The sequence below is a fragment of the Nocardia fodinahabitans genome, from assembly GCF_052983615.1.
The window spans coordinates 916,905-974,575 of record NZ_JBRJJC010000001.1 but is presented as its reverse complement, the minus strand read 5'-3'; the positions used below and the strand labels follow the sequence as shown (position 1 = coordinate 974,575).

Annotated in this window: 51 protein-coding genes and 2 pseudogenes (2 of these 53 cut by a window edge); 36 read left to right on the top strand and 17 right to left on the bottom strand. The window is 70.5% G+C overall.

Translation table 11 applies throughout. The annotated features are described in order from the left end of the window. Positions 1-363: the 5' end (the start) of an alpha/beta hydrolase gene (locus NV348_RS04675; protein ID WP_447145869.1), read on the bottom strand. Its footprint begins 681 nt before the window's first position; 363 of the gene's 1,044 nt are visible here — the first part of the coding sequence; the start codon lies at positions 361-363; the stop codon falls past the left edge of the window. A gap of 230 nt (positions 364-593) precedes the next feature. Between NV348_RS04675 and mqo the strand changes: the two genes are divergently transcribed. From mqo to NV348_RS04640, 7 genes are all read left to right on the top strand, one after another. Beyond that, on the top strand, positions 594-2,123 hold the full coding sequence (gene mqo / locus NV348_RS04670) for a malate dehydrogenase (quinone) (protein ID WP_447145868.1): 1,530 nt from the start codon (positions 594-596) through the stop codon (positions 2,121-2,123). A gap of 12 nt (positions 2,124-2,135) precedes the next feature. Continuing rightward, positions 2,136-2,585, top strand: a complete 450-nt coding sequence (locus NV348_RS04665; protein ID WP_447145867.1) for a GNAT family N-acetyltransferase — start codon at positions 2,136-2,138, stop codon at positions 2,583-2,585. A gap of 103 nt (positions 2,586-2,688) precedes the next feature. Beyond that, the gene (locus NV348_RS04660; RefSeq protein ID WP_447145866.1) at positions 2,689-4,806 is read left to right on the top strand and encodes a magnesium chelatase subunit D family protein; all 2,118 of its coding nucleotides are present in this window, start codon (positions 2,689-2,691) and stop codon (positions 4,804-4,806) included. A 135-nt stretch (positions 4,807-4,941) separates the two neighbouring features. Further along, a complete protein-coding gene (cobO, locus tag NV348_RS04655; RefSeq protein ID WP_447145865.1) occupies positions 4,942-5,556 on the top strand; it encodes a cob(I)yrinic acid a,c-diamide adenosyltransferase in 615 nt (204 codons plus the stop codon). Between the two features lie 28 nt (positions 5,557-5,584). After that, positions 5,585-7,099, top strand: a complete 1,515-nt coding sequence (locus tag NV348_RS04650) for a cobyrinic acid a,c-diamide synthase CobB (RefSeq protein ID WP_447145864.1) — start codon at positions 5,585-5,587, stop codon at positions 7,097-7,099. A gap of 43 nt (positions 7,100-7,142) precedes the next feature. Beyond that, on the top strand, positions 7,143-7,637 hold the full coding sequence (locus NV348_RS04645) for a cobalamin biosynthesis protein (RefSeq protein ID WP_447145863.1): 495 nt from the start codon (positions 7,143-7,145) through the stop codon (positions 7,635-7,637). Positions 7,638-8,030: 393 nt separating this feature from the next. After that, the gene (locus NV348_RS04640; RefSeq protein ID WP_447145862.1) at positions 8,031-9,629 is read left to right on the top strand and encodes a TROVE domain-containing protein; all 1,599 of its coding nucleotides are present in this window, start codon (positions 8,031-8,033) and stop codon (positions 9,627-9,629) included. A 66-nt stretch (positions 9,630-9,695) separates the two neighbouring features. Here NV348_RS04640 and NV348_RS04635 read toward each other — a convergent pair whose 3' ends face one another. Beyond that, positions 9,696-10,805, bottom strand: a complete 1,110-nt coding sequence (locus NV348_RS04635; protein WP_447145861.1) for an Rv3169 family protein — start codon at positions 10,803-10,805, stop codon at positions 9,696-9,698. 15 nt (positions 10,806-10,820) lie between these two features. Next, positions 10,821-11,951 (bottom strand): phosphotransferase family protein, encoded by a 1,131-nt coding sequence (locus tag NV348_RS04630; protein WP_447145860.1) that lies wholly within the window; start codon positions 11,949-11,951, stop codon positions 10,821-10,823. A 190-nt stretch (positions 11,952-12,141) separates the two neighbouring features. Between NV348_RS04630 and NV348_RS04625 the strand changes: the two genes are divergently transcribed. Then, the gene (locus tag NV348_RS04625; RefSeq protein ID WP_447145859.1) at positions 12,142-13,497 is read left to right on the top strand and encodes a DoxX family protein; all 1,356 of its coding nucleotides are present in this window, start codon (positions 12,142-12,144) and stop codon (positions 13,495-13,497) included. A 2-nt stretch (positions 13,498-13,499) separates the two neighbouring features. Here the strand turns inward: NV348_RS04625 and NV348_RS04620 are convergent, their stop codons facing one another. Further along, entirely contained in the window at positions 13,500-14,450 is a 951-nt protein-coding gene (locus tag NV348_RS04620) for a poly(ethylene terephthalate) hydrolase family protein (RefSeq protein WP_447145858.1), read from the bottom strand. Positions 14,451-14,573: 123 nt separating this feature from the next. After that, entirely contained in the window at positions 14,574-15,047 is a 474-nt protein-coding gene (locus tag NV348_RS04615) for a nucleoside deaminase (RefSeq protein ID WP_447145857.1), read from the bottom strand. A gap of 133 nt (positions 15,048-15,180) precedes the next feature. Here NV348_RS04615 and cobA point away from each other — a divergent pair, with 133 nt between their 5' ends. After that, complete coding sequence (gene cobA, locus NV348_RS04610) at positions 15,181-16,422, top strand: uroporphyrinogen-III C-methyltransferase (protein WP_447145856.1); 1,242 nt, start codon at positions 15,181-15,183, stop codon at positions 16,420-16,422. Positions 16,423-16,500: 78 nt separating this feature from the next. Beyond that, on the top strand, positions 16,501-17,961 hold the full coding sequence (locus NV348_RS04605) for an MFS transporter (protein WP_447150938.1): 1,461 nt from the start codon (positions 16,501-16,503) through the stop codon (positions 17,959-17,961). Positions 17,962-17,982: 21 nt separating this feature from the next. Here NV348_RS04605 and NV348_RS04600 read toward each other — a convergent pair whose 3' ends face one another. Genes NV348_RS04600 through NV348_RS04590 form a run of 3 tightly spaced genes read right to left on the bottom strand, consistent with a single transcriptional unit; the run spans position 17,983 to position 21,315 of the window. Further along, a complete protein-coding gene (locus NV348_RS04600) occupies positions 17,983-18,399 on the bottom strand; it encodes a PPOX class F420-dependent oxidoreductase (RefSeq protein ID WP_447145855.1) in 417 nt (138 codons plus the stop codon). Between the two features lie 59 nt (positions 18,400-18,458). Beyond that, positions 18,459-19,805 carry an aspartate aminotransferase family protein gene (locus tag NV348_RS04595; RefSeq protein WP_447145854.1) on the bottom strand — a complete coding sequence of 449 codons (1,347 nt, stop codon included), beginning with the start codon at positions 19,803-19,805 and terminating at the stop codon, positions 18,459-18,461. A gap of 19 nt (positions 19,806-19,824) precedes the next feature. Next, positions 19,825-21,315 carry a CoA-acylating methylmalonate-semialdehyde dehydrogenase gene (locus NV348_RS04590; RefSeq protein ID WP_447145853.1) on the bottom strand — a complete coding sequence of 497 codons (1,491 nt, stop codon included), beginning with the start codon at positions 21,313-21,315 and terminating at the stop codon, positions 19,825-19,827. A gap of 109 nt (positions 21,316-21,424) precedes the next feature. Here NV348_RS04590 and NV348_RS04585 point away from each other — a divergent pair, with 109 nt between their 5' ends. Beyond that, positions 21,425-23,071: a PucR family transcriptional regulator gene (locus NV348_RS04585; RefSeq protein ID WP_447145852.1), complete on the top strand. Its 1,647-nt coding sequence runs from the start codon at positions 21,425-21,427 to the stop codon at positions 23,069-23,071. A gap of 68 nt (positions 23,072-23,139) precedes the next feature. Beyond that, positions 23,140-23,763: an HD domain-containing protein gene (locus NV348_RS04580; RefSeq protein ID WP_447145851.1), complete on the top strand. Its 624-nt coding sequence runs from the start codon at positions 23,140-23,142 to the stop codon at positions 23,761-23,763. A 7-nt stretch (positions 23,764-23,770) separates the two neighbouring features. On the opposite strand, the gene NV348_RS04575 is transcribed toward NV348_RS04580, so the two are convergent. Together NV348_RS04575 and NV348_RS04570 are read right to left on the bottom strand one after the other, a co-directional pair. Beyond that, a complete protein-coding gene (locus NV348_RS04575) occupies positions 23,771-24,643 on the bottom strand; it encodes an SGNH/GDSL hydrolase family protein (protein WP_447145850.1) in 873 nt (290 codons plus the stop codon). Positions 24,644-24,733: 90 nt separating this feature from the next. Further along, on the bottom strand, positions 24,734-25,426 hold the full coding sequence (locus NV348_RS04570) for a type 1 glutamine amidotransferase domain-containing protein (protein WP_447145849.1): 693 nt from the start codon (positions 25,424-25,426) through the stop codon (positions 24,734-24,736). Positions 25,427-25,536: 110 nt separating this feature from the next. Between NV348_RS04570 and NV348_RS04565 the strand changes: the two genes are divergently transcribed. The 4 genes from NV348_RS04565 to NV348_RS04550 all read left to right on the top strand — a co-directional run bounded on the left by NV348_RS04565 (position 25,537) and on the right by NV348_RS04550 (position 27,971). Beyond that, on the top strand, positions 25,537-26,472 hold the full coding sequence (locus NV348_RS04565) for a LysR family transcriptional regulator (protein WP_447145848.1): 936 nt from the start codon (positions 25,537-25,539) through the stop codon (positions 26,470-26,472). A 58-nt stretch (positions 26,473-26,530) separates the two neighbouring features. Then, a complete protein-coding gene (locus NV348_RS04560; protein WP_447145847.1) occupies positions 26,531-27,211 on the top strand; it encodes an NADPH-dependent F420 reductase in 681 nt (226 codons plus the stop codon). Between the two features lie 86 nt (positions 27,212-27,297). Next, positions 27,298-27,579 carry an ArsR/SmtB family transcription factor gene (locus tag NV348_RS04555; RefSeq protein ID WP_447145846.1) on the top strand — a complete coding sequence of 94 codons (282 nt, stop codon included), beginning with the start codon at positions 27,298-27,300 and terminating at the stop codon, positions 27,577-27,579. After that, positions 27,579-27,971 carry a VOC family protein gene (locus NV348_RS04550; RefSeq protein ID WP_447150937.1) on the top strand — a complete coding sequence of 131 codons (393 nt, stop codon included), beginning with the start codon at positions 27,579-27,581 and terminating at the stop codon, positions 27,969-27,971. Before NV348_RS04555 ends, NV348_RS04550 begins: the two co-directional genes overlap by 1 nt. On the opposite strand, the gene yaaA is transcribed toward NV348_RS04550, so the two are convergent. Further along, entirely contained in the window at positions 27,961-28,707 is a 747-nt protein-coding gene (gene yaaA / locus NV348_RS04545; protein WP_447145845.1) for a peroxide stress protein YaaA, read from the bottom strand. The genes NV348_RS04550 and yaaA overlap by 11 nt on opposite strands. A gap of 105 nt (positions 28,708-28,812) precedes the next feature. Here yaaA and NV348_RS04540 point away from each other — a divergent pair, with 105 nt between their 5' ends. Further along, positions 28,813-30,561, top strand: a complete 1,749-nt coding sequence (locus tag NV348_RS04540) for a proline--tRNA ligase (RefSeq protein ID WP_447145844.1) — start codon at positions 28,813-28,815, stop codon at positions 30,559-30,561. A 123-nt stretch (positions 30,562-30,684) separates the two neighbouring features. Then, the gene (locus NV348_RS04535; RefSeq protein ID WP_447145843.1) at positions 30,685-32,127 is read left to right on the top strand and encodes a DUF6882 domain-containing protein; all 1,443 of its coding nucleotides are present in this window, start codon (positions 30,685-30,687) and stop codon (positions 32,125-32,127) included. A gap of 45 nt (positions 32,128-32,172) precedes the next feature. Here the strand turns inward: NV348_RS04535 and NV348_RS04530 are convergent, their stop codons facing one another. Both NV348_RS04530 and NV348_RS04525 read right to left on the bottom strand, forming a co-directional pair. Beyond that, the gene (locus tag NV348_RS04530; RefSeq protein ID WP_447145842.1) at positions 32,173-33,456 is read right to left on the bottom strand and encodes an FAD-dependent oxidoreductase; all 1,284 of its coding nucleotides are present in this window, start codon (positions 33,454-33,456) and stop codon (positions 32,173-32,175) included. Between the two features lie 19 nt (positions 33,457-33,475). After that, positions 33,476-33,961, bottom strand: coding sequence for a MarR family winged helix-turn-helix transcriptional regulator (locus NV348_RS04525; RefSeq protein WP_447145841.1), 486 nt, complete (start codon positions 33,959-33,961; stop codon positions 33,476-33,478). Positions 33,962-34,082: 121 nt separating this feature from the next. Here NV348_RS04525 and NV348_RS04520 point away from each other — a divergent pair, with 121 nt between their 5' ends. After that, positions 34,083-35,834, top strand: a complete 1,752-nt coding sequence (locus NV348_RS04520; RefSeq protein WP_447145840.1) for an acyl-CoA dehydrogenase family protein — start codon at positions 34,083-34,085, stop codon at positions 35,832-35,834. Positions 35,835-36,011: 177 nt separating this feature from the next. Here NV348_RS04520 and NV348_RS04515 read toward each other — a convergent pair whose 3' ends face one another. Continuing rightward, a complete protein-coding gene (locus NV348_RS04515; RefSeq protein ID WP_447145839.1) occupies positions 36,012-36,449 on the bottom strand; it encodes a ferritin-like domain-containing protein in 438 nt (145 codons plus the stop codon). After that, complete coding sequence (locus NV348_RS04510) at positions 36,446-37,246, bottom strand: hypothetical protein (protein WP_447145838.1); 801 nt, start codon at positions 37,244-37,246, stop codon at positions 36,446-36,448. Before NV348_RS04510 ends, NV348_RS04515 begins: the two co-directional genes overlap by 4 nt. Before the next feature lie 180 nt (positions 37,247-37,426). Between NV348_RS04510 and rimP the strand changes: the two genes are divergently transcribed. The 7 genes and pseudogenes from rimP to NV348_RS04475 all read left to right on the top strand — a co-directional run bounded on the left by rimP (position 37,427) and on the right by NV348_RS04475 (position 44,435). Next, the gene (rimP, locus tag NV348_RS04505; protein WP_447145837.1) at positions 37,427-38,056 is read left to right on the top strand and encodes a ribosome maturation factor RimP; all 630 of its coding nucleotides are present in this window, start codon (positions 37,427-37,429) and stop codon (positions 38,054-38,056) included. Then, positions 38,053-39,081 carry a transcription termination factor NusA gene (nusA, locus tag NV348_RS04500; protein ID WP_447145836.1) on the top strand — a complete coding sequence of 343 codons (1,029 nt, stop codon included), beginning with the start codon at positions 38,053-38,055 and terminating at the stop codon, positions 39,079-39,081. Before rimP ends, nusA begins: the two co-directional genes overlap by 4 nt. A 68-nt stretch (positions 39,082-39,149) precedes the next feature. Next, on the top strand, positions 39,150-39,479 hold the full coding sequence (locus NV348_RS04495) for a YlxR family protein (protein WP_447150936.1): 330 nt from the start codon (positions 39,150-39,152) through the stop codon (positions 39,477-39,479). A gap of 109 nt (positions 39,480-39,588) precedes the next feature. After that, a pseudogene (infB, locus tag NV348_RS04490) lies at positions 39,589-42,580 on the top strand (translation initiation factor IF-2). A gap of 93 nt (positions 42,581-42,673) precedes the next feature. Then, a complete protein-coding gene (locus tag NV348_RS04485; protein WP_447150935.1) occupies positions 42,674-42,967 on the top strand; it encodes a DUF503 domain-containing protein in 294 nt (97 codons plus the stop codon). Positions 42,968-42,981: 14 nt separating this feature from the next. Further along, entirely contained in the window at positions 42,982-43,431 is a 450-nt protein-coding gene (gene rbfA, locus NV348_RS04480; RefSeq protein ID WP_447145835.1) for a 30S ribosome-binding factor RbfA, read from the top strand. A gap of 5 nt (positions 43,432-43,436) precedes the next feature. Continuing rightward, on the top strand, positions 43,437-44,435 hold the full coding sequence (locus NV348_RS04475; RefSeq protein ID WP_447145834.1) for a DHH family phosphoesterase: 999 nt from the start codon (positions 43,437-43,439) through the stop codon (positions 44,433-44,435). 126 nt (positions 44,436-44,561) lie between these two features. Here NV348_RS04475 and NV348_RS04470 read toward each other — a convergent pair whose 3' ends face one another. Next, positions 44,562-45,740, bottom strand: coding sequence for an MFS transporter (locus tag NV348_RS04470; RefSeq protein WP_447145833.1), 1,179 nt, complete (start codon positions 45,738-45,740; stop codon positions 44,562-44,564). A 303-nt stretch (positions 45,741-46,043) separates the two neighbouring features. Here NV348_RS04470 and NV348_RS04465 point away from each other — a divergent pair, with 303 nt between their 5' ends. The 6 genes from NV348_RS04465 (at position 46,044) to NV348_RS04440 (ending at position 51,837) form a co-directional block, all read left to right on the top strand. Next, entirely contained in the window at positions 46,044-47,387 is a 1,344-nt protein-coding gene (locus NV348_RS04465; protein ID WP_447145832.1) for an MATE family efflux transporter, read from the top strand. A 102-nt stretch (positions 47,388-47,489) separates the two neighbouring features. Further along, on the top strand, positions 47,490-48,614 hold the full coding sequence (locus NV348_RS04460; RefSeq protein WP_447145831.1) for a lipase family protein: 1,125 nt from the start codon (positions 47,490-47,492) through the stop codon (positions 48,612-48,614). Between the two features lie 62 nt (positions 48,615-48,676). After that, positions 48,677-49,618: a metallophosphoesterase family protein gene (locus NV348_RS04455; protein WP_447150934.1), complete on the top strand. Its 942-nt coding sequence runs from the start codon at positions 48,677-48,679 to the stop codon at positions 49,616-49,618. 21 nt (positions 49,619-49,639) lie between these two features. Then, positions 49,640-50,311 (top strand): 4'-phosphopantetheinyl transferase Npt, encoded by a 672-nt coding sequence (gene npt / locus NV348_RS04450; RefSeq protein WP_447145830.1) that lies wholly within the window; start codon positions 49,640-49,642, stop codon positions 50,309-50,311. Then, positions 50,311-51,243, top strand: a complete 933-nt coding sequence (truB, locus tag NV348_RS04445; RefSeq protein ID WP_447145829.1) for a tRNA pseudouridine(55) synthase TruB — start codon at positions 50,311-50,313, stop codon at positions 51,241-51,243. The genes npt and truB overlap by 1 nt, the downstream gene beginning before the upstream one ends. Before the next feature lie 171 nt (positions 51,244-51,414). After that, positions 51,415-51,837, top strand: coding sequence for an EF-hand domain-containing protein (locus NV348_RS04440; RefSeq protein WP_447145828.1), 423 nt, complete (start codon positions 51,415-51,417; stop codon positions 51,835-51,837). Between the two features lie 133 nt (positions 51,838-51,970). Here the strand turns inward: NV348_RS04440 and NV348_RS04435 are convergent, their stop codons facing one another. Beyond that, the gene (locus NV348_RS04435) at positions 51,971-52,738 is read right to left on the bottom strand and encodes a metal-dependent transcriptional regulator (RefSeq protein ID WP_447145827.1); all 768 of its coding nucleotides are present in this window, start codon (positions 52,736-52,738) and stop codon (positions 51,971-51,973) included. Positions 52,739-52,807: 69 nt separating this feature from the next. On the opposite strand from NV348_RS04435, the gene NV348_RS04430 reads away from it, so the two are divergent. From NV348_RS04430 to NV348_RS04415, 4 genes and pseudogenes are all read left to right on the top strand, one after another. Continuing rightward, the gene (locus NV348_RS04430) at positions 52,808-53,776 is read left to right on the top strand and encodes a bifunctional riboflavin kinase/FAD synthetase (protein WP_447145826.1); all 969 of its coding nucleotides are present in this window, start codon (positions 52,808-52,810) and stop codon (positions 53,774-53,776) included. 127 nt (positions 53,777-53,903) lie between these two features. After that, positions 53,904-54,173, top strand: coding sequence for a 30S ribosomal protein S15 (gene rpsO, locus NV348_RS04425; protein ID WP_067492627.1), 270 nt, complete (start codon positions 53,904-53,906; stop codon positions 54,171-54,173). Positions 54,174-54,666: 493 nt separating this feature from the next. Further along, the gene (locus NV348_RS04420) at positions 54,667-56,937 is read left to right on the top strand and encodes a polyribonucleotide nucleotidyltransferase (RefSeq protein ID WP_447145825.1); all 2,271 of its coding nucleotides are present in this window, start codon (positions 54,667-54,669) and stop codon (positions 56,935-56,937) included. Between the two features lie 606 nt (positions 56,938-57,543). Beyond that, positions 57,544-57,671, top strand: a pseudogene (locus NV348_RS04415) (non-ribosomal peptide synthase/polyketide synthase); its annotated part runs 22,792 nt beyond the window's last position; the annotation flags it as partial.

Genomic DNA, 57,671 nt, shown 5'->3' with positions numbered 1-57,671 from the left:
GGCGTCGTAGAGCGCCAGGTCGCTGACGAAGTGCGCGCTCTGTCCCGCCCGCCGCGAACGGCCGCATTTACGCAGGTCGAGGGCATAGAAGCGGTGGCCGCGGGCCGCGAAGTGCTCGGCCAGATGCTCCTGGAAGAAGTAGTCGGTGAACCCGTGCAGGTAGAGCACGGTCGGCGCGGTGGCCGGTGCGGCGGCGTCGGGCAGATAGCGGACGAGGGTGGCCACCACCTCGCCCTCACCGTCGGGATCCGGGCCGAGCGGCAAGGTGCGCTGCTGGTAGTCGGTCCCGAGGACATCGGGTTGCCACAGCTCATCGGTCCGATCGGCGGTGCCGGCGGGATCGAGTGAGGTTTCGTTCGTCACACCGCTCAATCTATCGCGCGGTCAGCGCGACGTGCAGTGTTGGTTTAGATCACATTCCGGAGGTCGGTTGCGGTACTACGAACGGCTGAGGTGCACAATTGGCAACAGGTGAACGACGGGTAACCTACCCCCCGGCGATTCACCGCGAGTCGCACCAAACCCCAAAGCGCCCGCGCCCAAGCGAACTCACCCGGTGAGTAGCTGAGAAGGACAAGGAAGTCGAAGTACCCGTGTCGAACGCTGCGAAGACTGAAAAGACCGATGTAGTTCTCATCGGCGCAGGCATCATGAGTGCCACGCTGGGCGCGCTGCTGCGGCAGCTGCAGCCGGAGTGGACCATCTCGGTGTTCGAGCGGCTCGACGCCGCCGCCGCGGAGAGCAGCGACCCGTGGAACAACGCAGGCACCGGTCACTCGGCACTGTGCGAGCTCAACTACAGCCCGCAGAACGCCGACGGCTCGGTCGACATCGGCAAGGCCGTCGACATCAACGAGCGCTTCCAGGTCTCCCGGCAGTTCTGGGCCTCCGCCGTCGACACCGGCGTCCTCGACGACCCGTCCGGGTTCATCAACCCCATCCCGCACGTCAGCTTCGTGCACGGCGCCGACAACGTCGACTACCTGCGCAAGCGCTACGAGGCGCTGGCGCCGCACCCGCTGTTCCGCGGCATGGAGTACATCGACAGCCCCGACGAGTTCGCCGCGCGCCTGCCGCTGATGGCCAAGGGCCGTGACTTCGCCGACCCGATCGCGCTGAACTGGACCGACGGCGGCACCGACATCGACTTCGGCGCGCTCACCAAGCAGCTGCTGGCCTACCTCGGCTACTCCGGCGGCGAGATCGCCTTCGGCACCGAGGTCCGCAACCTCGACAAGCAGGCCGACGGCAGCTGGAACGTCACCGTCCGTAACCTGCGCACCTTCCGGAGCCGCACCGTCAACGCGAAGTTCGTCTTCGTCGGCGCCGGCGGCGGAGCGCTGCCGCTGCTGCAGAAGTCGGGCATCAAGGAGGCCAGGGGCTTCGGCGGCTTCCCGATCAGCGGCCAGTTCCTGCGCTCCACCAACCCCGAGCTGATCGCGGCGCACGAGGCCAAGGTCTACGGCAAGGCCGCCGTCGGCGCGCCGCCGATGTCGGTGCCGCACCTGGACACCCGCGTCATCAACGGCCGCAAGGGCCTGCTGTTCGGCCCCTACGCCGGCTGGACCCCGAAGTTCCTCAAGGACGGCTCCAACGCCGACCTGTTCAAGTCGATCAAGCCGAACAACATCGGTTCGCTCGTCGGCGTCGGCCTCACCGAGATGGGCCTGACCAAGTACCTGATCAGCGAGCTGCTCAAGTCGCAGAGCGGCAAGGTCGGCGTGCTCGAGGAGTTCCTGCCGCGCGCCGAGGGCCGCGACTGGGAGCTGATCACCGCCGGTCAGCGTGTGCAGGTCATCCGTAAGAAGGGCGCGGGCGGTGTGCTCGAGTTCGGCACCGCGGTCATCTCCGCCGAGGACGGCACCATCGCCGGTCTGCTCGGTGCCTCGCCGGGCGCCTCGACCTGTGTCACCGCGATGCTCGACGTCATGCAGCGCTGCTTCCCGCGCGAGTACGCCGACTGGACCCCGCAGCTGAAGCAGATGATCCCGTCGCTGGGCCAGAAGCTGTCGGAGAACCAGGCCCTGTTCCAGGAAGTCTGGGACTGGACCAACAAGTCGCTGAAGCTGGACGCCACCAGCACGCCCGCGCAGCCGGCGGCCCCGAGCTACGCGCAGGTGTGATTGCATGACGCGATGATGTCAACGGTCGCACTGAGACGGGCATGGGCGGCGGATCTGGACACCGCCACCCTGTACCAGCTGTTGAAACTTCGCGTCGACGTGTTCGTCGTCGAACAGGCCTGCGCCTATCCCGAACTGGACGGGCGTGACCTGCTGCCGGAGACCCGGCACCTGTGGCTCGACGACGAGGGCGAAGTCATCGCCACGCTGCGGCTGCTCGAGGAGCACGAGGACGGGGTGACCAGCTTCCGGCTGGGCCGCCTGTGCACGGCCGTGCCCGCGCGCGGGCACGGCTACACCACCCGGTTGCTGCAGGCGGCGCTCGCCGAGACCGGTTCGGCCACCGTGCGCCTGAACGCGCAGTCGTACCTGGTCGACATGTACGCCAAATACGGATTCGTGCCCGATGGCGACGAATTCCTCGACGACGGCATCCCGCACATCCCGATGCGTCGGGGCTGAGAAGTCCACCCGCGAGGTCCCCGGCACCGTGCCGGGGACCTCGCGGCGTTTCGGCGCGCAGGCCCGCGTCCGGGGGTGATCATGGCGCGAATACAGTGGGGGTGTGCCTGGTTTTGCTGATGTCGCCGCTGGTCCGCACACCGCTGCTCGCTCGGCGGGTGAGGCGGGCTTTCCGTTCTCGGCGGTGGTCGGCCAGGAGCGCCTGCAGCTGGCGTTGATCTTGTCGGCGGTGCACCCCGGGATCGGTGGCGTGCTGGTGCGCGGCGAGAAGGGCACCGCGAAGTCGACGGTGGTGCGCGCGCTCGCCGAGTTGCTGCCGCCGGTCGTCGACGAGAGCGGCGCGCGGCCTGCCCGGCTGGTCGAACTGCCGGTCGGTGCCACCGAGGACCGCGTCGTCGGCTCCATCGACCTCGAACGCGTCCTGCGCGACGGCGAGCAGGCGTTCCGGCCCGGTCTGCTGGCCGCGGCCCATCACGGCGTGCTCTACGTCGACGAGGTGAATCTGCTGCACGACCACCTGGTCGACGTGCTGCTCGACGCCGCGGCCATGGGCCGGGTCCACGTCGAGCGCGACGGCGTCTCGCATTCGCACCCGGCGCGATTCGTGCTGGTCGGCACCATGAACCCCGAAGAGGGCGAGCTGCGGCCCCAGCTGCTGGACCGGTTCGGCCTCACCGTCGACGTGGCCGCCTCCCGTGAGGTGGACACCCGCATGGCGGTGGTGCGCAGGCGCCTGGACTACGAGGCCGATCCGGCCGGTTTCGCGGCGCGCTACGCCGACGCCGATGCCGTTGTCGCCGAACGGATTCTGGCCGCGCGCGACCGGCTGCCCGGCGTGGTACTCGACAATGCCGAACTGCGGCGGATCGCGGCGCTGTGCGCGGCCTTCGACGTCGACGGGATGCGCGCCGATCTGGTCGTCGCCCGGACCGCGACCGCGCACGCCGCGTGGCGGGGACGGGACCGGGTCACCGAGGACGATGTGCGGATCGCGGCCGAGCTGGCCCTGCCGCACCGGCGCAGGCGCGACCCGTTCGACGAGCCGGGGATCAGCGAGGAGCAGCTGGACGAGGCGATGCGGTCGGCCGCCGACGAGGTCGACAAGGCCTCGGCCACCGAGGAATCCGCCGCCGATCAGCCCGGCCGCGAGACACCCGGCGATGATCGGGACGGCGAGGCGGGACCGCGCGCGGTCGACGACCGTGACGACCGGGGTGCTACCGACGAGGGGCCGCAGGGACCCGAGGACGAGGGCCCGGTCGATCGGGGTCCCGACGACGGCGGGCCCGACGATCAGGGCCCCGATGACGGGGGTCCCGATGGCGGGGGTCCCGGCGACACCCCGGGCGGTGGACCCCACGGCGGCGGATCCCGACCCGCGCCCGACGGCGTCTCTGGCACACCGGGTGCCGTCTCGAAGCCCGCACCACGCTGGGAGGTCCCCGGCATCGGTGCGGGCGCGCCGGGCCGCCGGTCCCGCGCCCAGACCCGCACCGGTCGCATGGTGCGCCCCAGCACCGACACCTCGACCGGGCTGCACCTGCTCGGCACCGTCTTCGCCGCCGCCCCACGGCAATTCGAGCGCGGCCGGTTCAGTGGCCCGCTGGCGCTGGCCGCCGAGGATCTGCGTGGCGCGTATCGCGAAGGGCGCGAAGGGAACCTGGTCGTGTTCGTCGTCGACGCCTCCGGGTCGATGGCCGCGCGCGACCGGCTCACCGCCGTCACCGGCGCCATCGTCACCCTGCTGCGCGACGCCTACCAGCGCCGGGACAAGGTGGCCGTGATCAGCGTGCGCGGCAGCGAGGCCGAACTGGTGCTTCCGCCGACCTCCTCGGTCGACATCGCCGTGCGCCGTCTGGCCGGTCTGCGCACCGGCGGCAAGACCCCGCTCGCGGCGGGCCTGCTGAAGGCGCGCGAGGTCATCGCCCGCGAGCACGTCCGCGACCCGCGCCGCCGCCCGATGCTGGTGCTGCTCACCGACGGCCGCGCCACCGGTGGCGTCGATCCGCTGCCCCGCGCCCGCGCCGCCGCCCGCCTGCTGGCGGGGCAGGGGCACACCGCGATGGTCATCGACTGCGAGCGCGGCATGATCCGCCTCGGCCTCGCCGCCGAGCTGGCCCGTGACCTGCGCGCCCGCTACCTGCGCCTGCATGAACTCACCGGCGGCACCATCGCCGACGTCGTGCGCGACACCGGCCGCACGGCCACCCGCGCCGCGTAGGTCGTTCGCACCGGCGGCCGCACCGTGCCGCCCTGATAGAAATGGTCAGCGACCAGCGCCGGGGCCCGCGTGAGCGGCCGCCCGTCGCCTCGGCCGTGAGTACGCGCGTCAGCGCACCGACGAGAAGGAGTCTTCGTGCCCAAGGGTGTTCCGGAGGTCGTGCCGGAGGACGGCCTGACGACGCGACAGCGCCGCAACCAGCCGGTGCTGGCCGTACACACGGGTCCGGGCAAGGGCAAGTCCACCGCCGCCTTCGGGATGGCGTTGCGGGCCTGGAACCAGGGCTTCGACGTGGCCGTGTTCCAGTTCGTGAAGAGCGCCAAGTGGAAGGTCGGCGAGGAGGCCGCGTTCCGCACGCTCGGCCAGGTGCACGAGCAGACCGGCGCCGGTGGCGCGGTCGAGTGGCACAAGATGGGCGAGGGCTGGTCGTGGACCCGCAAGCACGGCACCGAGGAGGACCACGCCGCCGCCGCGCTGTCGGGCTGGCAGGAGATCTCGCGACGGCTCGCCGCCGAACAGCACCGCTTCTACGTGCTCGACGAGTTCACCTACCCGTTGAAGTGGGGGTGGGTCGATGTCGACGAGGTCGTCGAGACACTGACCCACCGCCCCGGTAACCAGCATGTCGTGATCACCGGCCGCGACGCACCGCAGGCCCTGATCGACGCCGCCGACCTGGTCACCGAGATGACCAAGGTGAAGCATCCGATGGACGCGGGCCGCAAGGGCCAGCGCGGTATCGAATGGTGACCGTCACCGTGACGGACGGAGGCCGACGGTGAGTGCACCGGCGGTCGTGATCGCCGCCCCCGCGTCGGGCAGTGGCAAGACGACGCTGGCCACCGGGCTCATCGGCGCGCTGCGCCGGGCGGGTCATCGGGTGGCGCCGTTCAAGGTCGGCCCCGACTACATCGACCCCGGCTATCACGGACTCGCGGCCGGGCGGCCCGGCCGCAATCTGGATCCCGTTCTGGTGGGCGAGGATCGGGTGGTGCCGCTGTACCGGCACGGCGCGCGGGGCTGCGATATCGCCGTCGTCGAAGGCGTGATGGGCCTGTTCGACGGGCGGATCGACGAGAACCGGACCGAGGCGGTCGCCGAAGGCTCCACCGCGCAGGTCGCGAGCCTGCTCGGCGCGCCCGTGGTGCTGGTCGTCGACGCGCGCGGGCACTCCCAGAGCCTGGCCGCGCTGCTGCACGGCTTCGCCACCTTCGACTCCACGGTCCGCCTGGGCGGGGTGATCCTCAACCGGGTCGGCAGCGAGCGCCACGAGCAGGTGCTGCGGGCGGCGTGCGACCGCGTCGGTATCCCGGTCCTGGGCGCCCTGCCCCGCATGACCGAATTGGAAGTTCCCTCACGGCATCTGGGCCTCATTCCGGCCGTCGAGCACGGCACCGCCGCCACCGCCGCGGTCGACGCGATGACCGAACTCGTCGCGGCCCATATCGACCTGAAGGCGATCGTCGACCTCGCGGGTGGATCGGTCCAGGGCCCGGCGTGGGACCCCGCGAGGGAACTGGCGGCGGGTGGCGAAGCGCGGACGGGACCGGCCGCCGCAGCCGACGGCACCGCAAGTGCCGCGGGACGCCCGGTCGTGGACGACGCCGCGGTGACGAAGCGGCAGGGCGCATCGGCTGAAGCCGTGGGCGCGGGCGTCCGGAAGTCGGAGCTCGGCGCCACCGGCAGCGGTCCGCTGATCGCGATGGCGGGGGGACCGGCGTTCACCTTCGGATACGCCGAACACCGCGAGCTTCTGATCGCGGCAGGCGCCCAGGTGGTCGTCTTCGATCCGCTGACGGACGAACTGCCCGACGGCACAGCGGGATTGGTGCTGCCCGGTGGCTTCCCCGAGGAACACGCGGGCGCACTGTCGGCCAACGAGAAACTGCGCACCGCCGTCGCCGCCGTCGCTGCCCATGACCTGCCGATCCACGCCGAATGCGCGGGCCTGCTCTACCTCACCCGCTCCCTCGACGGCCACCCGATGGCGGGCGTCATCGACGCCGACGCCGAATTCGGCCCCCGCTTGACCCTCGGCTACCGCGACGCCGTCGCCCTGCACGACTCCACCCTCTGGCGGGCCGGTACCCGCGTCCGCGGCCACGAATTCCACCGCACCCGCCTCACCCGGGTGGGCCCCGAGAACGCCGCCTGGGGCTGGCGCACCACCTCCTCGGTCACCGAAGGCGCGGTGATCCGCCAGGTCCACGCCTCCTACCTGCACACCCACCCGGCCGGAAACCCCGACGCCATCACCCGATTCGTCGCTGCCGCACGTCGATTCGCTCGATGACGGCGAGGGGATGGACACCGGCGGTCCCGATGACGGTCGTGCCGTGGGCGCGACCAGGGACGCCTCGATGACACCGTCCGCGCTCCCGATACCGAGCGGTGACGAGCGGGATCACCCGACACCCGGCTGGGACGCCGACGCGAGTATCGAGCCGACAGCGGGAAGGCCCGCGGTGGTCGTCGGTCTCGGCGCCCGTCCGGGGACCGATGCGGAGAAGATCACTCGCGCGGTCGAATCGGTCGTCGATGACATCGCCACCGTGACCTGCCTGGCCACGATCGACCGCCGTGCGGCCGACCCCGGGATCGGTGCCGCCGCGGCGGCGCTCGGTGTCCCCGTGGTCGCGTTCAGCGCGGAGCGGTTGGCCGAGGTCGACACGCCGCATCGATCACCCCGGGCGGCGCGGGCGGTGGGCACACCCTCCGTCGCGGAGGCGGCGGCGCTGCTCGCGGGACGTGGTGAACTCTTGTGTGGGCGAACGGTTGTCGACGGTGTGGTGATCGCCGTCGCGACGGTGGTGGCGAGCGAGCCGGATTAATTCGCTGGGCAAGATCACGTCCGCCCAGTACCGTGTTCCTCAGCAGCCGCATGGCGGACCGGATCTGATCGGTTACCAATTCAGATGGGGATGTCGCAGGTTCGAATCCTGCCCACCACCGCAAGGTGGTGGTAGCTCAGTTCGGTAGAGCGCCTTCCGGTCGGGACACACACGCCCGCCACGCGGCTGTGGTGCGCAGGAGCAGGACGGACCGGATTCGGTCGGTTATCTGGTGAGGACTCATGGGTCCAGCAGGTTCGAGCCCTGCGGCGGAAAGCGATTTCCGTTTCCCGGCCGAGACACCCATGTCCGTCCGCTCCGCGCATCGTCACACGCCCCGGTGGGTCCCGGGGCCGAATCCGCAACGCCGGTCTCTGTATCGGAGGGGGAACAATGAATATTCTGTCGCGCTTCTCGCGTCGCAGCACGCCGCAGTCCAGTCCTGCCGATGCCCGGCAGGTCGTCAACGCCGCGGGCGGGTACGTCTTCGAGATCACCCCGCAGGCCCGCGTGCGCCGATTCCTCACCCTAGGCACGGAATCCGGCACGTACTACGTCAGCGCCGCCGCGCTGACCGCCGACAATGCCGAGTTCATCGCCGAATACGCCGCCGAGCACACCGCCGACCTGGTGCGTGAGATCGTCGAGATCTCCACCGCTGGACGCGCGCCGCGGCCGAACCCCGCGCTGTTCGCGCTGGCGGCCGCCGCCTCGCTCGGTGACCTCGACGGCCGCCGGGCCGCGCTCGCCGCGCTGCCGCTGGTCGCGCGCACCGGTACCCACCTGTTCCTGTTCGCCGGCTACGCCGAGCAGTTCCGCGGCTGGGGTCGCGGCCTGTCTCGCGCGGTTGCGAACTGGTACCTGGACAAGCCGGTCGGTGACCTGGCCTTCCAGGTCGTCAAGTACCGGCAGCGTGAAGGCTGGTCGCACCGCGATCTGCTGCGCCTGTCGCACCCGGCGACCACCGAGGACGAGCGGCGCAGGCTGTTCGACTGGATCTGTGGCCGCACCCCGGGACTCGACGGTCTGGCCCTGGTCGACGGTTTCCAGCGCGCGCAGTCCGCACCGGTCGAGCGGGTGCCCGAGCTGGTCCGCGAGTACCGGCTGAGCTGGGAGATGCTGCCCGACGCCGCGCTGAACACGCCTCAGGTGTGGGAGGCGTTGCTGGACAACGGCATCCCGCAGACGGCGCTGCTGCGTCAGCTGCCGCGCCTGACCCGCCTCGGCCTGCTGGATCCGCTCGGTCCGCGCACCGCGGCGATCTGCGCGCAGCTCGGCGACCCCGAGCGGCTGCGCAAGGCCCGTGTGCACCCGGTCTCGGTGCTGATCGCGCTGCGCACCTACGCGACGGGGCGTTCGGCGCGCGGCGCCGGTACCTGGACGCCGTCGGCGCCGGTGGTGGACGCGCTGGACGCGGCGTTCTACGCGGCGTTCGAGACGGTGCGCCCGACCGGCCTGCGGCACCTGCTGGCGCTGGATGTATCCGGGTCGATGATGTCGCCGATCGCCGGGCTACCGCTCTCGGCGCGCGAGGCCTCGGCCGCGCTCGCCCTGGTCACGGCCCGCACCGAGGAGCGGCACCAGATCGTCGGGTTCACCGCGGCGGGCACTCGCTGGCAGGGGGCACCCGACCTGTCTTCGCTGGCGATCTCACCGCGGCAGCGCCTCGACGACGCCGTGCGCGCGGTATCGGGCCTGCCCTTCGGCGGGACCGACTGCTCGCTGCCCATCCTGCACGCGCTGGACCAGGGCATCGAGGTGGATGTGTTCTCGATCTACACCGACAACGAGACCTGGGCGGGCTCGGTGCACCCGCACCAGGCGCTGGCCCGGTACCGCCGTGAGGTGAACCCGCGGGCCAAGCTCGTGGTGGTCGGGATGACCGCGACGAAGTTCAGCATCGCCGATCCCGATGACGCGGGCATGCTCGACGTCGTCGGCTTCGACGCCGCCGTGCCGTCGCTGCTGGCCGACTTCGCCACCGCCGCATAGGAAATCGGAGCCGCCGCGACCTCGTTGTCGCGGCGGCGCCTTTCCTCTCGCGCGCAGGCCGGGTCGTCAGGGTGCGACCGAGGACCAATCCGCGAAACCGGTGGGGTCGTGGCGGCCCATCGAGGCGTGCTCGAACAGGCCCCAGCCCTCGGCGTCGCCGCAGCGGGCGTAGCCGATGTGGTCGATCACGCCGTAGGGGGTGCGGGCGATGATCGCGGGGTCGGTGAGGTCGTAGGAGCTCGACAGCGACCAGTCCCGGCCCATCCAGCGGCCGTGGGTCCAGTCGGGGTCGGGACCGTAGCCGCAGCCGACGTGCAGGGCGATGCCGGGGCGGGACTCGATCTCGACCTCCAGCGGCTTGCCGTCGGGGGTGGTCATGTCCAGGCGCACCGACTTCGGGTGCCGGGTGCCCGGCTCGTAGGTCCAGTGCATCCGCGGCCAGCCCAGCTGTTCCTTGCGGCCGTCGTGCCAGATCCGGACCGCGTTGTTGAGGGTGCGGGTGCCGTCGGGGTCTTCCTGCACGATCACCACGATGGCGAAATCGTCGAAGCGCAGCGGCGCGTACAGCCACCAGAACCCGCCCGCGCCCTCGGACGCGGCGCGCCCGGGCGGCTCCGGCTCGCCCGAGGGGCGGATGCCCCAGGAGCGGTCGCGGCTGCCGGTCCACGCCGCCGGGTCGACGGTGATGTCGCGCCCATCGACGGCGAGCGTGCCCTCCCAGGAACCGAGCTGGGCGAACCGGGAGGCCTCGATGATCGGCCGGGTGCCCGACAGGATCAGGTGCGGCTGTTCCTGCACGGCCGGGTGCGCGCCGGTCCAGGTGAGGTCGAAGCCGAGGTCCTCGTGGTCGCACACCACTCGCAGCTTCCGCAGCGGCTCGATCACCTCGATCCGGTAACCGCCCACCGCCGTGGTCAGATCGCGCGAGGTGAGTGCGTCGGAGAAGCGCACGCTGCGCTGGGTGTCACCGTGGCGCACCGTCGCGAACGCGTCGACCACGCCCAGGTTCGGGTAGACGCCGAACCCGGTGATCAGCATCGCGTCACCGGCGGGGTCGAAGGCGTTGAAGTAGTAGCGGTCGTAGAAGTTGCGGTCGCTGGTGGCCACCCTGGCCAGCGACAGCGGGGTCTGGTGGACGGGGTATTCGTCCAGGGGGACGGGCATGATCGCGTTCATCGTCGTTTTCTCCTGTCAGTCCCACTCGTAGGTGCCGTCGAGCAGCGCTTCGAGGCTGACCCGGTGCATCACGTAGTCGTCGAGTTCGGCGGGCACGGTGTCCTCACCGAAGTGGATCATCCGCCGCTTGATCCTGGCCATCACGATCGCGTGCCGCAGCGCCGCGTAGATGATGTAGAAGTCCAGATCCTGGACCGTATGCCCGGTCAGCTCTTCGTATTTCGCGACCACCGCGTCCTTGCGCAGGAAATCGGGCAGGCCGGGCTGATCGAAGCGGGTGGCGATGTCCTGGAAGAAGCGGTGGATGAAGATCACCCAGCCCAGGTCGAGTTCGCGCGGGCCGAAGGTGGCCATCTCCCAGTCCAGCACCGCGGCGGGGGTGAACCCGTCGAACAGGATGTTGCCGGGGCGGGCGTCGCCCCAGTTCAGCACGTCGGGGCCGGTCTCGGCGGGCCAGTGGGCCTCGAGCCAGTCGAAAGTCCGCTCGATCAGCGGGATCTCGACGCCGTCGTCGGTCAGCGCCCACCGGTACCAGGCGCGCTGGGCCTCGAAGTGCCTGCGCAGCGCCGACCCCTCGCCGTCGAGGCGCGGAAACCGGCGTTCGATGTCGTCGATCGCGTGGACGCGGGCGATCACGTCGACGGTCGCGTCGGCGATCTGTTCGCGCTCGGCCACGGTCGCGTCGAACAGCCAGCCGAAGAACACGTACGGCGGGTTGTCCGCGGGTGCCTGCCCGTCGACCTTCTCCATCACCAGGAACGGCGACCCGAACACCGATTCGTCGAGTTCGAGCCAGCGCAGCGCGGGTACAGCGACATCGGAGGCCGCGCCGACGCCCGCCATCACCTCGTACTGCATCGGCAGGTCGTAGGAATCGAAGACCGGGAAGGAGCCGTCCTCGGGTGCCATCCGCAGCACGAAGGATCCGCTCTCGACGGCACCGTCGACCGACCATTCGGCGTCGAACAGGATGGTGGTGCTCGACATGCCACCGGTGGACGGCTTGCTCGGATTGCCGACCTTCGGCGGTGCGTCGGCGCCGACCTTGCCGGCCAGCCACTGCGACAACTGCTCGGCGAGTTCGTCGAGATCGCGCTCGCTGACCGTGAGCGACTGTTGCGCGGTGGGATCCGGATCGTCGGACATAGAGAAGTACCCCTGTCGGTGAAATGGAACACGTTCGATACCGGCGTACCGGACGGCCGACGGGAATGTAAGCCGTCAGTCGGTGAGTGAGATTCAGGGTTGACACGGTAAAGATGGGGGTTTTCCCGGACGCGCTCGTTCGCGACACCGATTAGCTTCGGTAGCAAACGAACTCGACGAGGAGGCACCGGTGACGGCCGTGACCACGGAGCGCATAGACGACGAGATCGCGAGCCCGCCGCCACCCCCGCCGACCTGGCATCCGGTGACGCGGCTCGCCTTCCGGTTCACCGTCGCCTACCTCGGCCTGTTCTGTCTGTGGATGGCGCAGATCAGCTTCGTCTTCCTCGGGGTGTTCGCGCTGCGACTGCCCGAGGACGCCATCGCCTGGCAGATGCTCTCGCTCGCCCCGGTGAGCCGCTGGATCGGCGAGCACGTGTTCGGGGTCGAGGCGGAGCTGGCCATGAACGGCAGCGGTGACCAGGCCGCGATCTGGATCCAGTGCGGGCTGGTTCTGGTGGCCGCGATCCTGATCACCGTGGTCTGGTCGGTGCTCGACCGGCGCAGGCGCGCCTATCCCCGGATGGCGAGCTGGTTCCTCACCCTGCTGCGGCTGTGTGTCGGCGGGCAGATGTTGTTCTACGGGTTCGCCAAGCTCATCCCGACCCAGATGCCCGAGCCCGCGCTCACCACCTTGCTCACCCGCGTCGGTGACCTGAGCCCGATGTCGATGCTGTGGACCCAGGTCGGCTCGTCGCCGGCCTACGAGATATCGCTGGGCGTGGCCGAGGTGCTCGCCGGGCTGCTGCTGTTCTGGCCGCGCACCGCCACTCTCGGTGCGATGCTCGGCGTGATCAGCATGGCGCAGGTGTTCCTGCTGAACCTGACCTTCGACGTGCCGGTGAAGATGCTGTCCGGGCATCTGCTGCTGATGAGCCTGGTGCTGCTCGCGCCGCAGGCCCAGCGCCTGGCGAATGTGCTGGTGCTGGAACGGGACTCGGGACCACTCGTGCAGCCGCCGCTGTTCGACTCGGCGCGGGCGAACCGGTGGGCGACCGTCGTCCAGGTCGTGGCGTGTCTGTGGGTGGTGGTCGGCTGCGTGTATGCCGGCGGGCGGTCCTGGGACGAATACGGCGGCGGTGCGCCGAAACCCGAGCTGTACGGGATCTGGGATGTCACCGAGTTCACCGCCGAGTCGACCCCGGTGCCGCCGCTGACCACCGATCCGGTGCGCTGGCAGCGCCTGATCGTCGATACCGGCTCGGCCGGATATCAGCGGATGGACGACTCGATCGTGCCGGCGGTCGCCACCTTCGACGCCGAGGCGCACACGATGGCCCTCACCGCCGCGCCGTCGGCCCCGGGCGAGACGCCCTCGGCGGTCACCACATTCACCGTCGACCGGCCCGCCGACGACCGGCTGACGCTGCGCGGCGAGCTGGACGGCAAGCCGGTGACGGTCACCCTCGTCCGGCTGGATCTCGCCAGCTTCCCGTTGCGCGGCACGGACTTCCGCTGGGTACAGAACAATCCGTATGTCGGCTGAGCTCAGCCGGTGAACGTGCTGGCCTGATTGCGCCAGTGCGGCGACGGGGCGAACAACGCGCCGGACCCGGTGACGAAGGCCGCCGCGGCGCGGGCGTCGCCGCGCAACCGCGCGGCCAGCCAGGCCGTCGGGTAGCCGAGGAAGCCGTATACGCCGGTGCCGCAGGCGAGCTGGTTGTCCGCGCACGCGGGATCGCCCTGGATGTCGTTGTGGTCGGCGCCCTCGAGCGTCGCCCACACCTTCGGCACGGTGAGCGCGTCGTAGTACGCGCGATGGGACTGGACGCCGACGACCTCGACCGGCAGCGACTGCTCCGACGGCGAGATCAGGGTGTCGGCCGATCCGTTGATCAAGAACACCGAGCCGGTATCGATCGCGGCCGGATCGGTGCAGCTGAGGGCGTCCGAGCACAGACCGGTGCGGGGCAGTTCGACGGTGATCGCGGTACGGATCGCCCCGCCGGCGCGCCGCATCGCGTTGAGCGCACCGGAGGCGCCCTGCGAATGACCGACCACGCCCACCGCCGTGGTGTCGAGATGCCCGGCGAAAACACTGGTGGGATCGGCGGATTCGGCGATCAGGCGGTCGAGCGAGGAGAGGATGTCGATGCCGGAACCGGTGTACTGGTTCTGCGTCGCGATCACCACGAATCCCCACGAGGCGAAGTGCCGCAGCAGGTGCCGGTACTGGGTGGGCACCGCCTGCGTGCCGTCACCGAACAGCACGATCGGATGGCCGGTGCCGAGCTCGCTCGGATACCACAGGTCGAACGCGGCACCGGTGGTGTCACAACACAGTTCGCCGATCCGCTCGGTCACGGCGAACGGGCCCGGCGCCGCGTAGTCCGCTTCGATACCGGCCGCCGGCTCGTAGGGCGGCGCGGCGACGGCGGGCCCCGGCCCGGCCAGCAGGAGGGCGGCGACGACCAGGACGACTCGGGACCAGGCAGGCATGGTCGGGAGTGTACGGGGGTACCGGATCAGGCCGGGGTGATGGAGTCCAGGCGCCCGCGCAGGAAGCCGGCCGCGGCACCGCCGGTGCGCCGGCGGCCGGATCGACCGAGATGATGCCGCCGCTCATGTCGGTGGCTCCTGCGTCGGTGCGCCGGTGCCGCCGATGTCCTCGAACCACAGGTCGGGGCGATCGGCGATGAAGTCGGTCATCAGGGATACGCAGCGCGGGTCGTCGAGCACCAGCACCCGCACGCCGTGTTCGGCGAGCCAGTCGTGGCCGCCGTGGAAGGTGCGCGCCTCACCGATGATCACGGTGCCGATGCCGAACTGCCGGACCAGTCCGCTGCAGTACCAGCACGGCGACAGGGTGGTCACCATGATCGTCGAGCGGTAGTCGCGACGGCGGCCCGCGGCGCGGAAGGCGTCGGTCTCGGCGTGCGCGCTCGGGTCGTCGTGCTGCACCCGGCGATTGCGGCCGCGCCCGAGCAGCGTGCCGTCGGCGTCGAACAGGGCCGCGCCGATGGGAACACCGCCCTCGGCCAGCCCGCGCAGGGCTTCGTCGTAGGCCACGTCGAGAAGTGCGTCCGGCTGGGTCATGGACTCCACTGTCGTGCCACGGGGTCCGGACGGCAACGCGGGCGCGCCGACGGCGGCGACCGCGGAGCATCGCGGCGGCGGTGTCGGCGGGCCCGTTCGGCGGGCGGCGAGCCAGGAACTAGGCTGGGACATTGTGCCGAACACGTCTGACACCGCATCGACCCCGCCCGCAGGCGACCCGAACTACCTGGTCGGGCTCGATCTGCGCGGACGCAGAGTAGTCGTGGTCGGCGGCGGCACCGTCGCCCAGCGCAGACTCGGCCTGCTGGTGGCCGCCGGCGCCGACGTCCACGTGGTCAGCAAGGCCGTCACCCCGGCCGTCGAGGGCATGGCGACCGCCGGTCAGCTCACCGTCGAGCTGCGCGCCTACGCCGACGGCGATCTCGACGGCGCCTGGTACGCGATGGCCTGCACCGACGAACCCGAGACCAATGCCGCCGTGGTCGCCGAGGCGACCGCGAAGCGGATCTTCTGCGTGCGCGCCGATATCGCCCGCGACGGCACCGCCGTCACCCCCGCGACCGCCCGCTACGACGGGCTGACCCTCGGCGTGCTGGCCGGTGGCGCGCACCGGCGCTCGGCCGCCGTGCGCAACGGGCTGCTCGAGGCGCTGCAATCCGGTGTGGTGACCGATGATTCGGAGCCGGTGACCCCGGGCGTCGCCCTGGTCGGCGGCGGTCCGGGCGACCCCGACCTGATCACCGTGCGCGGCCGCAGGCTGCTCGCCCGCGCCGACCTGGTCGTCGCCGATCGGCTCGCGCCGCCGGAGCTGCTGGCCGAGTTGGGCCCGCACGTCGAGGTGATCGACGCGGCGAAGATCCCGTACGGCCGCTCGATGGCGCAGGAGGCGATCAACCTCGCGCTGGTCGAGGGCGCCAAGGCGGGCAAATTCGTGGTCCGGCTCAAGGGTGGCGATCCGTACGTGTTCGGCCGCGGGTACGAGGAACTCGAAGCCTGCGCCGAGGCGGGCATCCCGGTGACGGTGGTGCCAGGCATCACCAGCCCGATCTCGGTGCCCGGCGCCGCGGGCATCCCGGTGACCCATCGCGGCGTGACCCACGAGTTCGTCGTGGTCAGCGGGCACGTCGCCCCCGATCACCCCGACTCGCTGGTCGACTGGGCGGCGCTGGCCAAGCTGCGCGGCACCCTGGTGCTGATGATGGCGGTGGAACGGATCGACAAGTTCGCCGCCGCGCTGCTGGCCGGTGGCCGTCCGGCCGAGACACCGGCCGCAGTCATCCAGGAGGGCACCCTGCGCACCCAGCGCGTGGTCCGCGCCGATCTGGGCACGGTCGCCGAGAAGGTCAAGTCCGAGGGCATCCGGCCGCCGGCGATCATCGTCATCGGCCCCACGGCCGGTTTCGGGCTGGACTAGCTTCGCGGGCCGCGCACCCGTGCGTTGCCGCCGCGCCAATTACACTGCCTCGTTGTGCTCGATAAACCCGCTGCGACGATGCAGTATCCGGTGACGAAGCGGGCCTTCGGCCTCGCCATCCTCGTACTGAGCGGCCTGCAGCTCATGGTCGTGCTCGACGGCACCGTCGTGATCTTCGCGCTGCCGCGGCTGCAGGAGGAGATGGGGCTGTCCAGTTCGGGCAGCGCGTGGACGGTGACCTCCTACGGCCTGACTTTCGCCGGGCTGATGCTGCTCGGCGGCCGCCTCGGTGACGCCTTCGGCCGCAAGCGCATGCTGATCTACGGCGTCGGCCTGTTCACCGCGGCTTCGCTGGCCTGTGGTCTGGCCACCGGCGAGGCGATGCTGCTGATCTCGCGCGCCTTCCAGGGCGCGGGTGCCGCGATCGCCGCGCCGACCGCGTTCGCGCTGGTGGCCACCACCTTCGCACCGGGGCCCGCGCGGAATCAGGCGATCGCGATCGTCGGCTCTATGGCGGGTATCGGCTCGGTCGGCGGCTTGGTCGTCGGCGGCGCGCTCACCGAATTCTCCTGGCGCTGGATCTTCCTGATCAATGTGCCGATCGGCGCGCTGATCGTGCTCGGCGCGGTCTACAAGCTCACCGACACCACCCGTCACCGCACCCCGCTCGACATCAAGGGCGCCATCCTGGGCACGCTCGCCTGCGCGACCATCGTGTTCGGCGCGACCGAGGGCCCGGCGATGGGCTGGACCAGCCCGATCATCCTCGGCTCGCTGATCGGCGGCTTCGCGCTGCTGGTGATCTTCGTGCTCACCGAGCGCAGGCAATCCGATCCGCTGCTGCCGTGGTCGCTGTTCGACAGCCGCGACCGGGTGGCCACCTTCGCGCTGATCTTCCTGGCGGGCGCGGTGCTCGGCGCGATGACGTTCTTCGTCGCCCAGCTGCTGCAGAACGTACTCGGCTACAGCCCGTTGCAGGCCGGTGTCGCCTCGATCCCGTTCACCATCGGCATCGGCGTCGGCGGCGCGGTGGCGTCGAAGGCGGCGCTGCTGATCGCGCCGCGCTGGCTGCTGTCGGCGGCGGCGGTCGTGCTGGCCTGCGGGTTGCTGTTCGGATCGACGCTGGACCGGCACGTGCAATACCTGCCCACCCTGCTGGCGCTGCTGCTGGTGATCGGCTTCGGTGTCGGCGTCGCCATGGTGCTGGCGCCGCTGTGCGTGCTGGTCGGGGTGCCGTCGTCGAATATCGGTCCGCTCTCGGCGGTCGGGCAGATGTTCATGAACCTGGCGACCCCGATCGCGATCGGCCTGCTCAGCCCGATCGCGGCCTCGCGCACCCTGTCCCTCGGCGGCCGCGACGGCCGCGCCGCGGACATGACCACGGCCGAGATCGATGCGCTCAACAGCGGTTACACGCTGGTGCTGCTGTGCTGCGCCGGCCTGGCGGTACTCGCCGCGCTGGTCGCGCTGACCTTGCGGTTCACCCCGCAGCAGCTGGTGCAGGCCCAGCACACCCAGGACGAGGCCCAGCGCAGCTGACGCCGCCGGGCCCCGGCCCGCTCAGAGACGACCGGCGACCCGGTGCGGGGTGATCCGGACGATCACCCGCTCGGCGTCGTCGACGGAGGCGGGATTGAACTCGCGGTAGGGCTTGCCGGTGTATTTGAGCGACATCTCGTCGGGCAGCGCGCGCTCCGGATCCGGGGTGGTGGTGGCAGCCGTGCCCCGGATCTCGGCGTAGAGAAACGGCCGCTCCGGCGGGTTCACCATCACCGTGATCCGCGGGTCGCGCACCAGGTTCTTGGCCTGCTGCCGCGCGACGGTGGTGGAGAACAGCAGGTCGTCGCCCTCGCGTTTGATCCAGACGACGGTCAGATGCGGGTGCCCGTTCGCGCCGACGGTGGCGACGGTCGCGTAGACCTTCTCCTCGTCCAGATACGACTTCAGTTCGTCGGAAAGCACTGCGGTATCAGTCACGCTCCGGGACAACGTGTCCTGCGGCGGGCGCATTCCGCCCGCCGCGAAAACGGGCGGTCCTACGGCGCGTCGACGGTATGCGCGTCGGCGACGGTGAGCGCCTGATCGAGGATCGCCAGCCCCTCCTTGGCCTCGGCCTCGCTGATCACGCACGGCGGCACCACATGCAGCCGGTTGAAGTTCACGAACGTCAGCAGCCCGCCGCGCCGACAGGCGGCGACGAGCTCGGTCATCGCGGGGCTGGTGCCGCCGTACGGGGCCAGCGGTTCCCTGGTCGCGCGGTCGCGGACCAGTTCGAGCGCCCAGAACACCCCGAGTCCACGCACCTCGCCGATGCTCGGATGCCGCTGCGCGAGTTCCCGCAGCCCCGGCCCGATGACCCGTGCGCCGATCTCGGCCGCGTTCTCCACGATCCGCTCCTCACGCATCGCGGTGATGGTGGCGACCGCCGCCGCGGTGGCCAGCGGATGACCCGAATAGGTGAGCCCGCCCGGGTACGGCCGGTCCGCGAACGTCGCCGCGATGGCCCCGCTGATCGCCACGCCGCCCAGCGGCACGTAGCCGGAGTTCACGCCCTTGGCGAAGGTGATCAGATCCGGGACGACCTCGAAATTGTCGATGGCGAACCATTTTCCGGTGCGGCCGAAGCCCGCCATCACCTCGTCGGCGATGAACACGATGCCGTGCCGGTCGCACAGCTCCCGCACACCACGCAGGTACTCGGTGGTCGGCACCATGATGCCCGCGGTGCCCGGCACCGATTCCAGCACGATCGCCGCGATGGTGGCCGGACCCTCCATCACGATCGTGCGCTCGAGATGCTCGAGCGCGCGCTGGGTCTCCTGCGCCTCGTCGCTCGCGTGGAACTCCGAGCGGTACAGGAACGGGCCGAAGAAGTGCACCACCCCGCTGGTGCCGTGATCGTTGGGCCAGCGTCGCGGGTCGCCGGTGACATTGACCGCCGTCTCGGTGCCGCCGTGATAGGAGCGGTACCGGGCGAGCACCTTGGGCCGCCCGGTGTGCAGCCGCGCCATCCGGATCGCGTGCTCGACCGCGTCGGCGCCGCCGTTGGTGAAGAAGATCTTGTCCAGGTCGCCCGGTGTGAGCTCGCTGATCAGCCGGGCCGCCTCGGACCGGGCGGCATTGGCGAAAGTCGGTCCGACCGTGCACAGTTCGGCCGCCTGTGCGGCGATCGCGGCGACCACCTTCGGATGCTGGTGCCCGATATTGGTGTTCACCATCATCGAGGAGAAATCGAGCAGCCGGTTGCCCTCACCGTCCCACACGTAACAGCCCTCGGCGGCAGTGAGCACCATCGGGGACAGCTGGGCCTGCGCCGACCAGGAATGGAAGACGTGGCGGCGATCGAGTTCGTAGGCGCGGGCGGCCTCGTCGGAAAGCGTCATCGACAATGCTCCTGTCCGGTCACTTGTTCTGCGGGAAGCCGAGTTCCAGCCCGCCGTGGCTGGGATCGAGCCAGCGGGTGGTGATCGCCTTGGTACGGGTGAAGAAGTGCACGCCGTCGGTACCGTGCGCGTGGGAGTCGCCGAACAGCGAGTTCTTCCAGCCACCGAAACTGTAGTAGGCCATGGGAACCGGGATCGGCACATTGACGCCGACCATGCCCACCTCCACCTCGTGGTGGAACCGGCGCGCCGCGCCGCCGTCGTTGGTGAACACGGCGGTGCCGTTGCCGTAGCGGTTGGCGTTGATCAGCGCGACCGCCTCCTCGTAGGTGCCGACCCGCACGACCGAGAGCACCGGCCCGAAGATCTCGTCGGTGTAGACGCTCATCGACGGCGTGACACCGTCGAGAATCGTCGGCCCGAGCCAGAATCCGTCCGGCGCGCCCTCGACGATCAGCGGACGACCGTCGAGCACCACCCGGGCGCCGGCGTGCTCGCCCGCGTCGATGTACTCGGCGACGCGATCGCGGTGGGCCCGGGTGATCAGCGGGCCCATGTCGGCGCCGGAGGTGCCGTCCCCGGTGACGATGGTCGCCGCGCGCTCGGCGATCCGGGTGACCAGGTCGTCGGCGACCCCGCCGACCGCGACGACCACGCTGATCGCCATGCACCGCTCACCGGCCGACCCGAATCCGGCGTTGACCGCGGCGTCGGCGGCCAGGTCCAGATCGGCGTCGGGCAGGACCACCATGTGGTTCTTCGCCCCGCCCAGCGCCTGCACCCGCTTGCCCGCGGCCGTGCCGCGCTGGAAGACGTACTTGGCGATCGGCGTGGAGCCGACGAACGAGACCGCCTTGATCCCGGGGTTGTCCAGCAGCTCGTCGACGGCGACCTTGTCGCCCTGCACGACATTGAACACACCGTCGGGCAGCCCGGCCTCCTGCCACAGCCGCGCCAGCCACAGCGCCGCCGACGGGTCCTTCTCGCTCGGCTTGAGCACCACGGTATTGCCGGTGCCGATGGCCAGCGGGAAGAACCACATCGGCACCATGGCCGGGAAGTTGAACGGCGAGATGATCGCGACCGGGCCCAGCGGCTGGCGGACGGAATGGATGTCGACGTCGGTCGAGGCGTTCTCGGTGAACGAACCCTTGAGCAGATGCGGTATGCCACAGGCGAATTCGACGACGTCCAGGCCACGGGTGACCTCGCCCAGCGCGTCGGCGGCCACCTTGCCGTGCTCGGCGGTGATGATCGCCGCCAGCTCCTGCTTGCGTTCGGCGAGCAGCTCGCGGAACCGGAACAGCACCTGGGTGCGGCGGGTCAGCGAGGTCTCGCGCCAGGTCGCGAACGCGACCGTCGCGGCGTCGATCGCCGCGCGCGTGTCGGCCACATTCGCCAGGGCCAGCTCGCCGGTGACCACCCCGGTGGCGGGGTTGGTGACCGGGGCGGTCGCCTCGCTGGTGCCGGTCACGGACTTGCCGTCGATCCAATGGCCGATGGACTGCATGGAGACCTCGTTTCGCCGGGAACGGTGGTGCTTCCACCCTGGTCCATTCCCCCGCGCGCGAGGGCCGACGATCTGTACGGAGTTGCGGGTTTCGTATTACGCTTCGTCGGTGCTGTTGACCGTGGCCGACGTACTCGCCACGCCGGTGGTCCAGGCCGGTCAGCCCGAAGTGATCTGCGGGGCGAACCTGGACCGGCCGGTGCGCTGGGTGCATGTCAGCGACCTGGCCGAGGTCGCGGAGGTGCTGGTCGGCGCGGAGCTGATCCTGACCACCGGGCAGGCGCTCGCCGCGCCGGAACCGGCGCGCGTCGCCTATCTGCGCTCGCTGGCCGCCGCCGGGGTCGCGGGCCTGGTGGTCGAGCTCGGTAGCTATGTGAGCGAGCTGGGGCCGGTCGTCGCGGCCACGGCCGCCGAACTCGGGCTGCCGGTGATCGTGCTGCACCGGGTGACCCGCTTCGTCGAGATCACCGAGGCCGTCCATCGCGCGATCGTCGCCGACCAGTACGCCGAGCTCGAATTCGCGCGGACCGTGCACGAGACCTTCACCGAGCTCAGTGTGCGCCGGGCCGCGCTCGCCGAGATCGTGCGCACCGCGGCGACCATGCTCGACGCGTCGGTCGTCCTGGAGGATCTGGCGCACCGGGTGCTGGCCGCGACCGCCCGGCACACCACGTCCTCGGCGCTGCTGGAGGACTGGGAAGCGATGTCGCGATTGCTGCCCGACGGCGAGGGCGTGGTCGATGTCGGCCCGCAGATGCAGCGCTGGGGCAGGCTGATCCTGCGCTCGGACCGGGGACCGACACCGCGCGCGCGGATGGTGCTCGAACGCGCGGCGCAGACCCTCACCCTGCACCGGATGATCGACAAGGACCGCTTCGGGCTGCACCGCCGGGCGCAGACCGGTCTGATCGCCGATCTCGTCGATGGCCGGGTCGCCGACGAGCGCGACGCGCAGGCGCGGGCGGCCGCGCTCGGACTGCACCGGCACGCCCGCTACGTGCCGCTGGCCATCGATATCGATGCCGTCGCCGACCCGGATCCGGTGGCGGCGCAGCGACGCAGCGCGGCGGTGGTCGAAGCGGTGACCCACGGGCTCGGTCTCGTCGGCGCGTCGGCGCTCAGCGCGGCCGAGCGCAGACCAGGGCCGTGGGGTGCGGGCGGTCGTTTCGGCGCGGAGGTCGACGGGGACCGGGTCGCGATGATTCTGGCGCTCGCCCGGGGCGCCGTCGTCGAGGATCAGCTCGCGACGGTGTGCGCCGCCGTGCTCACCGAGGTGCGCCGGGTCGACGGTGTCCGGCACGCGGTGATCGGCGTCGGCCCCGATTCCGACGCCCTGCTCGACACCGCGAGTGGGCTCGCCGACGCGATGGAGGTCGCGGCCGTCGCGGCGTCGATGCGCGCCGCGCCCACCCGAATGTTCTTCCGCAGTGCCGATATCCGGCTGCGCGGGCTGCTCTCACTGATCCGCGACGACCCGCGGGTGCAGAGCTTCGCCGAGACCGAACTCAGTGCCCTGCTGCGCCACGACATCCGGCACGGCGCCGACCTGACCGCCACCCTGCGCCGCTTCCTGGACCTGGCGGGCAACAAGACCGAGCTCGCCAAGGCACTGGCCATCAGCAGGCCGACGCTCTACGACCGCCTCGCCCGGATCGAGCGCATTCTCGGCGTCGATCTCGACGACGGCGAGTCCCGCACCTCGCTGCACACCGCGCTGCTGGTCCGTGAACTCACCGGCGGTGGCGACCCGCGGTAGGCCGAGTGCGCCGATCTCACAGCGAATCGGGGTTGTCGGCGAGCGGGCGTCGGCCGACACTGGAGCGCATGCCGTTGTCGTCGCTGGATCTTCTCGACCGCTGGACCGCCCTGGCGGGCCCGGACTCCGTTTCCCTCGGAGCCGGGATCATCGCCCGCTACAGCGAACCCCATCGCCACTATCACACCGCCGAACATCTGCGCGCGATGCTGGGCGCGATCGACGAATTGGCCGACAGCGCAGCCGATATCGACGCGGTGCGCTACGCCGCGTTCTTCCACGACGCGATCTATGCCGTCGACCGCGCCGACAACGAGGAACGCAGCGCCGACCTGGCCCGCGATGTCCTCGAATCCCTGGGCGCCGGACAGACATTGGTGGACGAGGTGGTCCGGCTGGTCCTGCTCACCCGCGGCCACGATTCCGAGGCGGGTGACGCCAACGGCGCGGTCCTGTGCGATGCCGACCTGGTCGTCCTCGGTAGCGAGCCGGCGAGCTACGCCGCCTACACGACCGCCGTGCGTACCGAATACGCGCACGTCCCCGACGATCTGTTCCGCGCCGGTCGCGCCTCGGTGCTGCGCGCGATCGCGAATCAGCCGGTGCTGTACCGGACTCCGGCGGCCCGTGCCCGCTACGAGGAGCGGGCGCGCGCGAATCTGGCGGCGGAACTGGCCCAGCTCACCGACTGAGATCGGCTCAGCGGTGCAGGACGCCGCTGGCTTCGATGGCGGCGGTGAGCAGTTCGGCGACGCCGCGCTGCCCCGCCAGGGTGGGGTGATAGGGGAGCAGGGTCTGGTCGGCGACCAGCGGGTCGAACCAGCGCACCGCCGGGTCGGCGCACATGCCGAGGGCCGGCGAGGCGGCCACGGTGTCGACGTAGATCGCGCCGTGCGCGGCGGCCTCGCGGGCGACGACGGTATTGAGGCGGGCGAACTTCGACTGGATGTAGGCGGCGTCGGCGGGCAGCAGGCCGAGCATCGCGGGGCAGCTGGTGTCGGCCAGGTAGGTGGGCCAGCCGTCGACGAAGATCGTGGCGGCGGGCGCGCGGCGGGTGATCTCGGCGAGGGCGGCGGCGTAGGCCGGGGCGATCGCGTCGATCCCGGCGTCCCACGCCGGATCCGCCGCGGCGGCGCAACCGCCCGTCGCCGCGCCCGCGTGGCAATCGCCGAGGATGTACTTCGTCATGTCGGCGTCGTTGGCGCCGATGTGCACGGTGACGATCTTCGTGGCGGGTCCGAGCGCGTCGAGCTGTGGTGCGACTCCTGCGGTCTGGGAGGCGGAGAGGTCGGGGATCTTCGCCGAGCTGCAGGTCCGGTCGTCCAGGGTCAGCCGCAGGCGCTCGGCGACCAGTTTGGGCGCGTTGGTCGTGGAGCGCACGCAGCGCAGGGGCGCGCCGAGGTCGAGGTTCGCGGCGCCGGTGGTCGCGGCCCCGGAGTCACCGAGTGCGACGTAGGTCGCCCCGCCCGGAGTCGAGGGTTCGGCCTGGGCCGGGGCGAGCGGGAGCGCGGTGAGCGAGACGGCCGCGGCGAGCACGCGCAGACTGTTCTTCAGCGAACGACGGGGATCCACAGCGCGAAGAGTAAGGGCATGTGGGCCACGCCACAAGCACGCGGCGACACGACCACCCGGCGGACCCGGGTGGATCCGCCGGGGGTGGGGTCAGAGCGCGGCGAGCATCTGTGCCGCGAGCGGCGCCGACGACGCCGGGTTCTGGCCGGTGTAGAGCGTGCGGTCGACCTCGATGTGTGGTGCCCACGGCTCGCCCTTGCGGTAGTCCACGCCGAGCGCGACGAGGCGGTCCTCGAGCAGCCACTTCGCCTTCCCTGCGAAGCCAGCCTGGGTCTCCTCGGCATTGCTGAACGCGGCGACCCGGTATCCGGCGAAGGGGGATTTCCCGTCGGCGTCGGTGGTCGCGAGCAGGGCGGCGGGCGCGTGGCAGACCACGCCGAGCGGCTTGCCCGAGGCCAGCGCGGCGACCAGCAGCGCGCCCGAGACGGGGTCTACCGCGAGATCCTCCATCGGGCCGTGGCCACCGGGGTAGAAGATGGCGTCGTAGTCGGCGAGATCGACCTCGGCGAGCGGGATCGGCTGCCGCAGGGCCTCGGCCCCGGCCAGCACCTCGGCGATCTCCGCCGCGCGCTCGGCGCCGCCGTTCGACTCGGGCGCCAGACTGCCCTGGTCGACCGGCGCGAGCACGCCGCCCGGCGTCGCCACGGTGACGGTGTGGCCCGCGCCGGTGAACGCCGCGTACGGTGCCGCGAACTCCTCGGCCCAGTACCCGGTGGGGTGTTTCGTGCCGTCCGCCAGGGTCCAGTGATCGGCGCCGGTGAGGACGAACAGGATGTGTGCCATCGGATTCCTTCTCCATTCAACGGTTTTCGTGGCGATCGGCCGGCAGCGTCGTCGGGTCGCGATACCGACGCTAGGGACTCGGGCATTTCCTGACCAATAGGATGGTCTATATGAGACATAGGTCAGTCGATGGCTCGATGGATCTGGTGCAGTTGCGGACCTTCCTGGCGGTCTACCGGACCGGATCGCTCACCGCGGGCGCCGCGCAGGTGGGGCTGTCCCAGCCCACGGTGACCACGCAGGTCCAGGCGCTCGAACGGTACCTGGGCACGCCGCTGTTCGAGCGGCTGCCGCGCGGGGTGGCGCCGACGGCCGCAGGACACGAACTGGCGGCGCGGGTGAGCGCCCCGCTGGACGCGCTCGCGTCCGTCGTCGGCGGCACGGTCGCCGACCAGCCGGTACCACCCGAACCGCCGGTGCTGCTGGGTGGGCCCGCCGAGATGCTGGCCGTACAGGTGCTGCCCGCCCTCGCCCCGCTGCTCGCCGACGGGGTACGGCTGACCGTCCGCGCCGGGCTCACCGACGACCTGCTGGCCGAATTGCGCGCGGGGACACTCGATCTGGTGATCGCCACCGCCCGCCCGCGCGGCCGGACCGTGCTCGCCGAGCCGCTCGCCGACGAGGAGTTCCTGCTCGTCGCCGCGCCCGCGGTGGCGGCCCGGGTCGGCACCGACCGGCTGCGCCGCGCCGGACCGAGCGCGCTCGACGGCCTCCCGCTCATCAGCTACGCCGCGGATCTGCCGATCCTGCGCCGCTACTGGCGGCACGTGTTCGAGACCCGGCTGGAGGCCACACCGGCGCTGATCGTCCCCGACCTGCGCGCGGTGCTGGCGGCCGTGGTCGCCGGTGCGGGGATCAGCGTGCTGCCGCGCTACCTCTGCGCCCGGGAACTCGCCGCCGCCACCCTGGTGACCCTGCTCGATCCGGCGGACCCGCCGATCAACACCGGCTTCCTGGCTCGCCGGGTCGGCGCACCGCCCCGACCGCACGTCGACCTGGTCCGGGCCCGGCTGCTCGACGCGGCGGTCGAATGGCGCGCGGAGTGAGCCGGTATTCCCCATCGGCCGGGGAACAGCCGCACCGGATCGGTGGTTGACCGAGCACATGACGACACTCGGATTGATCGGCAGCGGCAATATCGGATCGACTGTGGCGCGGCTGGCGGTGGCGGCCGGAATCGACGTGGTGCTCAGCAACTCTCGCGGACCCGAGACGCTGGCCGGCCTCGTCGCCGAGCTCGGGCCGCGGGCCAGGGCGGCGACGCCGGCGGAGGCGGCGGCCGCCGGTGACCTCGTCGTGGTGACCGTGCCACTGAAGGCGTATCAGCAGGTACCGGTCGCCCCGCTGGCGGGCAAGGTCGTGCTCGACACCAACAACTACTACCCCGAGCGCGACGGCGCCATCGCCGAACTCGACGCCGACACCGTCACCACCAGCGAACTGCTGCAGCGGCACCTGCCCGAGTCCCAGATCGTCAAGGCGTTCAACAACATCTACTTCGAACACCTGGCCACGCTGGGCAGGCCCGCGGGCGCCGTCGACCGCTCCGCGCTGCCCGTCTTCGGCGACGATCCGGCCGCCAAGATCGCCGCGGCCCACCTGATCGACGCGCTCGGCTACGACGTCGTCGACGGTGGCACCCTCGCCGAGAGCCGCCGTTCCCAGCGCGACACCCCGGTCTATGTCCACCCCTATGCCGTCCCGGGCGATTCCTGGCCGCCCGCGGCCGCCACCACCGGCGACATCGCGGCGATTCGCACCGCCCTCGCCGCCGCCACCGTCTGAACCGAGAGCCTCCCACCTGCATCGATGCTTGACATGCAAGCGGTAGCTTGCCTATCGTTCGAGGGGAGACGGGAGGAACGCGTGCCGTGACCGATATCTTCACCGCCTTGGCGGATTCGACGCGGCGCGCGCTGCTCGACGAACTGGCCGAGCGGGACGGGCAGACGCTGTTCGAATTGTGCGCCAAGCTCGCCACCCGCCACGGGATCAGTTCGTCGCGGCAGGCGATCACCCAGCACTTGGGCATGCTCGAGACCTCGGGGTTGGTGACCACCCGTCGGCAAGGCCGCTACAAGTTCCATCACGCCGATTTCACGCCGCTGCGCGCGATATCGGAGCGATGGCCGATCCCCCCGGAGGACACATGATCCGCATCGGTGTGACCAGCATCTTCGTCGACGACCAGGACAAGGCCGAGAAGTTCTACACCGACGTGCTCGGCTTCCAGGTCAAGGACCGGGTGCCGATCGGCGAATACGACTGGCTGACCCTGGTCTCGCCCGCCGACGTCGACGGCATCCAGCTGCTGCTCGAGCCCGACCAGAACCCGATCGCCCAGAACTACAAGACCGCGCTCACCGCCGACGGCATCCCCTGCATGATCTTCACCGTCGACGACCTCGACGCCGAATACCGCCGCCTGCTCGACCGCGGAGTCCTGTTCACCCAGCCGCCCCAGCCCATGGGCGCGGTCACCACCGCCGTCTTCGACGACACCTGCGGCAACCTCATCCAGCTGATGGAACCCGCTACCGCGTGATGATGAGAAGTTCGGTGGGGGAGGCGATCTCGGTGCGCAGCCCGGCCTTGGTCGCCACCCGCGCCACCGCGCGGATGTCGGTCGGCTCCGCGCGGGTGAGGACCAGCGCGCGGGCCAGCAGGCCCTTGTGATGCTTGTTGAAGTGGCTGACCACGGTGCGTGATCCGTCGGGGTGCTCGGTGAGCACGTTGGCGGTGATCGCGTCGGGGACCCGGCCCAGCTGCTGGTAGGTACCCGAGCGCAGATCGATGACGAGCTCGCCGGCGGCCTCGGCGTAGAGGGCGTCGGGCAGCACGTCGCGCCACACCGCCGACAGCGTCGGCAGACCGGGCAACTTGGTGCCGCCGGAGAGGCGGTAGGCCGGGATCGGGTCGGCCGCGCGGACCGCGCCGAACAGGGCGGAGCCGATGCCGAGGCGCGCGTACGCCTTCGCGCGCTGCGCCTTGGTGAAGGACTTCGCGTCCAGCGCGTCGTAGAGCACGCCGGTGTAGCGCTCCAGCGCGGGCCGGGTCGCCGAGGTGCGCAGGCTCGCGTTGCGGGCGATCTCCGCGTCGGCGGCCTTGCCGAGGCCGAGCACGGCGGTGGCGGCGGCCGGGTCGGCCGCGAGCTGTATCACCTCGGTGATCAGCTTGTCGCGCACCGCGGTGAGCTGCGGCATCGCGAGATCGGTCAGGTCGAGGGGCGCGCCCGATCCGCCATCGGACTTGGTTTCGGAGGGAGGCAGCAGCACCAGCACGATCGCCTACGGTACCGGCGTGGTCGCCGGAGTCCGGCCGCTGGTGGCCGACGAACCGATATCGGCTTGCGCGGCGCCCCGGACCAGGGACTACCCTGTGCATCCGTGATCACCCGCCTCTCCCGCCTGTTCCTGCGCACCCTGCGAGACGATCCCGCCGACGCCGAGGTGCCCAGCCACAAACTGCTCGTCCGCGCCGGCTACGTCCGCCGGGTCGCCCCCGGCGTGTACTCGTGGCTGCCACTGGGCCTGCGCACGCTGCGCCGCATCGAGGACGTGGTGCGCCAGGAGATGGACGCCACCGGCGCCCAGGAGATCTCCCTGCCCGCGCTGCTGCCGCGCGAGCCCTACGAGACCACCAACCGGTGGACCGAGTACGGCGACGCCCTGTTCCGCCTGCAGGACCGCAAGGGCGGCGACTACCTGCTCGGCCCCACCCACGAGGAGCTGTTCGCGCTCACCGTCAAGGGTGAGTACAACTCCTACAAGGATCTGCCGGTCACGCTGTACCAGATCCAGGACAAGTACCGCGACGAGGAACGTCCCCGCGCGGGCATCCTGCGCGGTCGGGAGTTCACCATGAAGGACTCCTACTCCTTCGACCTCGACGACGACGGCCTGGCCACCAGCTACGCCACCCATCGCGCGGCCTACCAGCGCATCTTCGAACGTCTCGGCGTCGAATACGTGATCGTGGCCGCCACCTCCGGCGCCATGGGCGGCAGCGCCTCCGAGGAGTTCCTCGCCGCCAGCCCCGTGGGTGAGGACACCTACGTGCGCTGCGTCGAGTCCGGCTACGCGGCCAACGTGGAAGCCGTGGTCACGCCCGCGCCCGCGCCGCTGCCCATCGAGGGGCAGCCCGCCGCGGTCGAGTACGACACCCCGAACACCCCCACCATCGCGACGCTGGTCGAGTGGGCCAACGAGGCGAAGGTGCTCGACCGCACCGTCACCGCGGCCGACACGCTCAAGAACGTCATGGTCAAGCTGCGCCACCCGGACGGCAAGACCGAGATCCTCGGCATCGGCGTCCCCGGTGACCGCGAGGTCGACGACAAGCGCCTGGAAGCCTCCGTCGAGCCCGCCGAGGTGGAACTGCTCACCGAGGCCGACTTCGCCGCCAACCCCTTCCTGGTGAAGGGCTACATCGGCCCGAAGGCGCTGCAGGCCAACGGTGTTCGCTACCTCGTCGACCCCCGTGTCGTCGCGGGCACCGCCTGGATCACCGGCGCCGACGTGCAGGGCAAGCATGTCGTCGGGCTCGTCGTCGGTCGTGACTTCACCCCCGACGGCACCATCGAGGCCGCCGAGGTCCGCGACGGCGATCCCTCGCCCGACGGCGCGGGCCCGCTGGTGTCGGCCCGTGGCATCGAGATCGGCCACATCTTCCAGCTCGGCCGCAAGTACACCGACGCCTTCGACGTCGACGTGCTGGGCGAGAACGGCAAGCCGGTCCGGCTCACCATGGGTTCCTACGGTGTCGGCGTCTCCCGCCTGGTCGCGGTGATCGCCGAGCAGCAGCACGACGACAAGGGCCTGCGCTGGCCCGCCGAGGTCGCCCCGTTCGATGTGCACGTGGTCATCGCGAACAAGGACGCCGCCGCCCGCGAGGGCGCCGAGCGGGTCGTGGCCGGTCTGGACTCCCAGGGCCTCGAGGTCCTCTTCGACGACCGCACCGCTTCGCCCGGCGTCAAGTTCAAGGACGCCGAACTGCTCGGCATGCCCTGGATCCTGGTGATCGGTCGCGGCTGGGCCGACGGCAAGGTCGAACTGCGCAACCGGTTCACCGGCGAGGCCGAGGAGATCCCGGCCGAGGACGCCGTCGCCACGGTCACCGCGAAGATCCGCGGCTGAGTTCGCTCGACCCGGTCACGGCGGCGGCACGTGACCGGGTCGGCGAAAGCCGCTGCGCCGCAAGAATTGCCCCGTCACCGCTCGACGTGAAGGCAGTGCCCCCGGGCTGATAGTTTCGAGCGCGTGGACACGTTCAGCGATTCGCTGTTGCGGCTGGCGCGGGATTATCTCGGCGGGGCGATCGAGCAGTATTCGGTATTTCAGGAGCAGATCAGGCCGGGTCCGACCCGGGTGGACCATCATGCGGGTCGCGTCTGGATCGGCGACCGCGAGTTCGCCGGGTCCGGCGAGATCGGGACCTACGCCGAGGACCTGACCTTCATGTGGGCGTGGGCCAAGCCCACCCTCGAGGGTTTGCCGGGCGTCGCGGCGTCGACACGGGTGCGCGAGCTCGGATTACGGCACGGGATCCCCGAATTCGCCGAGGGAATCGTCGACCTCGCCGGTTTCCCCGATCCGATGCTGGCGGCCGACCATCTGTCGATCATCGCGCTGGGTGCGCTCGGCGCCCGCGGCATGACCAAGTTCAATCACGGCGGGCGCGCGTACGCCTACCTGATCGTCGACGACGAGCAGGTGCGCTCCGCGACGCCGGACCCCGGCCAGGTAGCCGGTGTGGTGCGCGCCGCCGCCCGGATGCTGCCCGGCACCGGTGCGCGGGCGGTCGTGGCCGGCTACGCCCATCGTCATCGCCTGCCCGTGCGCGACACCCCGGACGGCGTGGAGGTGCAACTGCCCGACGGGCCGCGGCTGATCGTCGGCATCGACGACGGTGACCGGCTCGTCGACGCCGAGGTCGTCGGTGCGGGCGCGGTCGCGGCGGCCGATGCCGGACCGAGGCACGAGCGGATTCCGCCCTTCTTCCCGGACAGCCTGCTGGTCGCGCTGGCGCCGGCGGCGGCGACCACCGTCGGCGGTCACGGGTCGCTGCGTGGCGCGGCCGTCGACGGGCCGGCCCCGACGCTGCGGTGGCAGCCGATGTACGGCGACCTGGTCGATGTCCCCGGTGGCCCGGTGGCGGTCGCCGAGATCGGTCGCTACGACAGCGAGCACCGGATCTGGGTGTGGGCGGCGCGGGAATGCGCGGGTACCGCCGCGCTGCGCCGGCTGGCGCGCGAACACGGCGCCGAGCATCTGGCGGTGGACCGCGTCGACCTCGGCACCGTCGTCCATCCCGACAATGTCGTCACGCTGCTGGTGGCCGGGGCCGCCGACCTGGGCGGGTCGGTCGGCTGGGCCGCGGCGCCGGACGGCGCCGGGTGGCGCTACTTCGCGGTCACCGACGACGCGGTGACCGCGACGGGGTCGGATCCCGATGTGGCCGCCCAGCTCATCGAGACGGCGGCCAACCTGCTGCATCCCCTGACCGATCCGGACAGCCGCTATCCCGCCATGCGGGCGATGGCCGCCGGTTATTTCCGGCACCACGACCTCGCGACGCTGACGTTCGGCGAACCGCAGATGCTGCTCGCCCATTTCGGCCTGTACGAGCTGCGGGTCGAGTTCGACGCCACCGGCGGGATCATCGGCACCCGCACCGGCATGATCGGCGAACTGATGAGCTGAACCCCACCACGCGCCGGCCGGTATCCCGGCCGGCGCGTCGCCGGGTCAGGCGCCGAGGTCGGCGAACATCTTGCGTTTCATCGAGGGCACCGCGCCCGCCGTGCGGAGCACGAGCTTGCCCATCATCCGGCCGAGCCTGCCGTCGGCGACGGAGCGTTCGGCGGTGCTGAGCGAGGTGCGGACCGCGGCGAAACCGTAGTCGGTCATCGCGGCCTCGTAGGCGCCGATGGCGTCGAGCAGGCCGCGCTCGCGGCGGTCGGCGGCGATCAGCATCCGGCACAGCAGCTGGGCGTCGCGCAGGGCGGTGTTCGCGCCGATCCCGGCGAACGGAGTCATGCTGTGGATGGCGTCTCCGAGCAGGGTGACGGTGGTGGCGGTCCAGCGGGGGATCGGGACCGAGGTCTTGATCGGGATGAGTGTCGTTGTCGTCGAATCGGATTCGCTGACCAGGCGGCGCAGCTGCGGGGCCCAGCCGCTGGTCATCCGCGCGGCGGTCGCGTGCAGTTCGGCCGGGGTGAGTTCGGCGAGGTCGGTGCCGAAGCGCGCCCGTTTGGCCGCGAACGCCCAGAAGACATAGGACTGGGAGTCGTCGAAGAGCAGGCCGGGGGGTAATCCGCCGGCGGCGGTCACGGCGGTCGTCGGCGTGAATTCGTGTGGTGCGAGGAACATTCCGCATCCGCTGGGCGGGATCACGCTCCACGGGTGGCTGAGGATGCGCGGGTCGAGGCGGTCGCGGCCGGCGTCGGTCAGCGCGTACTTGCCGGAGATGGTGACGATGCCGGTGTCGACGCGCTCGGCGTGCGGTAGGTACTGCGCGCGTACCCGGGAGGTGCCGCCGTCCGCGCCGACCAGCACGTCACCGACCTCGGTGGTGCCGTCGGCGAAGTGCGCGACCACCCGGCCGTCGGGGCGGTGCTCGTAGCGCTCGAACATGCTGCCGTAGCGCACCGCGTCGCCGAGGTCGGCGAGCAGCAGCTTGCGCAGGGTGATCCGGCTGATGCCGTAGTGGTCGGTGGCGGCGTCGACGGTCTCGGTGGCGTCGAAATCGACGAGGCGGTCGAACTGCTCGGTGACGAAGCCGAAACCGTTGCCGCCCTGGCCCGCGGCGCGGACGAAGGCGTCGAACAGGGTGAGGGAGAGCAGCTCGTTCAGCGCCGCGGCGCCGTGCGGGTTGATGTGGATGCGAAAGCCCTGCAGCCGGTCGGTGCGCCGCACCTCGCGTTCGTGCACGCTGACCGCGACGCCGGCCCGGCGCAAGCCGTTGGCCAGCGCGAGTCCGCCGATGCCGCCGCCGGCGACGATGATCTTCAGTGGTGCGTTGGTTGCCATGACGGTGTCCTTTCCCTGGTCAGGTCCGGCTCCAGCCGAACCCGCCGGCGCGCCGCTTCGACGCTCGGTGCTGCTGCGTGGGTCCCGCCTGCGCCCAGTCGGTGATCAACCGGTCCAGCAGGCGGGTGAGGGTGACGACATCGGTGGCGGGCCAGTCGGCGATGACCGCGCCGAACACCTGGTCGCCGACCTCGAGGAACTGCTGGAGTTCCGCACGTCCCGCGTCGGTGATCTCGACCAGGACCGCCCGCCGGTCGGCCGGGTCCGGCGCGGTCCGCACCAGCTCGGCCTCCGTCAGGGTCTGCACGTGCCGGGTGATCGAGGAGGGCAGTGCGTCCAGACGCTCGGCGATCTCCCCGGCGCGCAGCGGACCCGACTCCGCCACCGCCTGCAGCACCCCGACCCGGACCGGGTCGTACGCCCGGGATGTCCCCTGGCGCATCGCCTCGGCGAACCTGCTCGTCGTGCGGGCGAGTTCGGAGACCTGATCCTTGTTTGCTTGCATGAATCAAACAATACATTTGATTGCGTGAAGCAACAATAGCCGCCGCCAACTTACGGCTACGTAGGGGAAACCTGCAGGTCAAAGCCTCGAGGCCCGATGCGGCGCTGCTAAGTTAGCTCCCATGACGAGTTCGCCGAGCCTGCTGTTCAACCCCGCCACCTACGATCCTCAGCACTTCGATGCCGAGACGCGGCGGCTGCTGCGAGCCACCATCGAGTGGTTCGAATCCAAGGGCAAGGCACAGCTGCTGGCCGATGACCGCGATGCGGTCTGGACTCAGGAGTTCCTCGACTTCGTCGCGAAAGAGAAGCTGTTCGCGACCTTCCTGACCCCGGCCGCCTACGCCGACGGCGACCCGAACAAGCGCTGGGACGCCGCCCGCAACGCGGCGCTGGCCGAGATCTTCGGCTTCTACGGCCTCGCGTATTGGTACGCCGAGCAGGTCACCATCCTGGGCTTGGGCCCGATCTGGCAGAGCGACAACGAGATCGCCAAGCGCAAGGCCGCCGCCGACCTCGACGCCGGTCAGGTCATGGCGTTCGCGCTGTCCGAGCGCGAGCACGGCGCCGACATCTACAACACCGATCTGATCCTCACCCCGAGCGAGCCGGGCAGTGCCGACGCCGAGGCCGGAATCCTGTTTCGCGCCAACGGGGAGAAGTACTACATCGGCAACGGCAACGTCGCCTCGATGGTGTCGGTGTTCTGCCGGCGCAGCGACGTCGAAGGCGCCGAGGGCTACATCTGGTTCGCCGCCGACAGCCGCCACGACGACTACCACCTGGTCGAGAGCGTCATCCACGGCCAGATGTACGTCAGCCACTTCCGGCTGGAGAACTATCCGGTCACCGCCGCCGACGTGCTGCACGAAGGGCCCGAGGGCTTCTCGGCCGCGTTGAACACCGTCAATGTCGGCAAGTTCAACCTCTGCCACGGCAGTATCGGCATGGTCGAGCACTCGTTCTTCGAGGCCATCACCCACGCCAACAACCGCATCCTCTACGGCAACCCGGTCACCGACTTCGGCCATGTGCGCGGCAATTTCGTCGACGCCTACGCGCGCCTGATCGCGATGAAGCTGTTCAGCGACCGCGCGGTGGACTACTTCCGCAGCGCCTCGCTCGAGGACCGCCGCTACCTGCTGTTCAACCCGATGACCAAGTCCAAGGTGACCTCCGAGGGCGAGGTCGCGATGACCCTGCTGCTGGATGTGCTGGCGGCCAAGGGCTTCGAGAAGGCCACCTACTTCGCGCAGGCCTCGCGCTACATCAACCACCTGCCCCGGCTCGAGGGCACCGTGCACGTGAACGTCGGCCAGATCCTGAAGTTCATGCCGAACTACCTGCTCAACCCGGCCGAGTACCCGGCGATCGGCACCGACTTGGCGCCGGGCGACCAGGAGTTCTTCTGGAAGCAGGGCCCCGCGCGCGGCGCGGGCAAGGTGCAGTTCGCCGACTGGACTCCGGCCTACGAGCGGGCCGCCGACGTGCCGAATGTCGGCCGGTTCTACGAGCAAGCGCAGGCGCTGCGCACCCTACTGCTCACCGCGGCTCCGGACGCGGCCCAGCAGCAGGACCTGGACTTCATGCTGACCATCGGTCACCTGTTCTCCACCGTGGTCTACGGCCAGCTGATCCTCGAGCAGGCCGAGCTCACCGGGCTCGATCGCGATGTCGTCGACCAGGTCTTCGACTTCCAGATCCGCGACTTCAACACCCACGCGACCGCCCTGCTCGGGAAGCCGACGGTCACCGAGGCCCAGCGTGCATGGGCCGTCGGCGCGCTGCGCAGCCCTGTCGCCGACGCCGCGCGTTTCGACCGGGTGTGGCAGCAGGTGGCGTCCTACGACGGTGCGTACGAGATGCGCCCGTAGCCGGATGCACCCCCGGCCGCCTACGTCATCGTGGGCGGCCGAGGGCGCCGGGTCGGAAGTGCTCGCGATCGTGCCTGGACGGCGCGTCCGGGGCCGCGGCGTCGCCGAGGCGGCAGTGCCCGTCGAGCCGCTGGGGCAGCTCGGTGACAGCGAGGGCCTGCCGAATGTCGTTGGTGACTACACCGCCGCGCGACCGGGGAAGGTCGTGGTGACCGGGTTCGCGCCCAGGATCGCCTGCCAGCGTGCCCGGCGCAGGGCGGACTCGGTGAGCGCCTCCGTCGCGGTGGCTCGCACGTCGGCGTCGGCGGCCTGTTCGACGACGGCGTACCATGCTGCGGCGCAATCGGATTCGACCGCGACCGCCAGGCGCGCCGCGGGGATCGGATCGTCGACCGGGAACGGCGGGGTGTAGGCGGCGCCCGCCGCCTCGGGAGCGGTGCCGCCGGCTTCCAGCAGTTCGATGGTGGCGTCGCGCCGGGCCCGGTGCGCGGCGCTGAACTCGGCGACCGTGCGCGCCCGGTCGGCATTGGCGTAGGCGGCGATCACCCCGTAGGAGTAGACGGCGGCGTACTCGCTGTCGAGCGCGCGCTGCAGCGCCTGACGTTGCTCGGTCATGTCAGCAGGACTCCCGCCTGGGTGGCACAGGCCGCGCTGATCGAGGCCAACAGGCCTGCGCGGTAACCGGATTCGGTGCGGGCCAGCGCGGCGGCGGACTGCTGCGAGCGGACCAGCTGATCGCGCAGCTGCGCGATCGTCAGCGGCTGCGTGGCGTTCGCCACGGTCGAGGCGGGCACGAGGCCGCCGTCGGGGCCTGGCACGGTGATCTCACCGGTGCGGTGCACCGGGGTGGTGCCGTCGCCGTAGACGCCGATCACCCGGTCGATCTCGGTGCGCAGGGCGTCGGCGTGCGCGCCGCGCTCGGTCGCGATCGTGGTCAGCGCCGCCTGTGACTGGGGCGCCAGGGTGATGGCGGCCTGGGCGGCCGCGGCGTCGGCGCGCGCCAGAACCTCTTGCGCGGCAAGCAGATCTGGGGCGTGCACGGTGTCGTCCTCGGCGCAGGCGGCGAGCGCGGTGAGCGTCGGGAGGCCGATGGCGGTCGTACCGACGAGCCGCAGCACCGACCGGCGGCGCCAGCCACCCGGCGCGGCCGGGGACTGCGGGTGCGCCGCGGTGGTGTGCCGGTGCGGCACCGGCCGGTGGGCGGCCGGGGCGGTCGGGCACGCGGCGGCCGAATGCCGGTGTGCCGGTGCGGCCGACGCCGGCGGCGTCGATGCGGAGGGGGTGGACGGTCCGGAATACTGCGGGACGACCGGGCCGGACGAGTCGCTCGTCAGCGGGCGGGATTCGTGCCGGTCGGAGCGCATGCCGGAAGGTCGCCCGGCGCTCGGCGGGGCGGTATGGCGGAAGGGCACGTACCCATCGTGCCAGATCCGCGCACCATGGCCCGCCCGCGCCGCGACACGGGGAGGCACGCCGGGCGGACCGGTGCGCGACGCCCGGTGGCTGGTCCTTTACACTCTCGGAGCGCGTTACGCTAGACCTTCGGCGTAGAAATTTCCGATCGCGTCACAACTGAACCAGGAGCCGCCCATATGCCGATGCCCACCGAGGAAAGGGTGAGCCAGCTCGTCGCTGAGCTCGTCGCACGCCGGGGATTCGACCTCGAGGGCGTAGCGATCGCGTCTGCGGGCAAAGACGAATTGGCGCCGGTTCGGTTGAAGGTCACCGTCGACAGCGACGGTCCGGCCGATCTGGACGCGATCGCCGAGCTCAGCCGGGAGATGTCCGAGCTGCTCGACGAAGCGGGCGATTTCGGCGAATCCGCCTATCTGCTCGAAGTGACCACCCCGGGCGTGGACCGCCCGCTGACCGCCGAGCGGCACTGGCGCCGCGCTCAGGGACGCAAGGTGAAGGTCGCGCTGCGCGACGGCGCCGAGCCGATTGAGGGCAAGGCCCGCTTCGAAGCGCGCGCCGGCCTGCTCGCCGGCGACGGCACCGTGGCGCTGGTCCTCGGCGGCAAGAACAAGCCGCACCGGGTGCACGTGCCGCTCGCCGACATCGCCTCCGCGGTGGTCCAGGTCGAGTTCAACGCACCGGGCGCCGCCGAACTCGAACTCGCCGGCGGGATCGCCGCGGGCCGCCCGGTACCGGGCGAAGAACCCGCCGACCTCGCCGCCGCAGGACAACACAGTGACTCTCCCACCGAAGGGGTTGCGGAATGAATATTGAAATCGAAGCCTTGCGGGCGATCGTCGCCGACAAGGGCATCTCGATCGAGACCGTGATCTCGGCGATCGAGTCGGCGCTGCTCACCGCCTACCGGCACACCGAGGGCCATCAGCCCAACGCGCGCATCGACATCAACCAGAAGACCGGCGTGGTCCGGGTGATGGCGCGCGAGCTCGACGCCGACGGCAACCTCGTCTCCGAATGGGACGACACCCCCGAGGGTTTCGGCCGGATCGCGGCGACCACCGCCCGCCAGGTCGTGCTGCAGCGGCTGCGCGACGCCGAGAACGAGAAGTCCTTCGGCGAGTTCGCCACCCACGAGGGCGACATCGTCGGCGGTGTCGTCCAGCGCGACGCCAGGGCCAACGCCCGCGGCATCGTGGTGGTGCGGATCGGCAGCGAGGCCAACGGCGCCGAGGGCCTGATCCCGCCCGCCGAGCAGGTGCCGGGGGAGACCTACGAGCACGGCGACCGGATCAAGTGCTACGTCTACGGCGTCTCCCGTGGCCCCCGTGGCCCGCAGATCCAGCTCTCGCGCACGCACCCGAATCTGGTGCGCAGGCTGTTCTCGCTCGAGGTGCCCGAGATCGCCGACGGCTCGGTGGAGATCGTCGCGGTGGCCCGCGAGTCGGGGCACCGCTCCAAGATCGCCGTGCGGTCCACCGTGCCCGGCGTGAACGCCAAGGGCGCGTGCATCGGCCCGATGGGCCAGCGCGTGCGCAACGTGATGAGCGAGCTGGCGGGCGAGAAGATCGATATCATCGACTACGCCGAGGATCCGGCGACGTTCGTCGGCAACGCGCTCTCGCCGTCGAAGGTGGTTTCGGTCACCGTCGTCGATCCGGAAGCCAGGGCGGCCCGGGTGATCGTGCCGGACTTCCAGCTGTCGCTGGCGATCGGCAAGGAGGGCCAGAATGCCCGCCTGGCCGCCCGCCTGACCGGCTGGCGCATCGATATCCGCAGCGACGCGGCTCCGGAGCAGGGCGATTCCGCCCGGCCGGAGGCGCACCGTAGTTGACGAAAACGCGGGAATCCCGACCCTCGGATGACATGTTCGTAACTTCGGAAGGGGAGGGGTTCGTCGTTATGACCGGGTCACCGGTAGAGTGGGTGGAAGACCGGCCCGCGCAATCCGTTCGAACCTGTATCGGATGCCGTCAGCGCGAGCCGTCTGCCGACCTGTTGCGGATCGTGGCGCAGCATCGGGACACCGGCTCTGCCGGGGCTCCTGCTGTTGCGATCGTTCCCGATCCGCGGCGCAGACTTCCCGGACGGGGTGCCTGGCTGCACCCCGTTTCAGCTTGTCTGCGTTCCGCAGAGCGGCGCCGAGCATTCGGCAGAGCCCTACGAGTGTCCGGAAATCTGGATATCTCAGCCCTGGAGCAGTACCTCGAGAACAGGCACGAGCACTCATGAGCACACCGTGAAGCACCAACGATGAACGTCCATCGGAGATAACCCGAGGTCGTGCGGGCCGCCGTCCCCTTACACGGTGGCGCTGCTCGGCCTCTCAGTGAGGAGAGCAGTGGCAGGCAAGGCCCGCGTGCACGAGTTGGCCAAAGAACTCGGTGTCACGTCCAAAGAACTACTCGCGAAGCTCAAGGAGCAAGGCGAGTTCGTGAAGTCGGCGTCCTCGACGGTGGAAGCACCCGTCGCTCGTCGTCTGCGCGAATCGCTCGCGTCGAAGTCCGCCCCGGCGGGCGACGCGAAGCCGGCGGCCCGTCCCGGTCCGTCCCAGGCGGCCCGTCCGGGCGCCAAGCCCACCCCCGGTGGCGGCCCCCGTCCCGGTCCGCGTCCGGCCCCGGCGGCACCCGCCGCCCCGGCCCCCGCGGCTCCGGTGGCTCCGGCCGCCGAATCGGCTCCGGTCGAGGCCAAGCTTGGCTCCGGCCGCTCGGCCTGCCCCGGCCGCCGCACAGTCGGCGCCCGCCGCGAAGCCGGCCGGTGCCCCCGCGCCCGGTCCGCGTCCGGCCCCCGGCGCACCGCGTCCGGGTCAGCCCGCCGCCGGTCAGGCCCGTCCGGGTCAGCCCGCACCGGGTGCTCCGGCCCCGCGTCCGGCCGGTCCCGGCCCGAAGCCCGGCCCGAAGACTCCGCGCGTCGGCAACAACCCGTTCAGCTCCGCCCCGGATCGTGAGCGTCCGGCGCCGCGTCCCGCCCCGCAGGGCGGCCCGCGACCGACTCCGGGTCAGGGCGGTCCCCGTCCGGCTCCCGGTCAGGGTGGTCCGCGTCCGGCTCCGGGTCAGGGCGGTCCCCGTCCCGGCCAGGGTCAGGGTGGTCCGCGTCCGGCCGCCGCGCAGGGCGGTGCCCCGCGTCCCGGTGGCCCGCGCCCCAACCCGGGCTCGATGCCGCCGCGTCCGAACCCCGGTGCCATGCCCCAGCGCTCCGCGCGTCCGGGTCCGGCGGCCGGTGGCCGTCCGGGTCGTCCGGGTGGCGCTCCCGGTGGCGGCGCAGGTCGTCCCGGTGGCGGCGGTGGCGGCTACCGCGGTGGCGGTGGCGGTGCCCCCGGTGCAGGTCAGGGTGCCGGTGCACCCGCGGCCGGTGGTTTCCGTGGTCGTCCCGGTGGCGGCGGCGGTCGTCCGGGTGGTCCCGGTGGCCGTGGTGGCGCGGCCGGTGCGTTCGGTCGTCCCGGTGGCGCTCCGCGTCGTGGCCGTAAGTCGAAGCGGGCGAAGCGCGCCGAATACGAGAACATGCAGGCGCCCGCCGTCGGTGGCGTGCGGCTGCCTCGCGGCAACGGCGAGATCATCCGTCTCGCCCGTGGCGCGTCGCTGTCGGACTTCGCCGAGAAGATCGACGCGAACCCGGCTGCCCTCGTGCAGGCGCTGTTCAACCTCGGCGAGATGGTCACCGCGACCCAGTCGGTGAACGACGAGACCCTCGAGCTGCTCGGCGGCGAGATGAACTACGTCGTCCACGTCGTCAGCCCCGAGGACGAGGACCGCGAGCTGCTGGAATCGTTCGATCTCACCTACGGCGAGGACGCCGGCGGCGAGGACGACCTCGAGCAGCGTCCGCCGGTCGTGACCGTCATGGGTCACGTCGACCACGGTAAGACCCGACTGCTGGACACGATCCGTAAGGCCAACGTCCGTGAGGGCGAGGCCGGTGGCATCACCCAGCACATCGGTGCCTACCAGGTGCTGACGAACCTGAACGACGAAGAGCGCCTGATCACCTTCATCGACACCCCGGGTCACGAGGCGTTCACCGCCATGCGTGCCCGTGGTGCGAAGGCCACCGACATCGCGATCCTCGTGGTCGCGGCCGACGACGGCGTCATGCCGCAGACGGTGGAAGCGATCAACCACGCCCAGGCGGCCGACGTGCCGATCGTGGTGGCGGTCAACAAGATCGACAAGGAAGGCGCGAACCCGGACAAGATCCGGCAGCAGCTGACCGAGTACGGCCTGGTGACCGAGGAATACGGTGGCGACACCATGTTCGTCGACATCTCGGCCAAGCAGGGCACCAACATCGACGCGCTGCTGGAAGCGGTCCTGCTGACCGCCGACGCCTCGCTCGACCTGCGGGCCAACCCGGACATGGACGCCCAGGGTGTCGCCATCGAGGCGCACCTCGACCGCGGCCGTGGCCCCGTGGCCACCGTGCTCATCCAGCGCGGCACGCTGCGCGTCGGTGACTCGATCGTGGCGGGCGACGCCTACGGTCGCGTGCGCCGCATGGTCGACGAGCACGGCGACGACGTCGAGGCGGCCCTGCCGTCGCGGCCCGTCCAGGTCATCGGTTTCACCTCGGTGCCCGGCGCAGGCGACAACCTGCTCGTGGTCGACGAGGACCGGATCGCTCGCCAGATCGCCGACCGCCGCAATGCGCGCAAGCGCAACGCACTGGCCGCGCGCAGCCGCAAGCGGATCAGCCTGGAAGATCTGGATGCCGCCCTGAAGGAGACTTCGGAGCTCAACCTGATCCTCAAGGGCGACAACTCCGGTACGGTCGAGGCCCTCGAAGAGGCCCTGCTCGGCATCGAGATCGACGACGAGGTGCGTCTGCGCGTCATCGACCGCGGTGTCGGTGGCGTCACCGAGACCAACGTCAACCTGGCGTCGGCCTCGAACGCGATCATCATCGGCTTCAACGTCCGTGCGGAGGGCAAGGCCACCGAGCTGGCCAACCGCGAGGGCGTCGACATCCGGTACTACTCGGTGATCTACCAGGCCATCGACGAGATCGAGAAGGCCCTCAAGGGCATGCTCAAGCCGATCTACGAAGAGGTCGAGCTGGGCCGGGCGGAGATCCGCGCGATCTTCCGTTCGTCGAAGGTCGGCAACATCGCCGGCTGCATGGTCCTGTCGGGTTCGGTCAAGCGCAACGCCAAGGCGCGCCTGATCCGCGACGGCCGAGTGGTCGCCGAGACGATGACCATCTCCTCGCTCAAGCGGGAGAAGGACGACGCCACCGAGGTCCGCGAAGGTTTCGAGTGCGGTATGACCGTGACCTACAACGACATCAAGGACGGCGACATCATCGAGGCGTACGAGCTGCGCGAGAAGCCGCGCGACTGATCACGCACACCGTTCCACACGCCGCATCCGACACCTCGGGTGCGGCGTGTGGTCATGCGGGCAATCCATCCATCTACCAGGAGGTGAGCACCGCTGTACATCGGTGCGCTCGAATTCGATCTACTGCTCGGTGACGTGCACTCGCTCAAGGAGAAGCGGTCGGTGATCCGCCCGATTCTCGCCGAGTTGCAGAAGCGCTTCGCCGTGAACGCCGCCGAGGCGGGCGACCAGGACCTCCACCGCCGGGCACTGCTCGGTGTGGCCATGGTCAGTGCGGAGACGGAGCACCTGAACGAGGTGCTCGACAAGTGTGAGCGGCACGTCGCCGCCCGTCCGGAGATAGAGTTGCTGGCAGTACGCCGCCGGATCTTCGGACCCGAAGACTAGAGGGAGGTATCGCCATGGTGGATCAAGCCAGGGCACGCCGACTCGCCAAGCGGATTTCCGCGATCGTGGCCACCGCGATCGAGTACGAGATCAAGGATCCGCGGCTGCGGTTCGTCACCGTCACCGATGCCAAGGTGACCGGCGATCTGCGCGAGGCAACGGTGTTCTACACGGTGATGGGCGAGACGCTCGACACCGAACCCGACTACACGGCCGCGGCCGCCGGTCTGGACGCGGCCAAGGGCGTGCTGCGGTCCAAGGTGGGTGCGGGCACCGGGGTGAAGTTCACCCCGATCCTGTCGTTCACGCTGGACAAGGTGCCCGACGCGGCCCGCGAGATGGAGGAGCTGCTGGCCCGGGCTCGTGCCATCGACGACGAGGTCGCCAAGGTCGCGGCCAATGCCACGCACGCCGGTGAGGCCGACCCGTACAAGTCCGATCGCGACGACGACGGCGACGAGTAACCCCGATGACCAGCGTCCGTGACGCGACCGTGCCGGCCGCCGCCGTCGCCGCCCTGGCGACGGCGCGTTCGGTGACGGTGCTGTGTCACGTGCAGCCCGATGCCGACACCATCGGCAGCGGGCTCGCGCTGGCACTGGCGCTGGAGCGCAAGGGCGTGCCGGTAGTGGTGTCCTTCGCCGAACCCGCCGACCTGCCCGCCTCGCTGCGGACGCTGCCCGGCGGGCATCTGTTGGTGGCGCCCGCCGAGGTACCGCTCGAGGTCGACCTGCTGGTCGTCGTCGATTGCGGTGCGCGCAGCAGGCTCGGGGTGCTCGCCGACCGGCTGGCCGGGGCGAGGACCACGCTGGTCATCGATCATCACCGGGCCAACGACGGGTTCGGCACCGTCGACCTGATCGACGAGTCGGCGGCCTCGACCACCGAGCTCGTCACCCGTCTGCTCGACGCGTGGGGCATCCCGATCGATGCCGCCATCGCGCACTGCCTGTTCGCGGGCCTGGTCACCGACACCGGCTCGTTCCGCTGGGCCAGGACCGGCAGCCATGCCATGGCCGAACGGCTGCTGGCCACCGGAATCGACGGCGCCGAGATCACCCGCGTCCTGCTCGACACCCACCCCTACGCGTGGTTGCCGATGCTGTCGAAGGTGCTGTCCACAGCGGTGGTCGTCCCCTCGGCCGCCGGGGTGGGGCTGGTCTACGCGCTGGTACGCGCCGCCGACACCCACGACGTGGGCCCCGAGGAGGTGGAGAGCGTCATCGACGTCGTCCGCACCACCGCGGAGGCCGGGATCGCCGCCGTCTTCAAGGAGGCCCGCGGCCAGAACGACCGCTGGACCGTCTCCCTGCGCTCCCGCGATTCCGCGCCCGGCGCCGCCGACGGGGTGGATGTCGCCGCGATCGCCGGTAAATTCGGCGGCGGTGGACATCGCTTCGCGGCGGGGTACACCACCTACGGCAACGCCACCGACGTAGTGCGGGCGTTGGTCACCGCCCTCGACTGAGCAGGTCTTCCTCCTCGGTTTCAGCCGGCTCCGGGCACGCCCCACAAGATAGGACCCGGCTGAGCTGGTGACTGCCCAGCCGGACCACGATTCGGTCGGCCTGTAGCCCGGCCGACACCGGGGCTGTCAGCCGACCGGGACGGGGTCGCGGCGTAGCCGCACTACGAGCGGTACGCCCAGCAGCGTTGCGGCGGCGCACAATCCGAATGCCAGTGCCGGTCGGTCGACGAGCAGCCCGGTGGCCCCGGCGACGACCAGGCCGCCGAGATTGCCGGTCATCCAGATGAGCCCGGCTGCGGTGCCCTCGGCCACCCCGGTGTGGCGTTCGGTCATGGTGAGCACGATCGGCAGCGCGGGGAGCAGGGTGAGACCGATCAGGACGAAGGCCAGGAATCCGGTGGCGAGTCCGGGCGCCACGGCGACGAGCAGACAGGCGAGACCGCTGGCCGTGAGACCCACCATGACCGCGGGCAGTTCGGCTCCGCGCCGCAGCACCGCCACCGGCACCACCGCGCACCCGATGACCCCGGCCACGACATTGATCAGCAGCACGATGCTCGCGGCGTCGGCGCTGACCCCGGCGGGTTCGAGCAGCGCCTGACCGTAGGTGGCCAGGGCGACGAAGGTGCCGAACGGGAAGAAGACCGCCGCGCACAGCCGGCGGATGTACGGGTCACGCAGGGTCGTGCGCAGCGCGGCCAGCGGTTCACCCGCCGGACGCAATGGTTCCGCGCCCGCCGCGACCTGCCCCGGCCGCAGCAATTCGACGGTGAGCAGCAGCGCCGCCACACTGGCGAACCCGGCACCGAGGGCGGTCAGCGTCCACAGCTGGCTCTCGGCGGGGAAGATCGCGCCGAGCACGAAGGCCGCGGCCATCCCGGCGAAGGTGCTGGCGGTGCCGACCGCGATCCCGGTCGGGCGGTTCTTCTCGGCCAGGTAGTGCCCGGCGACGCCGGTGATCGCATTGAGCACCAGCGGCTGGGCGATGGCCACGATCGTCTGACCGAGCAGTGCCATCGCGAAGCTGTCGTGCAGCAACCGCAGGTCGGCGCCGATCGCGGTGAGCACCGCGCCCGCGATCAGGGCCGGCCGGAACCAGCGGTCGAGCAGGATGCCCGCCGGGATCGCCAGCACCACGTACAGCAGCGGGAACATGTTGGCCAGCCAGCCGACCGCCGACTCCGACACCCCGAAATGGTGCGCGGCCACCGTGGTGACCGGCGCGTAGTTGAGCCACACGATCTGGGTCGCCGCGCCCACGAGGGCGAACGCCATGATCACGCGCCACCGCTGTACAAACGCCATGGTTGCTGTCCTGAGAGCTCGGGGCGAACCGGATCGGTCCGCTGACTGGGCGAGTGACCAGTATTGCCGTTGGCGGCGGGTGCCGCGACATTTACCAGGGAAATCGCCGTCATCGTCCGGCTCCCCACCGGCCGTCGTCCGGTTCGGCATTCCACCCGGTCGGTGGGTCGGCGCCTGTCCGGGTCTGTACCCCGCCCGACGATGGATCGGCGCCCGTCGCGGCGTGCGATCGCGGCTTCGCGGGTGTGCGAGCATCGGTGTCGTGCGTCGGATCGGGCGCCATCGACGGGGAGGCGGAGGCTGATGTCCACGGTTGATCCGGACGCCGAGGTGGGGCCGCGGCGGATTCTCGGGATCGCGTTGCCCACGCTCGGCGTGCTCGTGGCCGAACCGCTGTATCTGCTGTTCGACATGGCGATCGTCGGCAGGCTCGGGGCGCTGGCCCTGGCCGGGCTCGCGGTCGGCGGGGTGATCGTGGGGTCGGTCAGCACCCAGCTCACCTTCCTGTCGTACGGCACCACCGCGCGGGCGGCGCGACGGCACGGCTCGGGGGACCGGGCGGGCGCGGTTGCGGAGGGGGTGCAGGCGAGCTGGGTGGGCGCGGCGATCGGGGTGCTCATCCTGGTGGTGGTGCAGTTGTTCGCCGGGCCACTGTGCGCGGCGATCGCCGGTGGCGGCGAGATCGCCGACGAGGCACTGCGCTGGGTGCGAATCGCCCTGTTCGGTGTGCCGCTGATCTTGCTGTCGATGGCGGGCAACGGCTGGATGCGCGGGGTACAGGACGTGCGCCGCCCGCTGATGTTCGTGGTGGCGGGATTGGCGCTGTCGGCCGTGCTGTGTCCGGTGCTGGTGTACGGGCTGCTCGGGGCGCCGCGCCTGGAGCTGGCGGGGTCGGCGGTGGCCAATGTGATCGGCCAGCTGGTTTCCGGTGGCCTGTTCGGCGCCGCGCTGCTGCGTGAACGGGTCTCGCTGCGTCCGCACCCCGCCGTGATGCGGGCGCAGCTGGTCCTCGGCCGCGATCTCATCGTGCGCAGCCTGTCGTTCCAGGCGTGCTTCATCTCCGCGGCCGCGGTCGCCGCCCGCTTCGGCGCCGCCTCGGTCGCCGCCCACCAGCTGGTGCTGCAACTGTGGAATTTCCTGGCGCTGACCCTGGATTCGCTGGCCATCGCGGCCCAGACCCTCGTCGGCGCGGCACTCGGCGCGGACAACGTACGGGGCGCCAAAGGCATCGCCCGCCGGGTCACCGGCTGGTCGGAGATCTTCGCCCTGGTGCTGGCCGGCGTCTTCGCCGCGGGCGCGGGGGTGATCCCGCTGCTGTTCACCGACGATGCCCAGGTCCTCGATCGCACCCACGTCATCTGGTGGTTCTTCGTCGCCATGATCCCGGTGGCCGGTGCCGTCTTCGCCCTCGACGGAGTCCTGCTCGGCGCGGGCGATGCCGCCTTCCTGCGCACCGCCACGCTGGTCGCCGCCCTGGTCGGCTTCCTTCCGCTGATCTGGCTGTCCCTGGTCTTCGACTGGGGCGTCGCGGGTATCTGGTCCGGCCTGGTCGCGTTCATGCTCCTGCGCCTGGTCGCCGTCGTCGCCCGCGCCCGCTCCGGCCGCTGGGCCCGCGTCGGCGCCGATATCCCGTCCGGGGCCGCCTAGAGAGTGGCGCTCGTCACAGCGATGCCTCGGTCGGCGATGTCGCACTACCGTCGGACCGGAGGGCTTCGAACCGATGATGGAGGCGAAGTAGTGCGTGGCGTGATGTCGAGGAGTCTCCGATCGGCGGTCGCTACCGCGGTCCTGCTCACCGGGCTCGGAATCGGGATTCCCACGGCCCACGCGGCTCCCGACGGGGCGGGAGCGCTGCTCGGGCACATCGATCAGCCCGCGGGCTGGGGTGACTGGTCGCGCGCGGCGATCGTGGACTATCGCACCGAGGGGCCGACCGGCGGACTGATCAACGGCGCCGGTCTCGTGCTGTTGCCGAGCTCGCCACCGCCCGCCGGCGGCTACCCGATCGTGGCGTGGGACCACGGCACCAGCGGTCTCGGTCCGCAGTGCGGCATCACGACGAACAAGGCGGTCCATGAGCGACCGCTGCTGCAATCGTTCCTCGATCGCGGGTGGGCCGTGGTCGCGCCGGACTATCTCGGGCTGTCCGTCGGTTCCGACACCGTGCACCCCTACCTGCACACCCGCACCGAGGCGACGGCGACGATCGACCTCGTCCGGGCCGCCCGCGCGGCGGAGCCGGGACTCTCGGCCACCTGGGCGGTGGTCGGCGGGTCGCAGGGTGGTCACGCGGCGCTGGCCACCGGCAATCTCGCGGGAGACTACGCGCCGGAACTGGACTTCCGGGGCACCGTCGCGCTGGCGCCGGAATCCAATTTCGAGCAGATCCTGTCCCGGCTCGACCCGCGAGTGCCGAATCTGCCGATCGTGGACGAGCTGGTCGGCCCGTTCGCGGGAATCCTCGCCGGGCTGCGCGCCACCCGTCCCGATCTGGATGTGAACGGCCTGCTCAGCTCGCGCGGACGGGAGGTCGTCGACACGATCGCCACCAGCTGCGTCGACGACTTCGGCGCGGTGGTCGACGGCGCGTCGATCGGTGCGCTGCTGGCGCGCCCGGTGGACGCCGACGGCATCGGCGCGGCGTTGCGTGACTACATGGTGGTCCCCACCGTCGGCTACCGGCAGCCGATCCTGATCGTCCACGGTGCCGCCGACACGGTGGTCCCGCTGCCGATGACCTACACGCTGCTCGCGCAGATGCGGACCTCGGGAACCGCGGTGGAGTTCGGCCAGTACCCCGGCGGACACCCCGAGATCGACGACCAGGCGCGGCCCCAGGTGCTGTCCTTCGTCGACGGCTTGTTCCGCCGCTGACTCGGCGCGGGTAAGGCGCCGGTTCGCGGGTGTGTCACTGTGGACAGGTGATTCCGAAGTTGATGGCGGTCAGTGATGTGCACGTGGGGCATCAGGGCAACAAGCCGGTGGTCGAGCAGATCCATCCGGATTCGCCGGAGGACTGGCTGATCGTCGCCGGTGACGTGGGCGAGAAGGCCGAAGAGGTCCGCTGGGCGCTGGAGCTGCTGCGTGGCCGGTTCGCGAAGGTCATCTGGGTGCCGGGCAATCACGAGCTCTGGACGACGCCCAAGGACCCGGTGCAGATGCACGGCGCCGCGCGCTACGACTACCTGGTCTCGATGTGCCGTGACCTCGATGTGGTGACCCCGGAGGATCCGTTCCCGGTGTGGACCGGCTCGGGCGCCGAGCGGTACGGCGGCCGCGTCACCATCGCGCCGATGTTCCTGCTCTACGACTACTCCTGGCTGCCCGCGGGCACGACCACCAAGGCGCAGGGCCTGGCCGTCGCGCGGGAACGCAATGTCGTCGCGACCGACGAGTTCCTGCTGACCCCCGACCCGTACCTCACCCGCGACGCCTGGTGCCACGCCCGCGTGCAGTACACCCAGCGCCGCCTCGACGCGCTGGGCCCCGACGCCCCGGTGGTGCTGGTCAACCACTTCCCGCTGGTCCGCCAGCCCACCGACATCCTGTTCTACCCCGAGTTCTCGATGTGGTGCGGCACCGATCTCACCGCCGACTGGCACACCAGCTACAACGTGGTCTGCTCGGTCTACGGCCACCTGCACATCCCGCGCACCACGTACTACGACGGAGTCCGCTTCGAGGAGGTCTCCCTCGGCTACCCCCGCGAGTGGAAGCGCCGTGGCATGCCCGAGCCCCTGCTGCGCCAGATCCTGCCCGAGCCGGTCTACGCCGACGGCGCTCTCAACCCCTGGGGCGGCCACTTCGCCGTCACCCCGGAAATGGAAGCGGCCGCGGCCGAGATGCGCGCCAAGGCCGACCGCCGACGCGGCATCTGACCACTACTAGGCTGGGACTCGATGATTGACAACATTCTGCCCTCGGGCGTCGCCGCCGCCGAGTTGCTGGCGTACCCGGAGGACCTGAAGGCGCATCCCGCCGAGGAGCACCTCATCGCCAAGTCGGTCGAGAAGCGTCGGCGTGACTTCATCGGTGCCCGCCACTGTGCCCGCCTCGCGCTCGAGCAGCTGGGTGAGCCGCCGGTGGCCATCGGCAAGGGGGAGCGGGGCATGCCGTTGTTCCCGCGCGGTGTGGTCGGCAGCCTGACCCACTGCGACGGCTACCGCGCCGCGGCGATGGCGCACGCGTTGCGGTTCCGCTCGGTCGGCATCGACGCCGAACCGCACGGCGCGCTGCCCGAGGGCGTGCTCGACTCGGTCAGTCTGCCCGCCGAGCGGGACTGGCTGGCCACCGCGCCCGCCGACGGCCTGCACCTGGACCGCCTGCTGTTCTGCGCGAAGGAGGCCACCTACAAGGCCTGGTTCCCGCTGACCCTGCGCTGGCTCGGTTTCGAGGACGCGCACATCAGTTTCGAGATCGATTCCCGCACCGCCGATTCCGGCGCGGGCACCTTCCACACGCAGCTGCTCGTGCCCGGGACGACGAACGACGGCGGCGCCCCGCTGACCTCGTTCGACGGCCGCTGGATGATCGCCGACGGGCTGATCCTGACCGCGATCGCGCACGGCTGATGGCCGCGCGCACCCCCGCGGTCGACCAGCTCGGCGGCCTGGTCATCGTCGACAAGGACGGCGGCTGGACCAGCCACGATGTCGTCGCGCGCAGTCGGAAGCTGTTGCGCACCAAGAAGGTCGGGCACGCGGGCACCCTCGATCCGATGGCCACCGGCGTGCTCGTGCTCGGCGTGGAACGGGCGACCAAACTGCTCGGTCAGCTGATCCTCACCACCAAGGCCTACACCGCGACCATCCGGCTCGGCCAGGCCACGATCACCGATGACGCCGAGGGCGAGGTCACCACGACCACTCCCGCGCTGCACGTCACCGATGCCGCGATCGCCGCCGGTGTCGCGGCGCTGACCGGCGACATCGAGCAGGTCCCGGCCACGGTGAGCGCCATCAAGGTCGACGGCGAACGCGCCTACGCCCGCGCCCGCGCCGGGGAGGACGTGCAGCTCGCCGCCCGTCCGGTGACGGTGTCGCGCTTCGACATCCTGGCCCGCCGCGATGTCGCCGACGGCGAATTCGTCGACCTGGACGTGGAAGTCGAGTGCTCCTCGGGCACCTACATCCGTGCCCTGGCCCGCGATCTCGGCGCCGCCCTCGGCGTCGGCGGTCACCTGACGGCCCTGCGCCGCACCAGGGTCGGCCCGTTCACGCTCGAACACGCGCGCACCCTGGAGCAGCTGGCCGCCGCAGCGGCGGCCGAAGAGCCGCTGCTCAGTCTCGATATCGACACCGCGGTACGCACGGCGTTCCCGCACCGCGACATCGACGAGACCCAGGCGAACGACCTGCGCAACGGCCGCTGGCTCGAACCGATCGGGATCAGGGGCGTGTACGCGGCCATCGATCCGTCGGGCCGCGCCATCGCGCTGCTCGAGGAGAGCGGCAAGCGCGCTGCCTCGGTCATGGTGGTCCGTCCCCAGGGCATCGGCGACTGACGCGGAAAGCCGGGCGCCGCATCATCACCGGCGTCCCGGTGTCCGCGCCGTGGCCGACGTTCGGGCGCAGGTGTCCCGGCCGGGCTCGCCGGACCTCGTCGCTTCCGCCTACGTAGAGTGGCGGTGACGGTCGGCGTGCGGATGTCGCCGATCGCGGGGAAGGGCTAAGCGATGAGTACAGAGCCGGTCGACACGTTCACGCTGTGGGACCGCGACGGGGACGGGCTGGTGTCGGTCGACGACATCGCCGCCGGAATCCGTTCCGCCGGTATCGAGGTCGACCGCGCGGCGATCGAACGCCTGGTCGCCGCCGCCGACACCAACGGCGACTTCCTGGTCTCGCGTGCCGAATTCGACGCCGCCGTGGTCGCGGGCCGCATCGAGGTGACCGACGCCGACGCGGCGTTCCGGGTCTTCGACATCAACGGCGACGGGCGGATCTCGGTGAGCGAACTGGATTCGCTGATCCGCCATGTCGGCGGCGGCCGCATCGAGGAACCGGCCGCGGACCTGCTCGCGGCCGCCGATCAGAACGGCGACGGCTACCTCTCGCTCGCGGAATTCCGTGTGCTGCTGGACTTCCTGTCCCGCTGAGCTCGCCGTCGCGATATCAGGACCACCGGACGGTGGTTAGCACCACAGCCGCCCCTCGCGATAGCCAGGACGAATAGCTCTCGGCTTCGAAGGGGTGGGCCATGGCCGCACAGCGGAGGGCCGGTAACCGGAGCTAGGCCGTCAACCAGATGGCCTCGGCGGCAAGGGTGCCCAGTTCGGTCGGGGTCTCGGCGGCGGCGATGCGGACCGCGATGGTGCCGGCGAAATCGCGTCGCTCCTCGACCGCGATGACGGTGTCGAGGGCGATGCCGACCGAGTCGAAGTAGCGCAGCATCGCGGGGTCGGAGTCGGAGATGCGGGCGACGCGGCCGGATTCGCCCGCGGCGAAGTCGGACAGGCGGCGGGCCGGGGGAGTGGGGACCGCGCCGTCGACCGACGGGATGGGGTCGCCGTGCGGATCGCGGTCGGGATGGCCGAGTTTGGCGTCGATGCGCGACATCAGCAGTTCCGAGACCGCGTGCTCGAGCACCTCGGCCTCGTCGTGCACCTCGTCCCAGCCGTACCCGAGCTCGTTCACCAGGAACGTCTCGATCAGCCGGTGCCTGCGCACCATGGCGACGGCGGCGCGACGGCCGTGGTCGGTGAGGGTGATCGAGCCGTAGCGGGCGTGCTCGACCAGACCCTGATCGGCGAGCTTGCGCACCGCCTCCGACACCGTCGAGGCCGACACGCCGATCCGCTCGGCGAGCAGCTTGGTCGAGACCTTCTCCTGTGACCACTCCTGCGCGGTCCAGATGACCTTCAGGTAGTCCTGCGCTACCGCGGACAACTCGGGCGCGAGCGTCGCGGTGGCAGCGAGTTCGGCCTGTTCACCGGGCGGTGTCGACGCTCGGCGGGTAGCGACATCTCGTTTACCTGGCACATCATTGATGTTAGGCATCCCTGGCCCGAATGACACATCGGCGGACCGGCACGGCGTCGGTGAATAACGTTGCGTAGGCTTCGCTCTGTGCAGAGATGGCGAAGTCTCGACGATGTGCCCGCGGACTGGGGGCGCTGCGTCCTCACGATCGGCGTGTTCGACGGCGTGCATCGCGGGCACGCGCAGCTGATCAGCCGCGCGGTGGCCGCGGCGAAGAAGCGTGATGTTCCCTCGGTTCTGATGACCTTCGATCCGCATCCGATGGAAGTGGTCCGGCCGGGTTCCCATCCCGCGCAGCTCACCACCCTGACCCGGCGGGCCGAGCTCGCCGAGGAACTGGGGATCGACGTGTTCTGCGTGATGCCGTTCACCCAGGACTTCATGCAGCTCACCCCGGCCGGGTACGTGCACGATCTGCTGGTCGAGCGGCTGCACGTCACCGAGGTCGTCGTCGGCGACAACTTCACCTTCGGCAAGAAGGCGGCAGGCACCGTCGACACGATGCGCGAGCTGGGCGCCCGCTTCGGCTTCGAGGTCGACGGCGTCACCCTGCTCGGCGAGCACGCCGTCACCTTCTCCTCCACCTACATCCGCGCCTGCGTCGACGCGGGCGACATGGTGGCCGCCGCCGAGGCACTGGGCCGTCCGCATCGTGTCGAAGGTGTCGTCGTGCACGGTGACGGCCGCGGTCGCGGGCTCGGCTTCCCGACGGCCAACGTCGCGCCGCCGATGCACGCGGCGATCCCCGCCGACGGCGTGTACGCGGGCTGGTTCACCGTGCTCGGCCCCGGCCCGACCATCGGCACCGTCGAACCCGGCGAGCGGGCGATGGCCGCCATCTCGGTCGGCACCAACCCCACCTTCTCCGGCCGTTCACGCACCGTGGAGGCGTTCGTCCTCGACGGCGAGGCCGATCTGTACGGCCAGCACGTCGCGGTCGACTTCGTCGAGCAGCTGCGCGGGATGCGCAAGTTCGACACCATCGACGACCTGGTCGAGGCCATGGGCCGGGACGTCGAGAACGCGCGCAAGGTGCTCACCGCCGCCGACGCCTGAGGCCGGTTCGGCCCGCGAAGACGCCCTCCGGTACAGTCGACCCTCGGGTTTGCTGCGGTCCGCGGTGGCGCCCACCCCGGGTAACCGGACTTTCGAGCGCGGAACTGAGAATAGGAGTCGATGCCCCATGGCGCTGACCACTGAGCAGAAGTCGGCCATTCTGGCCGAGTACGGCCTGCACGAGAAGGACACCGGCTCGCCGGAGGCGCAGATCGCGCTGCTGTCGAAGCGGATCTCGGACCTGACCGAGCACCTGAAGCAGCACAAGCACGATCACCACACCCGGCACGGCCTGCTGGCCCTGATCGGTCGTCGTCGCCGCCTGTCGAAGTACCTGCAGGCCAAGGACATCAACCGCTACCGTTCGCTCATCGAGCGTCTCGGCCTGCGTCGGTAACATTGGAAGCTGGTGCCGCGGGTTTTCGGCCTCGTGACCCCGGATCCGAGGGGCGATACTGCGCCTTCGGCGGTACGTCTCGCCCCTCGGATCCGGGGCGGCCGAAAACGTGGGGGGTAGTTCGAAGGACACGCCTTCGCCAGGAGGCGGTCGGCGAGTAGCCAATGGGAAGAAGTACACTTCTTCTCGTTGGCTATTCGTGTATTCGGGACCATCGGGTTTCCGCGTGCACTACAACATGTGACAGCCGTGTGCATCCGTCCGCGTGGCGTCGGTCTTCGGTAGTGGCCTTTCGGTAGGCGTTTTTCCCGCCGCCGTCGGGCTTCGATCGATGACCGCCTCCGCGTCGCCGCTTCCAAGGGGATCCGGCCGGGTGCTGCGCGTGGCAGCCAGGAGGGTTTCCACGTGTCCGTGTCCGGTACGGCTGACGAATAGCTGGTTCGCGCCCACATGGTGCTGCGCTCCGGCGAGACGAGAGGTCGAGAGAAGAAAAATGACGCAGACAACTGAACGTACTTCGACTGCGGTCGAGGTCGAGCCCGGTGTTTTCGAGTCGGTCGCGCTGATCGACAACGGTAGCTTCGGCACCCGCACCATCCGCTTCGAGACGGGCCGTCTGGCCAAGCAGGCCGCCGGATCCGTCGTCGCCTACCTGGACGACGAGACCATGCTGCTGTCGGCGACCACCGCCGGCAAGCACCCCAAGGACCAGTTCGACTTCTTCCCGCTGACGGTCGACGTCGAAGAGCGCATGTACGCCGCGGGCCGCATCCCCGGCTCGTTCTTCCGTCGTGAGGGCCGCCCCTCCACCGACGCGATCCTGACCTGCCGCCTGATCGACCGTCCGCTGCGCCCGTCGTTCGTCGACGGCCTGCGCAACGAGATCCAGGTCGTGGTCACCGTGCTGAGCCTGGACCCGCAGGATCTCTACGACGTGGTGGCCATCAACGCCGCCTCGGCATCCACCCAGATCTCCGGCCTGCCGTTCTCCGGCCCGGTCGGCGGCGTGCGCGTGGCCCTGATCGGTGACCAGTGGGTCGCGTTCCCGACGGTGGAGCAGCTCGAGGGCGCCGTGTTCGACATGGTCGTCGCGGGCCGCGTCACCGACACCGGTGACGTCGCCATCATGATGGTCGAGGCCGAGGCCACCGACAAGGTCATCGCCCTGATCGAGGACGGCGCCCAGGCGCCCACCGAGGCCGTCGTGGCCGAGGGCCTCGAGGCCGCCAAGCCGTTCATCGCCCGCCTGTGCCGCGCGCAGTCGGACCTGGCGACCCTGGCCGCCAAGCCCACCGAGGAGTTCCCGCTCTTCCCGCCGTACGCCGCCGACGTGTTCGAGGCCGTCGAGGGCACCGCCAAGCGTGAGCTGAACGAGGCGCTGAGCATCGCCGACAAGCAGGCCCGCGAGGCCAAGATCGACGAGATCAAGCTGGAGGTGCTCTCGCGTCTGGGCGAGGACTTCACCGGTCGCGAGAAGGAACTGGGCGCGGCGTTCCGCTCGGTCACCAAGAAGCTGGTGCGTCAGCGCATCCTCACCGACGGCTTCCGCATCGACGGCCGTGGTCTGGCCGACATCCGCGCGCTGTCCGCCGAGGTCGCCGTGATCCCGCGCGCCCACGGTTCGGCGCTGTTCGAGCGTGGCGAGACCCAGATCATGGGCGTCACCACCCTGGACATGGTGAAGATGGCCCAGCAGGTCGACTCGCTCGGCCCGGAGACCACCAAGCGCTACATGCACCACTACAACTTCCCGCCGTTCTCCACCGGTGAGACCGGCCGCGTCGGTTCGCCGAAGCGTCGCGAGATCGGCCACGGCGCGCTCGCCGAGCGTGCGCTGATGCCGGTGCTGCCCTCGCAGGAGGAGTTCCCCTACGCCATCCGTCAGGTCTCGGAGGCGCTGGGCTCCAACGGCTCCACCTCGATGGGCTCGGTGTGTGCCTCGACCCTGTCGCTGCTGAACGCCGGTGTGCCGCTGAAGGCGCCGGTCGCCGGTATCGCCATGGGCCTGGTGTCGGACACCGTCACCAACGACAAGGGTGAGGACGAGGTCCGCTACGTCGCGCTGACCGACATCCTCGGCGCCGAGGATGCCTTCGGCGACATGGACTTCAAGGTTGCCGGTACCCGTGACTTCGTCACCGCCCTGCAGCTGGACACCAAGCTCGACGGCATCCCCTCGCAGGTGCTGGCCGGCGCGCTGAACCAGGCGCACGACGCCCGCACCACCATCCTGGACGTGATGGCCGAGGCCATCGCCACCCCGGACGAGATGAGCCCGTACGCCCCGCGCGTCACCGCCATCAAGATCCCGGTCGACAAGATCGGCGAGGTCATCGGGCCCAAGGGCAAGATGATCAACCAGATCACCGAGGAGACCGGCGCCAACATCTCCATCGAGGACGACGGCACCGTGTTCGTCGGTGCGACCGACGGGCCGTCGGCGCAGGCCGCGATCGACGCGATCAACGCGATCGCGAACCCGCAGCTGCCGAAGGTCGGCGAGCGTTTCCTGGGCACGGTCGTCAAGACCACCGCCTTCGGCGCGTTCGTCTCGCTGCTGCCCGGCCGTGACGGCCTGGTGCACATCTCCAAGCTGGGCAACGGCAAGCGCGTCGCCAAGGTCGAGGACGTGGTCAACGTCGGCGACAAGCTGCGCGTGGAGATCGCCGATATCGACAACCGCGGCAAGATCTCGCTGATCCCCGTCGAGGACGAGGCCCCGGCCGCCGAGGCAGCCCCGGCCGAGGACACCGCCGCGGAGTAAGCGCGCCGGTAGCTTCACCGACTACCGAAACCCCTCGCCGTCTCGCACGGCGGGGGGTTTCGTCGTGTCCGGGGACGAATCGATCCCGGAAAAGTGGTGTGAATCACTGCAATGCAACGTTGATGCAACGTTGTTTCACATAGTGTTGCCCGACACAGTGCGAACCTGTGCCGACAGCCGCCACATCGCCCGCGCCGGGCGATCGGGCGAGAGCTGTCCCCTCGGCGTATGCGGTCGAATTGCTGGACCGTTCTCAGCGCCCGAATCCGCGCCTCCGGGTCGAGATTTTGACGGAATCTGGTCCGGTTTATTATCGGACCGAATACGCTTCTCTCGTCTGCGGGCGCGGGTGTCAGGTGTCGGGGTTGACGATGGAGGTCGGGAGATAACCGAGTCATAGCTGGTTGCATGGCGGCGAGCCGGGGGCCGCGATCGTGTCATAGCCGATCGCACTGAGTTCCGGTGGAAGAGGGCGGATTTCGGGCTGGGTGCCCGAGGTGGGCCGCCCCGCGCCGATCCCGTCACCCCGGTGGGTCCGGGGAGTTCCGAGAGTTGTATTGCGGCCGCGTGGCGTCACCTGCGGTCGGTAGATGGAAGGCAGTCCAGATGACCAACACCACTCCGGCGCGCGCGGGAACAGAACAGCTGGCGGCGCTGGTGGCGACGGTCGCGGCGATGGAGCCAGCCCGGATCGCGGTCGAGTTCGACGGCACCTCGGTGTCCTATGCCGACCT

Excerpts from the sequence above, each read along its gene's own strand:
- NV348_RS04470 (WP_447145833.1), bottom strand. The coding sequence starts at position 45,740 with ATGGCGTTTGTACAGCGGTGGCGCGTGATCATGGCGTTCGCCCTCGTG.
- NV348_RS04465 (WP_447145832.1), top strand. The coding sequence starts at position 46,044 with ATGTCCACGGTTGATCCGGACGCCGAGGTGGGGCCGCGGCGGATTCTC.
- rpsO (WP_067492627.1), top strand. The coding sequence starts at position 53,904 with ATGGCGCTGACCACTGAGCAGAAGTCGGCCATTCTGGCCGAGTACGGC.
- NV348_RS04475 (WP_447145834.1), top strand. The coding sequence starts at position 43,437 with ATGACCAGCGTCCGTGACGCGACCGTGCCGGCCGCCGCCGTCGCCGCC.
- NV348_RS04665 (WP_447145867.1), top strand. The coding sequence starts at position 2,136 with ATGATGTCAACGGTCGCACTGAGACGGGCATGGGCGGCGGATCTGGAC.
- NV348_RS04635 (WP_447145861.1), bottom strand. The coding sequence starts at position 10,805 with ATGAACGCGATCATGCCCGTCCCCCTGGACGAATACCCCGTCCACCAG.
- NV348_RS04440 (WP_447145828.1), top strand. The coding sequence starts at position 51,415 with ATGAGTACAGAGCCGGTCGACACGTTCACGCTGTGGGACCGCGACGGG.
- NV348_RS04560 (WP_447145847.1), top strand. The coding sequence starts at position 26,531 with ATGACGACACTCGGATTGATCGGCAGCGGCAATATCGGATCGACTGTG.
- rimP (WP_447145837.1), top strand. The coding sequence starts at position 37,427 with ATGCCGATGCCCACCGAGGAAAGGGTGAGCCAGCTCGTCGCTGAGCTC.
- truB (WP_447145829.1), top strand. The coding sequence starts at position 50,311 with ATGGCCGCGCGCACCCCCGCGGTCGACCAGCTCGGCGGCCTGGTCATC.
- npt (WP_447145830.1), top strand. The coding sequence starts at position 49,640 with ATGATTGACAACATTCTGCCCTCGGGCGTCGCCGCCGCCGAGTTGCTG.
- rbfA (WP_447145835.1), top strand. The coding sequence starts at position 42,982 with ATGGTGGATCAAGCCAGGGCACGCCGACTCGCCAAGCGGATTTCCGCG.
- nusA (WP_447145836.1), top strand. The coding sequence starts at position 38,053 with ATGAATATTGAAATCGAAGCCTTGCGGGCGATCGTCGCCGACAAGGGC.
- NV348_RS04620 (WP_447145858.1), bottom strand. The coding sequence starts at position 14,450 with ATGCCTGCCTGGTCCCGAGTCGTCCTGGTCGTCGCCGCCCTCCTGCTG.
- NV348_RS04455 (WP_447150934.1), top strand. The coding sequence starts at position 48,677 with ATGGCGGTCAGTGATGTGCACGTGGGGCATCAGGGCAACAAGCCGGTG.
- NV348_RS04590 (WP_447145853.1), bottom strand. The coding sequence starts at position 21,315 with ATGCAGTCCATCGGCCATTGGATCGACGGCAAGTCCGTGACCGGCACC.
- NV348_RS04520 (WP_447145840.1), top strand. The coding sequence starts at position 34,083 with ATGACGAGTTCGCCGAGCCTGCTGTTCAACCCCGCCACCTACGATCCT.
- NV348_RS04605 (WP_447150938.1), top strand. The coding sequence starts at position 16,501 with ATGCAGTATCCGGTGACGAAGCGGGCCTTCGGCCTCGCCATCCTCGTA.
- NV348_RS04640 (WP_447145862.1), top strand. The coding sequence starts at position 8,031 with ATGAATATTCTGTCGCGCTTCTCGCGTCGCAGCACGCCGCAGTCCAGT.
- NV348_RS04580 (WP_447145851.1), top strand. The coding sequence starts at position 23,140 with ATGCCGTTGTCGTCGCTGGATCTTCTCGACCGCTGGACCGCCCTGGCG.
- NV348_RS04530 (WP_447145842.1), bottom strand. The coding sequence starts at position 33,456 with ATGGCAACCAACGCACCACTGAAGATCATCGTCGCCGGCGGCGGCATC.
- NV348_RS04595 (WP_447145854.1), bottom strand. The coding sequence starts at position 19,805 with ATGACGCTTTCCGACGAGGCCGCCCGCGCCTACGAACTCGATCGCCGC.
- NV348_RS04570 (WP_447145849.1), bottom strand. The coding sequence starts at position 25,426 with ATGGCACACATCCTGTTCGTCCTCACCGGCGCCGATCACTGGACCCTG.
- NV348_RS04420 (WP_447145825.1), top strand. The coding sequence starts at position 54,667 with ATGACGCAGACAACTGAACGTACTTCGACTGCGGTCGAGGTCGAGCCC.
- NV348_RS04525 (WP_447145841.1), bottom strand. The coding sequence starts at position 33,961 with ATGCAAGCAAACAAGGATCAGGTCTCCGAACTCGCCCGCACGACGAGC.
- NV348_RS04615 (WP_447145857.1), bottom strand. The coding sequence starts at position 15,047 with ATGACCCAGCCGGACGCACTTCTCGACGTGGCCTACGACGAAGCCCTG.
- NV348_RS04630 (WP_447145860.1), bottom strand. The coding sequence starts at position 11,951 with ATGTCCGACGATCCGGATCCCACCGCGCAACAGTCGCTCACGGTCAGC.
- NV348_RS04435 (WP_447145827.1), bottom strand. The coding sequence starts at position 52,738 with ATGCCTAACATCAATGATGTGCCAGGTAAACGAGATGTCGCTACCCGC.
- NV348_RS04495 (WP_447150936.1), top strand. The coding sequence starts at position 39,150 with ATGACCGGGTCACCGGTAGAGTGGGTGGAAGACCGGCCCGCGCAATCC.
- NV348_RS04460 (WP_447145831.1), top strand. The coding sequence starts at position 47,490 with ATGTCGAGGAGTCTCCGATCGGCGGTCGCTACCGCGGTCCTGCTCACC.
- NV348_RS04515 (WP_447145839.1), bottom strand. The coding sequence starts at position 36,449 with ATGACCGAGCAACGTCAGGCGCTGCAGCGCGCGCTCGACAGCGAGTAC.
- NV348_RS04565 (WP_447145848.1), top strand. The coding sequence starts at position 25,537 with ATGAGACATAGGTCAGTCGATGGCTCGATGGATCTGGTGCAGTTGCGG.